This window comes from Acidovorax sp. sic0104, assembly GCF_019219095.1.
Taxonomy (GTDB): Bacteria; Pseudomonadota; Gammaproteobacteria; order Burkholderiales; family Burkholderiaceae_C; genus Acidovorax.
In genome coordinates this window covers 282,766-338,463 of sequence record NZ_JAHUWH010000003.1, presented here as the reverse complement: position 1 = coordinate 338,463, position 55,698 = coordinate 282,766, and the positions used below count along the sequence as shown (strand labels likewise).

General features: G+C 65.8%; 55 protein-coding genes and 3 tRNA genes (2 of these 58 cut by a window edge). 27 read left to right on the top strand and 31 right to left on the bottom strand.

What is annotated here, in order from left to right:
• Window positions 1-128, top strand: partial view of a DUF4145 domain-containing protein gene (locus KW835_RS27115; protein WP_218381821.1) — the 3' portion only. 619 nt of this gene lie to the left of the window's left edge; only the last 128 of its 747 coding nucleotides appear in the window; the start codon falls outside the window, past its left edge; it ends in the stop codon at window positions 126-128.
• 7 nt (window positions 129-135) lie between these two features.
• On the opposite strand, the gene KW835_RS08035 is transcribed toward KW835_RS27115, so the two are convergent.
• Together KW835_RS08035 and KW835_RS08030 are read right to left on the bottom strand one after the other, a co-directional pair.
• A complete protein-coding gene (locus KW835_RS08035) occupies window positions 136-384 on the bottom strand; it encodes a hypothetical protein (protein WP_218381820.1) in 249 nt (82 codons plus the stop codon).
• Between the two features lies 1 nt (window position 385).
• Window positions 386-895, bottom strand: coding sequence for a hypothetical protein (locus tag KW835_RS08030; protein ID WP_218381819.1), 510 nt, complete (start codon window positions 893-895; stop codon window positions 386-388).
• 181 nt (window positions 896-1,076) lie between these two features.
• Between KW835_RS08030 and KW835_RS08025 the strand changes: the two genes are divergently transcribed.
• The 10 genes from KW835_RS08025 to KW835_RS07980 all read left to right on the top strand — a co-directional run bounded on the left by KW835_RS08025 (window position 1,077) and on the right by KW835_RS07980 (window position 6,751).
• Window positions 1,077-2,537, top strand: a complete 1,461-nt coding sequence (locus KW835_RS08025; protein WP_218381818.1) for a hypothetical protein — start codon at window positions 1,077-1,079, stop codon at window positions 2,535-2,537.
• A 1-nt stretch (window position 2,538) separates the two neighbouring features.
• Complete coding sequence (locus KW835_RS08020) at window positions 2,539-2,748, top strand: hypothetical protein (RefSeq protein ID WP_218381817.1); 210 nt, start codon at window positions 2,539-2,541, stop codon at window positions 2,746-2,748.
• The gene (locus KW835_RS08015) at window positions 2,745-3,614 is read left to right on the top strand and encodes a hypothetical protein (RefSeq protein WP_218381816.1); all 870 of its coding nucleotides are present in this window, start codon (window positions 2,745-2,747) and stop codon (window positions 3,612-3,614) included. Before KW835_RS08020 ends, KW835_RS08015 begins: the two co-directional genes overlap by 4 nt.
• 9 nt (window positions 3,615-3,623) lie before the next feature.
• Complete coding sequence (locus tag KW835_RS08010; protein ID WP_218381815.1) at window positions 3,624-4,136, top strand: hypothetical protein; 513 nt, start codon at window positions 3,624-3,626, stop codon at window positions 4,134-4,136.
• A gap of 67 nt (window positions 4,137-4,203) precedes the next feature.
• Entirely contained in the window at window positions 4,204-4,881 is a 678-nt protein-coding gene (locus KW835_RS08005) for a hypothetical protein (RefSeq protein ID WP_218381814.1), read from the top strand.
• On the top strand, window positions 4,874-5,293 hold the full coding sequence (locus KW835_RS08000; RefSeq protein ID WP_218381813.1) for a hypothetical protein: 420 nt from the start codon (window positions 4,874-4,876) through the stop codon (window positions 5,291-5,293). Before KW835_RS08005 ends, KW835_RS08000 begins: the two co-directional genes overlap by 8 nt.
• Entirely contained in the window at window positions 5,290-5,634 is a 345-nt protein-coding gene (locus KW835_RS07995; protein WP_218381812.1) for a hypothetical protein, read from the top strand. The genes KW835_RS08000 and KW835_RS07995 overlap by 4 nt, the downstream gene beginning before the upstream one ends.
• Window positions 5,635-5,637: 3 nt before the next feature.
• Entirely contained in the window at window positions 5,638-6,096 is a 459-nt protein-coding gene (locus KW835_RS07990) for a D-Ala-D-Ala carboxypeptidase family metallohydrolase (RefSeq protein WP_218381811.1), read from the top strand.
• A complete protein-coding gene (locus tag KW835_RS07985) occupies window positions 6,096-6,452 on the top strand; it encodes a hypothetical protein (RefSeq protein ID WP_255593371.1) in 357 nt (118 codons plus the stop codon). The genes KW835_RS07990 and KW835_RS07985 overlap by 1 nt, the downstream gene beginning before the upstream one ends.
• Window positions 6,453-6,478: 26 nt before the next feature.
• Window positions 6,479-6,751 carry a hypothetical protein gene (locus KW835_RS07980; RefSeq protein WP_339385519.1) on the top strand — a complete coding sequence of 91 codons (273 nt, stop codon included), beginning with the start codon at window positions 6,479-6,481 and terminating at the stop codon, window positions 6,749-6,751.
• Between the two features lie 178 nt (window positions 6,752-6,929).
• Here the strand turns inward: KW835_RS07980 and KW835_RS07975 are convergent, their stop codons facing one another.
• Entirely contained in the window at window positions 6,930-7,781 is an 852-nt protein-coding gene (locus KW835_RS07975) for a hypothetical protein (protein WP_218381809.1), read from the bottom strand.
• Window positions 7,782-8,372: 591 nt separating this feature from the next.
• A complete protein-coding gene (locus KW835_RS07970; protein WP_218381808.1) occupies window positions 8,373-8,708 on the bottom strand; it encodes a hypothetical protein in 336 nt (111 codons plus the stop codon).
• Window positions 8,709-8,834: 126 nt separating this feature from the next.
• Between KW835_RS07970 and KW835_RS07965 the strand changes: the two genes are divergently transcribed.
• A complete protein-coding gene (locus KW835_RS07965) occupies window positions 8,835-9,572 on the top strand; it encodes an SOS response-associated peptidase family protein (protein ID WP_339385518.1) in 738 nt (245 codons plus the stop codon).
• A 76-nt stretch (window positions 9,573-9,648) separates the two neighbouring features.
• Here KW835_RS07965 and KW835_RS07960 read toward each other — a convergent pair whose 3' ends face one another.
• The 3 genes from KW835_RS07960 to KW835_RS07950 all read right to left on the bottom strand — a co-directional run bounded on the left by KW835_RS07960 (window position 9,649) and on the right by KW835_RS07950 (window position 12,241).
• Window positions 9,649-9,861 carry a hypothetical protein gene (locus KW835_RS07960; protein ID WP_218381807.1) on the bottom strand — a complete coding sequence of 71 codons (213 nt, stop codon included), beginning with the start codon at window positions 9,859-9,861 and terminating at the stop codon, window positions 9,649-9,651.
• Window positions 9,862-10,106: 245 nt separating this feature from the next.
• Window positions 10,107-10,454 carry a hypothetical protein gene (locus KW835_RS07955; RefSeq protein WP_218381806.1) on the bottom strand — a complete coding sequence of 116 codons (348 nt, stop codon included), beginning with the start codon at window positions 10,452-10,454 and terminating at the stop codon, window positions 10,107-10,109.
• Window positions 10,455-10,588: 134 nt separating this feature from the next.
• Window positions 10,589-12,241 (bottom strand): recombinase family protein, encoded by a 1,653-nt coding sequence (locus KW835_RS07950; protein WP_218381805.1) that lies wholly within the window; start codon window positions 12,239-12,241, stop codon window positions 10,589-10,591.
• A 37-nt stretch (window positions 12,242-12,278) separates the two neighbouring features.
• Between KW835_RS07950 and rimO the strand changes: the two genes are divergently transcribed.
• Window positions 12,279-13,673 (top strand): 30S ribosomal protein S12 methylthiotransferase RimO, encoded by a 1,395-nt coding sequence (gene rimO / locus KW835_RS07945; RefSeq protein WP_218381804.1) that lies wholly within the window; start codon window positions 12,279-12,281, stop codon window positions 13,671-13,673.
• Window positions 13,674-13,839: 166 nt separating this feature from the next.
• Here the strand turns inward: rimO and efp are convergent, their stop codons facing one another.
• The 3 genes from efp to KW835_RS07930 form a co-directional block, all read right to left on the bottom strand.
• Window positions 13,840-14,394 carry an elongation factor P gene (gene efp, locus KW835_RS07940; protein WP_218381803.1) on the bottom strand — a complete coding sequence of 185 codons (555 nt, stop codon included), beginning with the start codon at window positions 14,392-14,394 and terminating at the stop codon, window positions 13,840-13,842.
• A gap of 163 nt (window positions 14,395-14,557) precedes the next feature.
• Window positions 14,558-15,697 (bottom strand): elongation factor P maturation arginine rhamnosyltransferase EarP, encoded by a 1,140-nt coding sequence (earP, locus tag KW835_RS07935; protein WP_218381802.1) that lies wholly within the window; start codon window positions 15,695-15,697, stop codon window positions 14,558-14,560.
• The gene (locus tag KW835_RS07930) at window positions 15,694-16,602 is read right to left on the bottom strand and encodes a LysR family transcriptional regulator (protein ID WP_218381801.1); all 909 of its coding nucleotides are present in this window, start codon (window positions 16,600-16,602) and stop codon (window positions 15,694-15,696) included. Before KW835_RS07930 ends, earP begins: the two co-directional genes overlap by 4 nt.
• A gap of 162 nt (window positions 16,603-16,764) precedes the next feature.
• Between KW835_RS07930 and KW835_RS07925 the strand changes: the two genes are divergently transcribed.
• The 10 genes from KW835_RS07925 (at window position 16,765) to KW835_RS07880 (ending at window position 26,921) form a co-directional block, all read left to right on the top strand.
• The gene (locus KW835_RS07925) at window positions 16,765-18,015 is read left to right on the top strand and encodes a CaiB/BaiF CoA-transferase family protein (protein WP_218381800.1); all 1,251 of its coding nucleotides are present in this window, start codon (window positions 16,765-16,767) and stop codon (window positions 18,013-18,015) included.
• Window positions 18,012-19,022 carry a hydroxymethylglutaryl-CoA lyase gene (locus KW835_RS07920; RefSeq protein ID WP_218381799.1) on the top strand — a complete coding sequence of 337 codons (1,011 nt, stop codon included), beginning with the start codon at window positions 18,012-18,014 and terminating at the stop codon, window positions 19,020-19,022. The genes KW835_RS07925 and KW835_RS07920 overlap by 4 nt, the downstream gene beginning before the upstream one ends.
• A gap of 39 nt (window positions 19,023-19,061) precedes the next feature.
• Complete coding sequence (locus KW835_RS07915; protein WP_218381798.1) at window positions 19,062-20,051, top strand: tripartite tricarboxylate transporter substrate binding protein; 990 nt, start codon at window positions 19,062-19,064, stop codon at window positions 20,049-20,051.
• 206 nt (window positions 20,052-20,257) lie between these two features.
• Window positions 20,258-21,259, top strand: coding sequence for a tripartite tricarboxylate transporter substrate binding protein (locus tag KW835_RS07910; RefSeq protein WP_218381797.1), 1,002 nt, complete (start codon window positions 20,258-20,260; stop codon window positions 21,257-21,259).
• A gap of 92 nt (window positions 21,260-21,351) precedes the next feature.
• A complete protein-coding gene (gene uvrC / locus KW835_RS07905) occupies window positions 21,352-23,364 on the top strand; it encodes an excinuclease ABC subunit UvrC (protein ID WP_218381796.1) in 2,013 nt (670 codons plus the stop codon).
• Between the two features lie 97 nt (window positions 23,365-23,461).
• On the top strand, window positions 23,462-24,028 hold the full coding sequence (pgsA, locus tag KW835_RS07900; protein WP_218381795.1) for a CDP-diacylglycerol--glycerol-3-phosphate 3-phosphatidyltransferase: 567 nt from the start codon (window positions 23,462-23,464) through the stop codon (window positions 24,026-24,028).
• 414 nt (window positions 24,029-24,442) lie between these two features.
• The gene (locus tag KW835_RS07895; protein ID WP_008906675.1) at window positions 24,443-24,715 is read left to right on the top strand and encodes an HU family DNA-binding protein; all 273 of its coding nucleotides are present in this window, start codon (window positions 24,443-24,445) and stop codon (window positions 24,713-24,715) included.
• Window positions 24,716-24,733: 18 nt separating this feature from the next.
• Window positions 24,734-24,809 (top strand) — tRNA-Val (locus KW835_RS07890).
• Window positions 24,810-24,868: 59 nt separating this feature from the next.
• Window positions 24,869-26,797: a SurA N-terminal domain-containing protein gene (locus tag KW835_RS07885; RefSeq protein WP_218381794.1), complete on the top strand. Its 1,929-nt coding sequence runs from the start codon at window positions 24,869-24,871 to the stop codon at window positions 26,795-26,797.
• A gap of 48 nt (window positions 26,798-26,845) precedes the next feature.
• Window positions 26,846-26,921: transfer RNA gene (locus KW835_RS07880), tRNA-His, on the top strand.
• A 350-nt stretch (window positions 26,922-27,271) separates the two neighbouring features.
• Here the strand turns inward: KW835_RS07880 and KW835_RS07875 are convergent.
• Window positions 27,272-27,348, bottom strand: a tRNA-Arg gene (locus tag KW835_RS07875).
• A gap of 226 nt (window positions 27,349-27,574) precedes the next feature.
• Here KW835_RS07875 and ybaL point away from each other — a divergent pair.
• Complete coding sequence (gene ybaL, locus KW835_RS07870) at window positions 27,575-29,320, top strand: YbaL family putative K(+) efflux transporter (protein WP_218381793.1); 1,746 nt, start codon at window positions 27,575-27,577, stop codon at window positions 29,318-29,320.
• Between the two features lie 144 nt (window positions 29,321-29,464).
• Here ybaL and KW835_RS07865 read toward each other — a convergent pair whose 3' ends face one another.
• From KW835_RS07865 to KW835_RS07850, 4 genes are all read right to left on the bottom strand, one after another.
• Window positions 29,465-31,351 carry a M14 family metallopeptidase gene (locus KW835_RS07865; RefSeq protein WP_255593369.1) on the bottom strand — a complete coding sequence of 629 codons (1,887 nt, stop codon included), beginning with the start codon at window positions 31,349-31,351 and terminating at the stop codon, window positions 29,465-29,467.
• Between the two features lie 120 nt (window positions 31,352-31,471).
• Window positions 31,472-32,638, bottom strand: coding sequence for an endonuclease/exonuclease/phosphatase family protein (locus KW835_RS07860; protein WP_218381792.1), 1,167 nt, complete (start codon window positions 32,636-32,638; stop codon window positions 31,472-31,474).
• Between the two features lie 54 nt (window positions 32,639-32,692).
• Window positions 32,693-33,262, bottom strand: a complete 570-nt coding sequence (locus KW835_RS07855) for a nucleoside-diphosphate sugar epimerase (protein ID WP_370633598.1) — start codon at window positions 33,260-33,262, stop codon at window positions 32,693-32,695.
• Window positions 33,263-33,305: 43 nt separating this feature from the next.
• Window positions 33,306-35,132 carry a DEAD/DEAH box helicase gene (locus KW835_RS07850; protein WP_218381790.1) on the bottom strand — a complete coding sequence of 609 codons (1,827 nt, stop codon included), beginning with the start codon at window positions 35,130-35,132 and terminating at the stop codon, window positions 33,306-33,308.
• 245 nt (window positions 35,133-35,377) lie between these two features.
• Here KW835_RS07850 and ettA point away from each other — a divergent pair, with 245 nt between their 5' ends.
• Window positions 35,378-37,039 (top strand): energy-dependent translational throttle protein EttA, encoded by a 1,662-nt coding sequence (gene ettA, locus KW835_RS07845; protein WP_218381789.1) that lies wholly within the window; start codon window positions 35,378-35,380, stop codon window positions 37,037-37,039.
• A gap of 91 nt (window positions 37,040-37,130) precedes the next feature.
• Window positions 37,131-39,842 (top strand): DUF1631 family protein, encoded by a 2,712-nt coding sequence (locus KW835_RS07840; RefSeq protein ID WP_218381788.1) that lies wholly within the window; start codon window positions 37,131-37,133, stop codon window positions 39,840-39,842.
• Window positions 39,843-39,977: 135 nt separating this feature from the next.
• Here the strand turns inward: KW835_RS07840 and KW835_RS07835 are convergent, their stop codons facing one another.
• From KW835_RS07835 to KW835_RS07800, 8 genes are all read right to left on the bottom strand, one after another.
• Window positions 39,978-41,330, bottom strand: coding sequence for a TAXI family TRAP transporter solute-binding subunit (locus tag KW835_RS07835; protein WP_218381787.1), 1,353 nt, complete (start codon window positions 41,328-41,330; stop codon window positions 39,978-39,980).
• Window positions 41,331-41,520: 190 nt separating this feature from the next.
• The gene (locus KW835_RS07830) at window positions 41,521-42,105 is read right to left on the bottom strand and encodes an EF-hand domain-containing protein (protein ID WP_255593368.1); all 585 of its coding nucleotides are present in this window, start codon (window positions 42,103-42,105) and stop codon (window positions 41,521-41,523) included.
• 26 nt (window positions 42,106-42,131) lie between these two features.
• A complete protein-coding gene (locus KW835_RS07825) occupies window positions 42,132-42,935 on the bottom strand; it encodes a lectin (protein WP_218381786.1) in 804 nt (267 codons plus the stop codon).
• 103 nt (window positions 42,936-43,038) lie between these two features.
• Window positions 43,039-43,959, bottom strand: a complete 921-nt coding sequence (locus tag KW835_RS07820) for a spore coat U domain-containing protein (RefSeq protein WP_255593367.1) — start codon at window positions 43,957-43,959, stop codon at window positions 43,039-43,041.
• Window positions 43,960-44,039: 80 nt separating this feature from the next.
• Complete coding sequence (locus KW835_RS07815) at window positions 44,040-46,457, bottom strand: fimbria/pilus outer membrane usher protein (protein WP_339385517.1); 2,418 nt, start codon at window positions 46,455-46,457, stop codon at window positions 44,040-44,042.
• Between the two features lie 37 nt (window positions 46,458-46,494).
• Window positions 46,495-47,361 (bottom strand): molecular chaperone, encoded by an 867-nt coding sequence (locus KW835_RS07810; RefSeq protein WP_255593366.1) that lies wholly within the window; start codon window positions 47,359-47,361, stop codon window positions 46,495-46,497.
• Entirely contained in the window at window positions 47,355-47,954 is a 600-nt protein-coding gene (locus tag KW835_RS07805; protein ID WP_218381783.1) for a spore coat U domain-containing protein, read from the bottom strand. Before KW835_RS07805 ends, KW835_RS07810 begins: the two co-directional genes overlap by 7 nt.
• Before the next feature lie 95 nt (window positions 47,955-48,049).
• On the bottom strand, window positions 48,050-48,652 hold the full coding sequence (locus tag KW835_RS07800) for a spore coat U domain-containing protein (protein ID WP_339385516.1): 603 nt from the start codon (window positions 48,650-48,652) through the stop codon (window positions 48,050-48,052).
• A gap of 342 nt (window positions 48,653-48,994) precedes the next feature.
• On the opposite strand from KW835_RS07800, the gene KW835_RS07795 reads away from it, so the two are divergent.
• Window positions 48,995-49,510 (top strand): N-acetyltransferase, encoded by a 516-nt coding sequence (locus KW835_RS07795; RefSeq protein WP_255593365.1) that lies wholly within the window; start codon window positions 48,995-48,997, stop codon window positions 49,508-49,510.
• 22 nt (window positions 49,511-49,532) lie between these two features.
• Here the strand turns inward: KW835_RS07795 and KW835_RS07790 are convergent, their stop codons facing one another.
• From KW835_RS07790 to KW835_RS07755, 8 genes are all read right to left on the bottom strand, one after another.
• A complete protein-coding gene (locus tag KW835_RS07790) occupies window positions 49,533-50,540 on the bottom strand; it encodes a P1 family peptidase (protein WP_218381781.1) in 1,008 nt (335 codons plus the stop codon).
• Between the two features lie 76 nt (window positions 50,541-50,616).
• Window positions 50,617-50,988, bottom strand: a complete 372-nt coding sequence (locus KW835_RS07785; protein ID WP_218381780.1) for a copper-binding protein — start codon at window positions 50,986-50,988, stop codon at window positions 50,617-50,619.
• Window positions 50,985-51,542, bottom strand: coding sequence for a DUF411 domain-containing protein (locus KW835_RS07780; protein ID WP_218381779.1), 558 nt, complete (start codon window positions 51,540-51,542; stop codon window positions 50,985-50,987). Before KW835_RS07780 ends, KW835_RS07785 begins: the two co-directional genes overlap by 4 nt.
• 31 nt (window positions 51,543-51,573) lie before the next feature.
• On the bottom strand, window positions 51,574-52,071 hold the full coding sequence (locus KW835_RS07775) for a cupredoxin domain-containing protein (RefSeq protein WP_218381778.1): 498 nt from the start codon (window positions 52,069-52,071) through the stop codon (window positions 51,574-51,576).
• Window positions 52,072-52,085: 14 nt separating this feature from the next.
• Entirely contained in the window at window positions 52,086-53,477 is a 1,392-nt protein-coding gene (locus KW835_RS07770) for a multicopper oxidase family protein (RefSeq protein WP_218381777.1), read from the bottom strand.
• Between the two features lie 2 nt (window positions 53,478-53,479).
• Window positions 53,480-54,943 carry a TolC family protein gene (locus tag KW835_RS07765; protein WP_218381776.1) on the bottom strand — a complete coding sequence of 488 codons (1,464 nt, stop codon included), beginning with the start codon at window positions 54,941-54,943 and terminating at the stop codon, window positions 53,480-53,482.
• The gene (locus tag KW835_RS07760) at window positions 54,940-55,269 is read right to left on the bottom strand and encodes a hypothetical protein (protein ID WP_218381775.1); all 330 of its coding nucleotides are present in this window, start codon (window positions 55,267-55,269) and stop codon (window positions 54,940-54,942) included. Before KW835_RS07760 ends, KW835_RS07765 begins: the two co-directional genes overlap by 4 nt.
• A gap of 302 nt (window positions 55,270-55,571) precedes the next feature.
• Window positions 55,572-55,698, bottom strand: the 3' portion of a protein-coding gene (locus KW835_RS07755; RefSeq protein ID WP_218381774.1) for a hypothetical protein. The gene runs 404 nt beyond the window's last position; only the last 127 of its 531 coding nucleotides appear in the window; its start codon lies beyond the right edge, outside the window — the gene reads right to left on this strand; its stop codon occupies window positions 55,572-55,574.

Below are 55,698 nucleotides of genomic sequence, written 5' to 3'. Positions count from 1 at the left end.
GCCAGATTGGCAATTGGGCAGCACATGCGCGGCGCTTTATCGCTCACGCTTCCGATCTAACTAAGTTGCAATCTGGTTCGCGTGTTTTGGTGCAAGAGCTTATTCAAATTGCAAATATAGGACGCTGAGTCGGATCTACGATGATGAGATAGGCTTACTGAGGCTCCTTAAATAGCCTTTGCCCATCATCGTTGAGCGGAAGTTGTTGAGGGCTACGGCCTCCGCTTCACGGGCTACTTCATCGCCGACAGCAATCACGTTGCCGCTTTCGTCCACGATAGCCAGACGGGCGGGCTTTCCGTTAACCACTACCTGCAGGCCCTCGTGACTTGTGGCGCAGATCACGATACCGGGTATGGTGCCTGTAGCTTGTGGCCCGATCATTTCAAACTCCTGCAAGCGCCAGCTGCTCACTGGCCCGGTTGGTGTTGATGACGACTGCGCCAGCGGCGCGGCGCACGTCTGCGGCCGCGTGGTCTTCCGCATGTTGGTACTCGCCGCGCGTGAGGTGCTGCAGCTGGTGGTGGTAGATGGCCAGGCCGTCGCGAATCAGATCCAGCTCTTCAAGGTACAGCTCAATGGGGCACCACTCGCCGGTAGTCATGGCGCGGCGCATGATGCCGTCCAGGGCGCGCTGTGCGGGTTCGATGTGGCCGCGCGTGCCCCGTATCGGGCTGGTGATGGCCACCGAGTCGGCGATGTTCATTGCGCTGACGATGTAGGCCCATTCCAGCTCCGTGCCCACGCCCTCGCGCAGAGCGGCAAACGCCAGGCGCAACGGCGTCATGATGGATTCGACCTGGTTGCTGTCCAGTAGCGCTGCCTGCCAGGCTGCCAGGCGAACCGGGTTTTGGACGCGCGTGCGTGGCGTGCGGGGTTTGCGGCCGTGGGTCATTGCAGGATCTCCAGCTCTGTCGCGTCGAAGGCGACGAACACGGGAACCGACCGCTTGGCGCGGGGGATGGCCACATCCCAAGCGGTGGCCCCAATCTGACGGGACACGGTGCCTTCCTTGCCGATGTGTGGGGCCTGTTTGGGGCCTCGCGCGGTGGTGTTGACCTTCACCCGCATCCCAATTGCCAGCGCTGCCCCTGCTGGCTGGTGAGCGCCTGGACGTGGCCAGCGGCAACCTTACGGCCGAGTTCGCCAAGATGGGCCTGGAAGTGCCGCGCACGGTTGCCGAATACAAGGCGCTCGTGCAGGCGCAGATGGCATTGGGCGATGCGGGCGCAGCCACGGCGGCGCGCCTGCTGGGCCTGTCGGGGGCGTTCATGGACGTGGTGGGTGCTGCAACGCAGGTGCAGGACTCATTGGGCATTACAGCGGAGACGCTCAAGGGCATTCTTGAATCCGCCGTGTCCGAAAGCCGCAGCCCGACCGAGGCCAGCGAGCTGGCCAGCGCCGCGTTTGAAGAGCAGATCATGTCGGCCATGTTCGGCGCACTGACCGGCGGCATCAGCGAAATGCTGATGTCGGCCATCGTGGGCCCGCTGGTCACTGGTCTCTCTACCAGTGCGGCATCGGCATCCGCCATGCTGACCGCAGGCGGCGCTGCTGCTGCTGGTGGCCTGGCCACTGGCGGGGTGGCGGCTGGTATCGCGTCCGCGCAAGGCGGGGGCATGGCTGCAAACGCCATGGCGCAGGGTGGGGCGGCTGCGGCCGCAGCCATGGCGCAGGGTGGGGCCATCGCTGGTGCCAACGTGCAGGCCGCTATTGCAGCGGCTCACGCGTCCATCAGCGCTTACGCATCGATCATGTCCGACCCTTCCATTCAGGAGGCCATCAAGGGCGTGAGCGGCGCTATCGGCGGGGTTGCCGGCGAGCTGAAAAAGACCGCCGGCATCTTCGTCACGGATGCCAGTTTTTCGCTGGGCGCAGCTACTGGGCTCTCCAGTGCCATGGGGCAGGCGGGCGACAGCATGAAGAGCCTGACCGATGCCATCGTGGCCGAGGTCAAGCGAATCCGCGGAGTCATCAAAGAGGGCAACCCCATAGACATGACCTGGGCGGGCATGCAGAGCGAATTTGCCCTTGCAACGGCGAAGGCCCGCGCCGGCGACAAGACCGCAGCCGAGAAGCTGCCAGAGCTGAGCAAGGCCCTGCTGGAGATGGCTGAAAGCCAGATGCGCAGCGCTGCGGATCTGCGTTACTTCCAGGCCGTTACCGCAGCCAGTCTGCAGGCCTCGGCCGAAGCGCTGGTGAAGAAGTACGGCGGCAAGCTGCCGGCCTTTGCGGATGGCGGGTGGCACGCAGGCGGCTGGGCCATGTTGGGTGAGCGGGGCCCAGAGGTGGCGTACCTGCCGCCGTCGCAGATCTACACGGCCAGCCAAACGCAGTCGCTGCGCGGGGCACTGGGTGGTGACGCCGGCGGTATGGGCATGGTGGTCAGCGCCTTGCAATCGGGCTTTGGCTCGCTGGACTGGCGGCTGCAGCAGGTTGAACGCCAGGCCTCGCGCACGGCGGACGAGCTGGAAGGGTGGGACCGTAATGGCGTGCCTGTAGTGAATCGCAAGGGCACAAAACTGGAGACTGTGTAACGTGACCGCCTATGTAATCCCACCCGTCAACGCCGAGGCCATAGGCACCGGCAATGACCGGTTTGGCATCAAGCCCAGCATGTTGCTGTACAGCAGCGTGCCAGAGGCGCCACCCGCAGCCTATGACCCCGGGGCAGCCTATGCCCTGGGGGCAGAGGTACTCCTGCAGCCATTGGTGATGCGTTCGAGGGTGGGTACTACTACGGGATGATCTGGAACGAGCTGGCCCAGTCCGCCAGCTCGCGCACCCTTGCTACGGGCACGCAATCATTCGTGCTGTCCGCCAGCATGTACCTTGCGCCCCTGGTCTATGCAGGGCAGCAGCTGGAGGTGCGCAGCCGCGCCAACCCCGACAACCGGTTCGCGGGCACCGTGGTCAGTGCCGATGGCCCTAACCTGGTGATCAACGTCACCAGCATCAACGGAGCGGGCACCTTCGCCGACTGGTCGGTGATGTCGCGGTATCGCTTGATCATCGCGCCCAAGTCCAGCGGAGAGGTGACCTCCGTGGCATGGAAGAGCACGAACACTGCGGGCCCAGCAGGGGCGTTCACGCTCACCGAGGGCTGGAAAGCCACATTGGCCATGGTCGCGGCAGGCGACGCTACGACCTACCCGGCCGCCTGGTGGACCCGAAGCTTGACCATTGGTGGTTACGGCGACTGGTATCTCCCAGCCCGGGATGAATTGGAATTGATGGCGCGCAACTTGAAGGGGACTGCAGGCGCAAGCAACGTACAGGCCCGCAACAACGCTCCCACTTCCAGTTATCAGAATCAAGGGAGCTGGTCGGACGCGTCTACGGCCAACGGCGTTAATCGCCACTCCGTGCCCGCTGGGGTGGCCTATGCAGGCTCAGCGATTCCCGCGCTGACAACCGCTGCAGCGTTCGCCCAAGGGCAGGCGGAGGCACTCGCAAGCAATTCTCAATACTGGTCATCTTCGGACTACAACGTGTCGTCTGCATGGTCGCAAGACTGGTTGAACGGTGCGTCCTACCACGCGCAAGGCGCTATCTCGAAAAACAGTGCGAGCGCAAACCAGCGCACGCGTGCGATTCGGCGCAGCATCATCTAAGGGCAAGCAATGCAGCACATCAAATACACCTACGTGGACGCAGCCACCGGCGTGCCCGTCACGGATGCGCCGGCCAGCAGCGGCCCGGTAAACCCGGCCGTGGAGGGCCTGCAGTTCGTGTGGGTCCGCGAAAGCCAGTACCCCACGCACGTGCCCGAGTTCTTCGGCACCTGCCCGGATGAGTCCGACACCGACGTGCCTGGCGTGTTGGCCGTGATCAGCCAGGAAGAGTTCGATGCGCTGCAGGCGGTCGAGCTGGAGGCACGCAGCCCAGTGCCGCGCACGGTGAGCCGGGCCCAAGGCAAGGCCGCGCTGATCCAGTCGGATCTGTGGGACGACGTGCTGGCCTTCGTCGCCGGCATCGATGACCCCAAAGAGCGCGCCATTGCAGAGGTGGCGCTGAATGACACCACCGAGTGGCAGCGCTCCAGCCCTTTCCTGAACGCGGCCGCAGCGCACCTGGGCATGGACAAAGACGCGCTTGACGCGCTCTTCGTCCTGGCTGGAGAAATCCAGCTCTAGGCCCGCCGTTTCGCTCACCCCACCAACCCGCCACCCGGCGGGTTTTTCTTTGCTTGAAGGGATATCCATGAATTTCATCCAACACCTGCAGGCGGCCGGTGTACCCGAGCACTACCACGCGGCCGCCGTCAATGCGCTGGAGGGCGCCCGCGAGCGCGCCAAGGGCCTCACCTGGGCGAAGTGGCGGGTGCGCCTGTTCCGCGCCGGCAAGATCGCCAAGCTGCTGCCCTGGGCGGCCGAGCGCCTTCGCGACGTGCGCCCGGATCTGGCTGCATGGGACATCGCGCCCATGGTCAACATCACAGCCCATGGCGACAACGTGCCGTGGCCAGATGGCAGGCCTGCACCTGGTGCATGGCTGGACGACACGGCCGAGGCCCGCGCCGCGAACTACTGGTGCAAGGGCGAGCACCCACGCAGCCAGAAGTCGCGCAAGGCCTGGTACAGGCGCAATGCCGGGGAGTACGAGGCCTGGGCGCGCGGCATGCCGGTGGACCTGTCCGCCGGCGTGCAGGTTTGGCGCGGGCAGAACGTTGCCGTGTACCGCTGTGGCGATGCCTGGCAGATCGTGGCCATGGAGCAGCTGGTGGGCAAGCTGCACCAGCGCGTGCGGGTGGGGTATGAGGTCAGCAACGTGTGGCACGAGCCCACGGGCCTGCAGGCCTGGTACCCCATCGATGGCCACGAGCTGCGCGCCCCTGTCACCTGGTCTGTGCTGCCGGTGTGGGGGGCGCCGGATGCCTGAGCCCACCTCTACCGCCGCCGGCATCGCCACGGTCGCCGTGGCGGCCGCGTCCACCTCGGCCATCTCTGCCTTTGGTGTGCCGCTGGGCCTGCGCGCAGATCTGCTGATTGCTGGCTTTGCCGGGAGCCTGGTGGCCATCATCCTGCTCAACGCCGTGCCAGGCTCTATCGACAGCTGGATGGAGCTGCTGCGCACCACGCTGCGGCGCATGGCGGTGGCCTTCGCCAGCAGCCTGACAGCGGGCTATCTCACGCCGCTGGCCATGCTCTTCGCGCAGGTGCCAGAGGCGCTGCTATTGGGTGCGGCCTTCGCAGTCGGGGGCGGTGCGCAGCAGGTGCTGATGTTCGCCATACGCAGGCTCAGCGGGCAACCGCAGGTGCCTGCCGCAACGCAGAGCGGGGGCATGCCATGACAAGCGATCTGCTCATTGCCGCGCTGCAGGCGGTGCACTGGTTCTCTGGCCTGGTGGTCCTCGCTGAGGCCTTGAACAAGCTGGAGCGCACCGCGCCCTGCAGGCCGGGCCTCACCCCGCGCGAGCGGGCCACGGATTGGCTCAAGGCCTTGGCCTGGCTGCTGCTCGCCCTGGGCGCGGCAGGGGCCTTGCTGGCGCCGCTGATGCCCTTCCTGCCCATGAACCGCAGCGGCGCCATCTGGCCGCTGCTCATGCCCACGCAACTGCCCACGCTGCAGGACACCTGCATAGCGCTGGGCTTTGCGGTCCTCATCGTTCGTACCCGAGTCAAAGAAGGTTGACCCATGCAACTCACACAGCACTTCACCCTGGCCGAGCTGACGGCCAGCAACAAAGCCCGGCAGCTTGGCCTGGACAACACGCTGCCGCCCGAGCTGATGCCCCGCCTGGTGCTCACAGCTGAGATGCTGGAGGCCATCCGCCGCCAGCTCGGCGTGCCCGTGACGGTCACCAGCGGTTACCGCAGCCGCGACGTGAACAAGGCCGTGGGCGGCGTCACCAGCAGTGACCACACGCAGGGCCACGCGGCCGACATCGTCGCGCCTGGCTACGGCTCGGCGTATCAGGTGGCCAAGGCCTTGGCCCCGCTGGTGTCGGTCCTGGGCATCGGCCAGCTCATCCTAGAGGGAGTGAAGGGCAAGCAATGGGTGCACGTATCCACCCGCGTACCCGACAAGCCTGCCAACCGCGTGATCACGATCACGGACGCTGGCACGCAGCTGGGCATTCAGGAGCTGCCGTAATGCTGCCCGCTATCAATCCGGTGATCGTGGCCCTGGTCATCAGCCTGGCCGCTAACGCCTGGCTGGGCCGGGCGTACTTGGGCCAACGCGACGAAACCACGGCTGCCGCAGGCCAGCGGGACCAGGCGCGCGCCGATGCCACCGCCTGCAGCGATGCGGTGGAGGATCTGCACGAGCTGGGCCGCAAGCGCGCTGCAGCGGCCGCGCCGGCGCGAGCTGCAGCCACCACGGCCGCGCAGGGCCTCAACGCCCGCGCGGACTACACCCTGGGCCTGCAACCCAAGGTGCCAGGCGATATGTGCGCCAGCATGCAGGCGCTGGGCGACGAATGGTTGCAGGGGAGGGCCGGGAAATGAGTGGAACAATTTTCAGAAAGCACCAGGTGCTTTTTGTTCCAGTGCTGGCCGCAGCCTTGCTGGGCGCGGGCTGTGCTGGAACATCGCAGCACGTGCGCGTGAACGTGCCCGTTCCGGTGGTGTGTGATGAGGTGGTGCCAGATCGGCCCCTCATGCCCACCGAGGCGCTGGCGCCAGGCGCGCCACCTTGGGTGCTGCAGCGGGCTGCGTTGGCAGAGATCGACCGCCGGGAGGCGTACGAAATCAAGATGCGCGCCGCCTTGGTGGTTTGCACCGCTCCCATTGAGGCTAGGCAGTGAGAGTGCAGGCCTATTCGCACTAGGTGGTCGAAAGGTTTCGACCTGTCCCAAGATCGTCAAGCGGTTGAATGCGCGCCAGCAGACTGATCACCCTGCGCTGGGACGGGAATTGACTATAGGGTTGTGGCAGAGGTTGCCACTTACTAAACGAATTTAGCGAGGCGATCTCAATCAAGTCCTATCGCTTTTTCTCTGCTTGGCAATCTCCGGCAATTTTGTCACCTTTGAATGTTGTCTTGGACGGGGCGGTGTAGTAAGGCTCGCGACAAGCAATGGCGAATACTTTAGCGGTCATACCGCCTTGGTAGGAGTCTATAACCTCATAGTTTCCAGCGGCTAAAGATAATCTCTTAAAATTTCTTTTGGAACAATCACCCTTCGCGTCTACGCCATTTTCAATGCAAAAAATTACATCTACCGTAAAGCCACAAGAATTGCGGATGCCTTGATATGGACCGCCTGAAGGTGACTGGATTACTGAAATGCACTGATTTTTGTGGGAATCATACCTAAAGGCAGCGGGATTTCGATTCTTTCCTCCATCAGTTGCTGGCAGGTCGCCCTCCGTTGCCACAGTATCATCCGCTGATGAGCTATGTCCGCGATCATTTAAACAATTTCGGATGTACACAGCGCGCTCGTTTCCGCGTACACCCACGTAGTCGGCATTTCCTCGACATGCTTCAGTAGCTTCGCGAGGCGCCGATCTCGAATCAGATGATCTATCTGATGACCGGCCCGTTGACTTCCCAGTCATAGACAGTGATCGCTCAGAATCTTTCCCGGCATTAGATTTTCCCGCCTGAGCAGCCAATATGGCTTCGGAGTAGCAGCGTACGACGGAAATTTTATTTTCTAAGTTTGATAATACTTCTTGTTTTAAAGCGGGGGTTGTCCCTTGCAGATGTGATGCCAAATAATTGGATTGTGTGGGCAGAGATCGCAGTACGGAGATTAAATTTTGCCAGTCGTCGCGGCTCCACTGTTGGAATGGTTTTCCTTGCAGTGACCTTATGTCGCCAGAGTTCATGGTTCTGACTTCAACCCAATCAAGGAATATATTTGCTTGATTGCCGCTTGCGGAGATTGATTTAAAAAAATCTTCGATCGACCTGTCGCTTGATCTGTTGCCCTCCAAATAAGTGGAGGGGCATCCAGATTGTGCGTGTACGATTACACTGGACAATAAAAGAGCTGTCGCAGCGAGGAATGGTTTAGGAGAGAGTAGCATCGCGGTCCTGAGAGTCCGAGAGAGTGTATTGCAGGCATCAGCCGTGTCAAACCTCGAAATGGACAGATGACAGTGCAGCAGGTGGTTGCCGCAAGCCCCTGAACGGGTAATCCGCCATCTATCTCTATTACCGCTCTCGCCGGGGTCGCATTGGCAGCCGGGTTGGTTGGAGGAGGCCCGCCGCCTAAAACGGCGCCGGCGATTCCACTACTTCGACCGGGCCTATCCCCCGGTATAGCTCTTCGCCTGTATGCTTCACCGTCACGGTCCACCGATCCGGTTCAACCTGCTCAACGCGGTAGGCCGTGGGCTCCAGTGGCAACACCATCTCATCTGGCATGCCGCCGTACCAGGTCGGCATCCGCAGCAGCGTAGGGTAGGGGCCTAGGTCTAGGCGTGGGTCTTGTGCCATTGTTCGCTCACTGAGGTTTCATTGCCATTGCGCTCTTCCACCGGCAGGCGCTTCATCCATTTGCGCGCATCGAACTTGGCCAGCGGTGGCGCCTTGGGATCGGGGCACGGCCGCACAAGCCAAAGCTGCTCGTGTTCATAGGATCGACCCGAGGCCGAATCGATGACATGCCCGCGAAGCAGAAAGCCATCGCCCACGACGTCAACGAAGTCGGGCTCGAACAAGATCAGCAGCGTGATGGGGTGGGATACCCACTCGCCCAGGAGATCCACGCGCCGCACCGTGCGTCTGGCTGAGCAGTCCTCGTAAGACATGTGGCTTATGCGCAGCAGCCCGCGTGATGGCTCGGGCCATTCGTTCGGGCGCAGGCGTAAGCCTTGGGATCGGAGGGGGATGACTTCGCAAAACACTGTGAAAGCATACAGTGTTTTGGGCTTTCGGTGTACAGTGCAGGCGTGTGCAATCGATATGTCTCACCTGACGAAGCAGCCGCAGAGAGGCTGTGGCGCATCGACGCGCGCAACCAGGCGCGCATCTTTAACAAGGTGCTGTTCCCCAAGGGCCAGGGGCTGTTCATTCGGCGCGCGCGGGCCGAGGCCGGCTACAGCCGAGAGATGCTTGCTGGCCGGTGGGGTCTGATCCCGGCGTTTGCGAAGACGGCGGACTACCCTTACTCCACCAACAACGCGCGCTCGGAGGAGCTGATCGAGAAGGCCAGCTTCAAGACCGCGTGGCAGCGTGGGCAGCGCTGCATCATCCCCGCTGAAGCGTTCTTTGAGCCGAACTGGGAAACGGGTAGACACATCCCCTGGGCGTTCCGCAGGGCCGATGGCGATCTATGGGGTCTTGCCGGCATCTGGAATGCGTGGACCAATTACGAGACAGGCGAGGTCCACGAGAGCTACAGCATGCTGACCAAACACGCCAACTCACACCCCTTGATGAGTCGCATGCACAAGCCGGAAATCGACAAGGTGACGAAGGAGCCGCTGCCCCTTGAGCGGCAAGACAAACGCAGTGTGATCCCCATCGAGCTGGGGGATGTTGATGCATGGCTGACCGGCACCATGGAACAGGCAACGGATCTGCTTCGTCTCGCGCCAGTGGAGATTTTCGATGAGAGACCTGAGGTCACGGAGATGTCTAAGGAAGACGGCGGTGAGGGGCGTGGTTGGTAGCCGGCTCCGATGGGTCCCGGCACCACAGCTTTAAGTCATGCGCGACCGGATTCCAATTGGTTGTCCCTGAGCGGCGTCAATTTGCCGGCCGGCGCGGGGTGGTTGCAGTTGCACGACCCAGCGGAGTGATTTTTTTGACGACTGCCTCCCCTTCTTCGCCGGGCGCCGGAAGACTTGCTTCCACCAGCTCAGCAGCCACAAGAACGCGGATTTTGTCCACAGAAGCGACGTCGCGAAAGGTCTGGGGCAGAGACTCGTGAGCGAGCTGACGCAGAAAGTCCTGGGGCATTCTTGTTCTCTGGGCGAATATGAAGATGGCGGATTCTATAGGCTTGGTTATTTAAGGCCTATATCAAAAGACATATTCAGGCGGTGCCAAAAGCGAAGGCCAAAAAAAGCCCTCCGATAGGGAGGGCTCAACTTGCCGAAAGCAAGAAAGGGGATGGTTCGCCGCCAGGGGATGGCGGCTTAAGGATGTTATGCACTGCAAGCCGGCACTGGTGTAAGACAATACCCTGATGTCGAAATCCGTGCTCATCTCCACTGCTTAAACATTGCAGGGTCGGACGCAAGCCCATTGAGTGTGCCGTCACTGCTCAGACGGAAATGGCAGTTCGGCTGGCCTGCAATTTGCAGAAACGGCGCGAACAAGATTGAAGGCAAGGAAAGCGTGCCCGCTGCCGTCGTTTCATCAAGAGTGAAGGTCGGCGGGGGTAGGTCGAGGCTATTGGAGAAGCCGATGATCAGTTCCGTCCGAACTGTTCCCGCTCGGTGCCCTGTAATCTCAAGCACGCCGGTAGCCTGTGGCAGCAGATACGACCCGTTCTCATAGCTCTGAAGGCCTGACAGGGCGGCGAACCGCAGCACCTTGATCTTCGACACGACGCCTTCATGCCATTTGGCAGAAAGATCAATTGGGGCGAACGCATTTCGGGGGGCGTAGGAAATCGGCTGTAAAGGACTTTGCATACCCCCAAATTTGTCCCGATCGCTGCATCCGTTTTGTAAGAATTTGGCTAGGTTGCAAATTCTTGCGTCTGAGCGTTTGCAAGCCCATGGGGTGCGTCAAACCCGCTTACAAGATTACCTTCACGGTCAAGCCGCAGCGCCCTGGAAATTCCGCCCCTTCCCACCAGCACCAGGTCAATCTGATAGTTGCGCTCGCCAGCCTCAGGATCTGGCCGCATGCCGCGTGCGTAAACCACGATGCGCTCGAAGGTGTCTGCCACCAGCTGGCGGGCGCGCAGCCTGGCGTCCACGTCCTGGGCCTCCACGCCGGCGGCGAGTGCGCGCCAGGCTTCGTCGGCGCCGGTGGTGTCTTTGCGTGCCACGCTGGCCAACTCGTGCTCTGCATCCTGCAGGGCCTTGTGCGCGTCCTGCAGCTCGTTCTCCAGCTGGCGGGCGCGGCGGGCAAATACCATGGGCGTGCCCTCGGCGGTGCTGGCCAGCATCGCGTCCGTGATCTTCTCTAGCTGCGCCTCGATCTCGTGCACGCGCGTGCGCGCCTTGGCCACGTGCGCGCGGGGTGCCTCGGTGCGGTCGGCACCAAACAGGCCCTGCAGGTTCACGATGTCACTGCAGTAGGCCATGATGGCCCGCTCTATCGGTGCCACGCTGGTGCTGGCCTGCACCGCACAGCCGCCACCATACGCCGCGTTCGATGCGCACAGCAGGCGCCGGTAGCCGTCACGAATCCGCCCATCTGGCAGGCGGGGTTTTGTGGCCAGGTTCTGCCCGGCCATGGGTCGGCCGCAGTAGCCGCACACGGTAATGCCCAGCCCGGTGATGACGTGCGGCAGCTCGCCTTTCACGCGGCGGCGGCCGGACTGGGCGGCCACACGCTGCAGCTCGTCGTATTCAGCCTGGCTGAGGATGGCCGGGTAATAGCCCTCCAGCACGAACTGCTCCCCGTCCACGCTCACGGGCTTGTTGCCTACCAGCTGCGGCAGCTTGATGAGGCGGTAAATCTGCGGAGAGTGGTTGGCATCGCTCGTGCCGTACAGCTGCAGCCCTTCCGCATCCAGTATTTCTACGATGCGCTTGCCTCCCTTGCCCTCCACATACAGCGCGATGGCCCTGCGCACGGCCGCTACGCGCTCGGGAACAAACTCCCATCCCCCATTGGGTCCGCCTGGCGACTCGTGCAGCCAGTCCGGGTCGTGCCCCTGGCGCACGCGGCCGCGATAGGTGCCGGACCTCCAGCCCTCGCAGAGCCGCCGAATGCTGGCTTTCACGCGCTTGCTCTTGGTGTCGCTCTCTTCATGCGCCCGGATCATCACGAGAAGGCTGTACACCAGGTCCATGGGGTTGTCTTTCAGACGCTCGCGGCTGTAGGCCTTTCCATCACTGGCAGTGACCACAGTGATGCCGGCATTTACAATCTGGGCCAACTGCGCTTGGGCCTGGATCGGCTCGGCGCGTGAGAGCCGGTCTAGCCCCTCTACGACAAGCACCGATCCTGCTGCGATCCGCCCGGCCTCAACCCCCGCCAGGAACGCCCCCAGCGCCCCCGTTTTGACGTGCCGCTGGTGGTAGGCCGATAGGCCTTCATCCAGCATCGTGAGCTTGTCGTCCAGCTGCAGTCCGTGCTCTGCTGCCCACTTTGCTGCGTATGCCTCTTGGCGTTCCCGGCTGTGGCCAGCGGCCTGGCGCGGATCAGAGAACCGCATGTAGCTGTAGACAAGACCTTTCAAAATCACCCCCACAATGACTGAAACGATTGAACAAGCGGCCCGGATACCGCGTATAGGTATGGTATCCCTTGGATGCCCCAAGGCCCTCACGGACTCCGAACTCATTCTCACGCAACTGAGCGCCGAGGGCTATGAGACCTCCAAGACCTTCCACGGCGCGGACCTGGTCATCGTCAACACCTGCGGTTTCATCGACGATGCCGTCAAGGAAAGCCTGGACACCATTGGCGAGGCCCTCGCTGAAAACGGCAAGGTGATCGTCACCGGCTGCCTGGGCGCGCGCGCTTCCGAAGCGGGCGGCAACCTGGTGCGCGAGATGCATCCCAGCGTGCTGGCCGTGACCGGGCCGCATGCCACCCAGGAGGTGATGGACGCGGTCCACCTGAACCTGCCCAAGCCGCACGATCCTTTCATCGACCTGGTGCCCGGCGGCTTCGGCATTGCGGGCGTCAAGCTCACGCCCAAGCACTACGCGTACCTCAAGATCAGCGAAGGCTGCAACCACCGCTGCACGTTCTGCATCATTCCTTCCATGCGCGGTGACCTGGTCTCGCGCCCTGTGGGCGATGTCCTCAGCGAGGCCAAGGCCTTGTTCGAAGGCGGCGTGAAGGAGCTTTTGGTGATCAGCCAAGACACATCGGCCTATGGCGTGGACGTGAAGTACCGCACGGGCTTTTGGGACGGCAAGCCTGTGAAGACCCGCATGCTGGAGCTGGTGCAGACGCTGGGCGAGATCGCCGAGCCCTATGGCGCCTGGGTGCGTCTGCACTACGTGTACCCTTACCCCAGCGTGGACGATATCGTTCCGCTCATGGCCACGGGCAAGGTGCTGCCGTACCTGGATGTGCCGCTGCAGCACAGCCACCCCGATGTCCTCAAGCGCATGAAGCGTCCAGCCAGCGGCGAGCGCAACCTGGAGCGCATCCAGCGCTGGCGTGAGGTCTGCCCCGAGCTGGTCATCCGCAGCACCTTCATTGCGGGCTTTCCGGGCGAGACGGAAGAAGAGTTCCAGCACCTGCTCGACTTCGTGCGCGAGGCGCAGATCGACCGTGCGGGCTGCTTTGCTTACAGTGACGTGAATGGGGCGGCGGCCAATGAGCTGCCGGGCATGCTGCCCATGGAAGTGCGTGAAGAGCGCCGCGCCCGCTTCATGGCGGTTGCCGAGGAAGTCTCCATCGCCCGGCTGCAGCGCCGTGTGGGCGCGACCATGCAGGTGCTGGTGGACCACGCGCCCGCGCTGGGCAAGAAGGGCGGCCGGGGCCGCAGCTATGCCGATGCGCCCGAGATCGATGGCGTGGTGCACCTGTTGCCGCCCGAGAAGATCAGCAAGCAACTCAAGGTGGGCGAGTTCACCCGCGCACGCATCGTGGGCACCCAGGGGCACGACCTCGTGGCCGTGCCGGTGTGACGACGGCCGGGATACTCTGATTTGCTATGGTTTGAATAGCTGCCAGCGCTTGCCCATCAAGCGCTGGAGCGAGAAAATACACCGAAAAAAAGCAAAAAAGGCTTCCCGAGGGAAGCCTTTTTTGCGGGCCGAACGAAGCTGCAGGCAGCTTCGGGTGTTCGGTCGATCAGACGCGCTTGCGGTATTCGCCGGTGCGGGTGTCGATTTCGATCTTGTCGCCTTGGCTGACGAACAGGGGCACGGGCACTTCGAAGCCGGTGGCGATCTTGGCGGGCTTCATGACCTTGCCGGAGGTGTCGCCCTTGACGGCGGGTTCGGTCCAGGTGATTTCGCGCTCGACGCTGGTGGGCAGTTCGACCGAGATGGCCTTACCGTCATAGAACACCACTTCGAGGGACATGCCGTCTTCCAGGTAGTTCAGTGCGTCGCCCATGTTTTCGGCTTCGACTTCGTACTGGTTGTATTCGGTGTCCATGCAGACATACATGGGATCTGCGAAGTAGGAGTAGGTGCACTCCTTCTTGTCCAGGATCACGTTGTCGATCTTGTCGTCGGCCTTGAACACGTTTTCGGTGCCGAAGTTGCCGATCAGGCTCTTGAGCTTCATGCGCACGGTGGCTGCGCCGCGGCCGCCACGGGCGTATTCGGTCTTCAGGACAACCATGGGGTCCTTGCCGTGCATGATCACGTTGCCGGCGCGGATTTCTTGAGCGATTTTCATAGCGAGTTGCTTGGGTTGGGGCCGCTCAACGCGCGGGCCGGTGGCTTGCTGCCTTCCTCTGGGAGGGGCAGTAGGCGCGCCGTGCCGATGCATGTTCCGCGGCGGGAATGCGCAAGTGCTGTGCACCGATGTGCCGCACCTGTTTTGCGCAAAGCCTTGGATTTTACCGTTTTTCGGCGACAAAGCCCAATAGTTGTGCCACGAGGTTGTGCTGCATCAGCAGCCGGGTGCGGGCGGCCTGCACGCAGGCGGTCCATTCGGCCAGGACAGTCGCATCGGGCAGGGCCAGGGGGGTGTCATCGACAGCATTCCAGGCGGCATGGAATGCACGCAGCGACGCCGGCGCCTGCAGCCAGTCGAGAAATGCCCGGAGCTTGTCATGGTGCGCGTTGTCGTCCTGGGGGTAGATGTGCCAGACCAGCGCCTGCCCGGCCCACAGGGCCCGCACCAGCGAGTCTTCGCCGCGCACCAGGTTCAGGTCACAGGCCCACAGCATTTCGTCAAAAGCCGGCTGGGGGCGGGGCGGCAGGTATGAAATCGATAGCTGCTCGCGCTTGACTGGTATGCGCTGGAGGCCATTTTCTACCTTGTCCGGGTGCAGGGCCGCCCGCACGGCGGTTGCGGGGCGGCCCGGCGCCACCAGCAACTGGGTGGCCTGGTTCTCGCTGTGCCGGGCCAGTTGCTGAAGCAGGGCGGGCAGTGCCGGGGGCTCGTAGCAGAACAGCGAGACCCAGAGCCCCGCTTCGTCGGCCGATCCGGTTCCAAATGCGGCTGCGTGCGCGGCGCGCCAGGCGGTGCGGTCAAACGCAGAGCGCCGGGCCATCAAGGTATCTTCGCGCAGCAGGCCGCCCGTGGCGGGCGTGAAGCCGGGGTAGAAGAACCAGCGGGTCCACCCTGCCGCCGGGCCCGACATGATCAGCGACGGCAGGCGGTGGTTGCGCTCCACATAGCCTTCCGCCGACAGGTATTCGAGGTTGATCCACACAGGTTTTTGGCCGCTACCGCTTGCTGAGAGAGCGCTGTAAGCTATGAATTCAGGAGCAATCTCGCAGCCGAAGGCCTCCACCATCACATCTGGCGCACGCTCGGCGGCTGCGGGCGGCGGGGCATGCCAGTCGCGCACCTCCACGCCGGGGCACCCGCCGGGTGCCATCCACGCCAGGGCCGAGGCATCGTCCACCCACAGGCGCACCTGCTGGCGGTGGGCTGCCAGTTGCGTGACCAGGCGCCAGCACACCCCGATGTCGCCGAAGTTGTCGATCACGCGGCAGAAAACGTCCCATTGCAGGGCGGAGGCGGTCATGCCGGGGTGCCTTCCGGTTCGGCGCCAGCGCGCAGATGATCCACCAGCAGCCGGGCCACGCTCGAGAGCGATTCTTCGGAGCGCACGCACAGCACCAGCTGGCGCCGGGCCCAGGTCTCGTTCAGCGTCACCACGCGGATCGGCTGCGTGCCCTTGTACAGCGCGGCGCTGCCGCGCGGCATCACGCCCACGCCCAGGCCGGCGGCGACCATGAGGCACAGCGCGTCATAGCTGGTGACCTGCATCCGCAGCCGCAGCGGCAGGCCGGCCTCGGACGCGGCCCGGGTCAGCTGGTTGTTGATGGCGCTGCCGGGGTGCGCGCCCACGAAGTCGTAGGGCAGTGCGTCGGCCAGGCGGGCGCACTTGCGGCGCGCCAGCGCATGGCCCGTGGGCACCAGCAGCACCAGCTCGTCCTGGCGGTAGGGTAGCTGCACCACCCGGTCGCCATACTGGCCCTGATTGAGGATGCCCACGTCGGCCGCGTTCTCGGCCACCGACTGTGCTATCGACGTGCTGATCTGCTCCTGCAGCCGCACATCCACCTGCGGATGCAACGCCATGAAGCTCTGCAGTTGTGCGGGCAAGAACTGCGTGATGGCCGAGATGTTGGCCACCACGCGCACATGGCCGCGCACGCCGGTGCCGTATTCGCGCATCTGGCTGGCGATGCCGTCCAGGTCGTTGAGCACGCCGCGCGCCAGATTCAGCAGCGCGTAGGCGGCGGCGGTGGGCTCGGTGCCCTTGTTGCTGCGGGTGAACAGCTCCACGCCCAGCGTGCCCTCCAGGTCCGCCAGGCGCCGGCTCACGGCCGATGCCGCCAGGTGCTCGCGCGCGGCGGCGGCAGCGATGGTGCTTTCTTCCATCACGGCAACGAAGAGGCGCAGGGAGACGGGGTCGAGCTTCATGGCGGGGCAGGTGGCGGGGAGTCGATGGTAACGCTGGTCACTGCGCCACCATGCCGGTTTGCGATGGCAGCTTCGTGCATCAGCGGTTTACGTGGTGGAGTGCCCTGCGCATCATTCGGCGCCAGAAGGCCGGGGGTGTGCCCGGCAGGAGACAACATTTCCATGAGTTCCCCCCACAACCTTCCGTCAGCCGCCGCGGGCTCTTCGGCACTGCACGGCGTGCGCGTGATCGAAATGGGCCAGCTGATCGCCGGCCCGTTCTGCGGCAAGACGCTGGGCGAGTTCGGTGCCGAGATCATCAAGATCGAAGCCCCGGCCGACCCCGACCGGCCCGGTGTGCCGGGCGGGGATCCGCTGCGCAACTGGCGCCTGATCAAGGAAGGCACCTCCGTGTGGTGGCAGGTGCAGTCGCGCAACAAGCGCTCGGTGGCGCTGGACCTGCGCCAGGCCGAGGGCCAGGATATCGCCCGCCGCCTGATCGCCGAGGCTGACGTGCTGATCGAGAACTTCCGCCCCGGCACGCTGGAGGGCTGGGGCATGTCGCCCGAGGCGCTGCACGCGCTGAATCCGGGCCTGGTGATCCTGCGCATCTCGGGCTACGGCCAGACGGGGCCCTACCGCGACCTGCCGGGCTTCGGCGTGATCGGCGAGGCCATGGGCGGCCTGCGCCACCTCACCGCCGAGCCCGGCCGGGTGCCGGTGCGCGTGGGCGTGTCCATCGGCGACACGCTGGCGGCGCTGCACGGCGCCATCGGCGTGCTGACGGCGCTGTACCACCGCAAGGTCAACGGCGGACAGGGCCAGGTGATCGACGTGGCGCTGCACGAGGCCGTCTTCAACGTGATGGAAAGCCTGATCCCCGAGTACAGCGCCTTCGGCGCGGTGCGTGAGGCGGCTGGCAGCGCATTGCCCGGCATCGCGCCCAGCAACGCCTACCCCTGCACCGATGGCTGGGTGCTGGTGGCTGGCAATGGCGACAGCATCTTCAAGCGGCTGATGGCGGCCATCGGCCGGCAGGACCTGGCCGACGCGCCCGATCTGGGCAACAATACGGGCCGCGTGGCAAGGGTGGCAGAAATCGACGCCGCCATCGGCAGCTGGACCGCCGCGCGCTCGGTGCAGCAGGTGATGGAGACGCTGGGCGGTGCCCGTGTGCCCGCGGGCAAGGTCTACACAGCCCGGGACATTGCCGAAGACCCGCACTACCAGGCCCGCGACATGCTGCTGACCCAGCCAACGCGCGACGGCTACAGCGTGCAGGTGCCGGGCATCGTGCCCAAGCTCTCGGGCACGCCCGGCAGCATCCGCACGAGCGCGCCGCACCTGGGCGACGACACCGATGCGGTGCTGGCCGAGGCCGGTTTGACGGCAGAGCAGATCGGTCTGCTGCGCAGCAAGGGAGTGATCCAATGACCACCACCACCCGTTCGACCGGCGCCAGCGTCTGGCAGGGCCATGGCCGCCGCATCCACATGCAGGAGGTCGGCACGCGCGACGGCCTGCAGATGGAACAGGCCTTCGTGCCCACCGACGACAAGATCGCGCTCGTCAACGCGTTGTCGGCCACGGGCCTGGCGAAGATCGAGGTCACCTCGTTCACGTCGCCCACCGCCATCCCTGCGCTGCGCGATGCCGAGATCGTGATGCGCGAGATCGAGCGGCGCCCGGGCGTGGTGTACACCGCGCTGGTGCCCAACCTGCGCGGGGCCGAGCGCGCCATCGAGGCGCGCACGGACGAGCTGAACCTGGTGATGTCCGTGAGCGCCACGCACAACATCGCCAACCTGCGCATGACGCAGGAGCAGTCCTTCGCCGCGCTGGCGCAGGTGGTGGCCGTGGCCCAGGCTGCGAATGTGGCGGTGAACGTGTCGCTGTCCTGTGTGTTCGGCTGCCCCATGGAGGGCGACGTGCCCGAGGCCGCGGTGCTCGGCTGGGTGCAGCGGTTCGTGGACCTGGGTGTGGGCGGCATCACGCTGTGCGACACCACCGGCATGGCCTTTCCCACCCGGGTGGCGCAGATCACGGCGGCCGCGCGGGCGCGCTGGCCGAGCGTGGATTTCACGCTGCACTTTCACAACACGCGCGGCATGGGGCTGGCCAACGTGCTGGCCGCCATCGATTCCGGGGCGGACCGCTTCGACGCATCGCTGGGCGGGCTGGGCGGCTGCCCCTATGCGCCGGGCGCCAGCGGCAATGTATGCAGCGAAGAGATCGTGCACGCCCTCGTGCTGATGGGCTATGACACCGGCGTGGACCTGCCCGCGCTGGTGGCCGCCGCGGCGCGCCTGCCGGGCCTGATCGGGCACGACATTCCGAGCCAGATCGTGAAGGCCGGCCCCCGGCTGCACCTGCACCCCGTGCCTGCTGATTTCGAGGCCATCCGCGACCGCGCGCTGCAGCGCGAGCGCGGCGGGGCCTAGCCGCAGCGAAGACCATCCCCACAACAACAGGAGACAACGATGACCCGGACGACCACCTTCCACCGCCGCCACGCCATGCTGCTGCTGGGCACCGCGCTGTACGCCGCTTCGCTCGGCGCCCTGGCGCAAGAAAAATTTCCGTCCAAGCCCATCACCCTGGTCGTGCCCCAGGCCGCGGGCGGTGCCAACGACGCCATCGCCCGAGTACTGGCGCAGCGCCTGTCCGAGCAGATGGGCCAGAGCGTGGTGGTGGACAACCGCCCCGGCGCGGGCGGCACGCTGGCCACCGCGGGCCTGGCGCGCGCCAGGCATGACGGCTACACGCTGCTGGTCACGGCCGACAGCGCCCACGTCATCGGCCCCGCGCTGTACAAGAACGCAGGCTTCGATGCGGTCAAGGACTTCGAGCCCGTGGCGCCCATCGCCACGGCGGGCTACGTGCTGGTGGCGCACCCGTCGTTCCCCGCCAAGAACGTGGCCGAGCTGATCACGCTGGCCAAGGCCAGCCCCGGCAAGTACTCGATCGCGTCGGCGGGCAACGGCACCCTCAACCACCTGATCGGCGAGATGCTGCAAAAGGCGGCGGGCATTCAGCTGCAGCACATTCCCTACAAAGGCTCGGCCGCGGCAGCGACGGATGTGGTGGGCGGGCAGGTGCCGCTGTCGGTGCAGAGCCTGCCGTCGGCCATCGCGTTCATCAAGGCCGGCAAGCTCAAGGTGCTGGGCGTGGTCAACGAAAAGCGCGTGGCCGCCTTGCCCGACGCGCCCACCATCGGCGAGACCTTGAAGGGCTTCGGCCAGGCGCCGTGGTACGCGATGTTCGCCCCCGCGGGCACCCCCGCGCCCGTGGTGGCGCAGTTGCAGGCCGAAGTGGCCAAGGCGCTGGACCACAAGGACGTGGTCGACAAGCTCGCCGCCGTGGGCTGTGAGCCCTTCAAGGGCACGCCCGCCCAGCTCGGTGCGCTGGTGCGTGATGACCTGGTCCGCTGGCAGCGCGTGGTGAAGGAAACCGGCGCCACGGTCGATTGAAGCCCGCACGCCGGCCAGCACGCACGCCTGTTGCGTCGGCGTCTTTGAACTCGAACCCACCGGTTGGGCTGAGCTTGTCGAAGCCCTGCGCGGCGCTTGGGCAAGCTCAGCGTGAACGGTTCAAGCTGGTAGGCGTCGACTCGATAGTGGGCCCCTCGCCAGCGACACCACTTTTTGGCAGTCACAACAACGGAGACAAAACCTTTATGACCACCTTCTCTCGCAAGCCGTTCACGGCATTGGCCGCCCTGGGCGCCACCACCCTGGCCATCCTGGCGCTCGGCGCATCTTCCCCCGCCCGGGCCCAGGGGGCATACCCCAGCAAACCCGTGACCATGGTGGTGCCCACGGCCGCCGGTGGCACCACCGACCTGTCGGCCCGCATGCTCGCCCAGGCGCTCACGCCTGTTCTGGGGCAGTCCGTGGTGGTGGACAACAAGGGCGGCGGCAACGGCAGCATTGCGGCGGCGGCCGTCAAGCGCGCAGAGCCCGATGGCTACACGCTCTTGATGCAGTACTCGGGCTACCATGTGATCTCGCCCCACCTCACCAAGGCGCCGCAGTGGGAGCAAAAGGACTTCCAGCCTGTGGCCAATGTGATCTCGGCCCCGCAGATCATCGTGGTGCGCAACGACCTGCCGGTGAAGACGCTGGCCGAACTGGTGGCCTATGCCAAGGCGAACCCGGGCAAGCTCAACTACGCCTCATCGGGCAACGGCTCGCTGCAGCACGTGACCGGCGCCATGCTGGAGCAGCAGGGCGGCGTGAAGATGGTGCACGTGCCCTACAAGGGCACCGGCCCCGCGCTGCAGGACTTGCTGGGCGGCCAGGTGGACCTGACCTTTGGCACAGCGCCGCCCTTCATGCCCCACATCGCCGCCGGCAAGCTGCGCGTGCTGGCCGTGACCGGCAAGGAGCGCCTGCCAAGCCTGCCCGAGGTGCCCACCACCGCCGAAGCGGGCTACCCGAAGGTGGACGCGACGTCGTGGTTTGCGGTGTTCGTGCCCGCTGCGGTACCCAAGCCCGTGGTGGACAAGCTCACCGCCGACATCCGCACCGTGGTGCAAAGTGCCGCGTTCAAGCAAAAGGCGCAGGAGCAGGGCGCCACGGCAGACTACCAGAGCCCGCAACAGCTGGGCGACAAGGTCAAGACCGACCTGGCGGGCTGGGCCGGCGTGGTCAAGTCTTCGAAGATCGAAGCTGAATGATTTGAAGAAAAAAGCAGCTGCTGTCGCTTGATGAATAAGCGCCGGAAGCTATTGTTTATGTAGCATCCGGATGTGGGGCCACAATACGCGCCATGTCTGATGTGCATTCCGAAGAACTGTTGGCGCAGGTGGCTGCGCTGCCGGCGCTGCCCGGTGTCTACCGCTATTTCGACGCCCAGGGCGCGCTGCTGTATGTGGGCAAGGCACGGCACCTCAAGCGCCGCGTGTCGAGCTATTTCACCAAGAACCATGGCGGCACGCGCATCGGCCACATGGTCAGCAAGATCACACGCATGGAGACCACGGTGGTGCGCTCCGAGGCCGAGGCGCTGCTGCTTGAAAACAACCTCATCAAGACGCTGAACCCCAAGTTCAACATCCTGTTTCGGGACGACAAGAGCTATCCGTATCTCAAGATCACTGGCGTGCCCGGCGGTGCTGCGCGCGGCGAGTCGCCAGGGCAGGTGTTTCCGCGCATGGCCTACTACCGGGGCTCGGTCGACAAGAAACACCGCTACTTCGGGCCGTACCCCAGCGCCTGGGCGGTGAAGGAAACCATCCAGTTGCTGCAGAAGGTCTTTCGGCTGCGCACCTGCGAGGACACCGTGTTCGCCAACCGCACCCGGCCGTGCCTGCTCTACCAGATCAAACGCTGTACCGGACCCTGTGTGGATTTGATCTCGCCCGAGGCCTATGCGGCCGATGTACAGCATGCCGAAGCGCTGCTGCGCGGCGAGACGCAGGAGGTGCTGCAGGCCATGGAAAAACGCATGATGGCGCACTCCGACCTGCTTGAATTCGAGCAGGCCGCGGAGGTGCGCAACCAGATCCAGGCGCTGTCGCGCGTGCTGCACCAGCAGTCCATCGAGATCGCGGACGACAAGGATGTGGACGTCCTCGCGGTGCGGGTGCAGGGCGGCCGTGCCTGCGTGAACCTGGCCATGGTGCGCGGCGGCCGCCACCTGGGCGACCGGCCGTACTTTCCGGTGCATGTGGAAGACGCCGCGGCCATCTACGCGGAAGAGACCGAAGACGATGGTCCCGACAGCGCCGCGGCCCATCCGACCAGGCCGGTGGAAGTCCAGGTGCTCGAAGCCTTCATAGCCCAGCACTACACTGGCGTGCCGGTGCCGCCGCTGCTGGTGACCAGCGAGCCCGTGGACAAGGCGCTGCTGGAGGCGCTGACCCAGCAGTCGGGCCTGCGCGTGACGGCCGTGCACCAGCCACGCGAGCAGCGCCGCGCCTGGCTGGACATGGCGCAAAAGAACGCCAGCCTGCAACTGGCCCGCCTGCTGGCGGAAGAAGGTTCACAGCAGGCCCGCACCCGTGCGCTGGCCGAAGCGCTGGACCTGCCGCCCGAGGACCTGGACCAGCTCACCATCGAGTGCTTCGACATCTCGCACACGGCGGGTGAATCCACCCAGGCATCGTGCGTGGTGTTCCACCACCACAAGATGCAAAGCAGCGAGTACCGCCGGTACAAGATCGAAGGCATCACCGGTGGCGACGACTACGCCGCCATGCGCCAGGTGCTCACTCGCCGCTACAGCAAGGTGGTGGAGGCCGCACGCGAAGCCGGGGGCATCGACTTTGCCGCGGCGCCGCCGCCCGGCTCCGAAGCCGCTGAGGGTGCCGTCAAGCCCAAGGGTGTGGCCCGCTTGCCAGACCTGGTGCTGATCGACGGGGGCAAGGGGCAGGTGGGCGTGGCCCGCGAAGTCTTCACGGCCCTGGGGCTGGACCTCACGCGCATCGTGGGTGTCGAAAAGGGCGAGGGCCGCAAGGTGGGCCTGGAAGAACTGGTTTTTGCAGACGGCCGAGAGAAGGTATACCTGGGCAAGGATTCAGCCGCGCTCATGCTGGTGGCGCAGATCCGCGACGAGGCTCATCGCTTTGCCATCACCGGCATGCGCGCGGCGCGCGCCAAGGTGCGGGTGGGCGGCGGACAACTGGAGGAGATTGCCGGAGTGGGGCCCAAGAAGCGTGCGCGGCTGCTGCAGCGCTTCGGGGGTGTTCGCGGCGTGGCGTCGGCCAGTGTGGAGGACCTGGCAACCGTCGACGGCATCTCGCGCGCACTGGCCGAGGAGATCTACCGGGCCCTGCGCTGACCCAGGGCGTTGCTGCCGCGTCACATGGCCCGCAGCAGCGGTGCGTTCATCCAATGCGCCGCGTGGGGCAAGCCCGGGCCGTGACACAATCGCCGCCATGTTCTGGACGATCCCCACGCTGATGACCTGGACGCGCATTGTCGCGATACCTTTGATCGTGGGGGTGTTCTATGCGCCGCTCGATCCAGCCACGCGCAACCTTATCGCCACCGCGATGTTCGTGGTGTTTGCCGCCACCGACTGGCTCGACGGCTACCTCGCGCGCAAGCTCAACCAGACATCGTCCTTCGGTGCCTTCCTGGACCCCGTCGCCGACAAGTTCCTCGTCTGCGCGTCGCTACTGGTGCTGGTACACCTGCAACGGGCCGACGTGTTCGTGGCGCTCATCATCATCGGGCGCGAGATCGCGATCTCTGCGCTGCGCGAATGGATGGCACAGATAGGCGCCAGCAAAAGCGTGGCTGTGCACATGATCGGCAAGGTCAAGACCACGGTGCAGATGGTGGCCATTCCCTTCCTGCTGTTCGACGGCCGCCTGTTCGGCATGATCGACACCGGCGTATGGGGCACCTGGCTGATCTGGGCATCGGCAGTGCTCACGGTGTGGTCGATGGTGTACTACTTGCAAAAGGCGTTGCCCGAGATCCGTGCGCGGGTGAAATAGTCTCCCGCCTCGGTGAGGTGCGCCGCGCACCTTGGCGGTGCGCCGCGAGGTTCTTGCCGAGGGCTCGCGCGCATTTTCGACCGCTTGCGGGCAGGTTGCCCGCGCTATGTGCCTTGCCGCCATGGGGGTGTCAATACGGGATGCTGCCCATACGGCATGTATGAGACAAAACCGCCTGCAAGCCCGGTCGCTGCTTGAAATGCGAATAGAATTGAATGCAACGCTGCCGCAAATCAGCGTGTTGTATTGACACCCGGAAACTCGATGGCTTTAATCTGATGCAGCAGCCACTGCTGTGTATGCCAGTCATTCCCCCGTCTGCTTTCCTCCAGCCTTCCTCAGGCTGCGCTTTCGGACGTGTGAAGACCAGATATCCGCGAGACATCCATCAACTCTTTTCCCGAGAGGCTTCTTGTGAACAAAACCGAACTGATTGAGCACATCGCTACCAACGCCGACATCTCCAAGGCCGCTGCTGCGCGTGCTCTGGAATCCACGATCGAGGCCGTCAAGAAGACCCTGAAGAAGGGCGGCACTGTTTCGCTCGTCGGTTTCGGCACTTTCGCAGTCGGCAAGCGCGCTGCCCGTACGGGCCGCAATCCCCGTACCGGCGCCACGATTAAAATCAAAGCTGCTAAAGTTCCAAAGTTTCGTCCTGGCAAGGCATTGAAAGATGCCTTGAACTGAGGATCAGTTGTTTAGGCGGGGTCCTTAGCTCAGTTGGTAGAGCGGCTCCTTTACACGGAGTAGGTCGGCGGTTCGAGACCGTCAGGACCCACCACCACCGAACAAAGGCGAACGCAAGTTCGCCTTTTGTTTTTGTCTTCTGAAAGATCGACCATGTTTGAATCCATCCGCAAGCACTCCAGGATCGTCATGATCTTATTGTTCTTGCTGATCATTCCATCGTTTGTGCTGGTAGGCATCGACAGCAACTACTTCTCTGAAAAGAGCCCAGTGGTCGCCCGCGTCGACGGCCACAAGATCAACCAGACCGACTGGGACAACGCACATCGCATGGAAACCGACCGCATTCGCGCTCAGTCTCCCACGGTCGATCCCAAGCTGCTGGATTCTCCCCAGTCCCGCTACGCCACGCTGGAGCGCCTGGTGCGCGACCGCGTACTGGCCGCTGCCGCCAAAGACATGCATCTGGTGACCAGCGACGCCCGCCTGGCCCGCAGCCTGCAGGAGATTCCCGCCATCGCCAACCTCAAGCGCGCCGACGGCACGCTCGACGCCGAGGCCTACCGTGCCCTGGTGAGCACGCAGGGCCTTACGCCCGAAGGCTTTGAGGCCAACGTGCGACGCGACCTGTCGGTCAATCAGGTCATGGGCGGTGTCATGGGTTCGGCCTTTGGCACCGATGCGCAGGTCAAGCTGGCGCTGGACCCGCTTTATGAGCGGCGCGAAGTGCAGATCGTTCGCTTCAAGGCGACGGATTTCGCGTCCAAGGCAGAGCCCACTGACGCGGAACTGGAGGCTTACTACAAGGGCCATACCTCGCAGTTCCAGCAGACTGAGCAGGCTTCGGTGGAATATGTGGTGCTGGACCTGGACAGCGTGCGTTCCGGCATCACGCTGAGCGAAGACGACCTGCGCACCTACTACAAGGAAAACCTGTCGCGCCTGTCGGGCAAGGAAGAGCGCCGCGCGAGCCACATCCTCATCAATGCGCCCAAGGACGCCCCCGCGGCTGATCGCCAGAAGGCCAAGGACCGCGCCGAAGAACTGCTCGCCCAGGTGCGCAAGACGCCTTCGAGCTTTGCGGAGGTGGCCAAGAAGTCCTCGGACGACAAGGGCTCGGCCGTTGCGGGTGGAGACCTGAACTTCTTTGGCCGCAACGCGATGGTCAAGCCTTTTGAAGACGCAGCGTTTGCGCTCAAGAAGGGCGAGATCAGCGATGTGGTCGAGTCGGATTTCGGGTATCACATCATTCAACTGACCGACATCAAGACGCCCCGCCAGCCGACGTTCGAGGAATTGCGTCCTTCGCTGGAAGCGGAACTCAGGCAGCAGCAGGCGCAGCGCAAGTTCGCGGAAGTGGCTGAATCGTTCACCAACAGTGTTTATGAGCAGGCCGATAGCCTGCAGCCTGTGGCCGAGAAGCTCAAGCTCAAGGTGCACAGCGCCAGCGGTGTGACGCGCACGCCCATGCCCGGTGCCCAAGGTCCTCTGGCCAACAGCAAATTCCTGGAGGCGCTGTTCTCCAGTGATTCTGTGCAGAACAAGCGCAACACAGAGGCTGTGGAAGTGGGGCCGAGCCAGATGGCTGCGGGTCGCATCACCACTTACACCCCCGCCCGCGCGCTCACCCTGGACGAAGTGCGCCCCCGCGTGAAATCTCTCTTTGTCGCGCAGCGCGCCGCAGAGCAAGCACGCAAGGAAGGGGAGGCGAAGCTGGCCGCCTGGAAGGCCAACGCAGGGGCCGCGACGGGCTTGCCCGCCGCGGTGGAAATCTCGCGCGAACAGCCCCAGGGCCAGTCACGCCAGGTGATCGACGCAGCCCTGCGCGCCCCTGCCGACAGCCTGCCGGGCTGGACCGGCGTCGATCTGGGCAGCGAGGGCTACGCCGTGATCAAGGTCAACCGCGTGGTGCCCCGCCAGGCGCCTGACGCGCAGCGCGCCCAGCAGGAGCGCCAGCAGTACCTGCAGTGGTGGACCACCGCAGAGGGCCTGGCCTACTACGAACTCCTCAAGCAGCGCTACAAGGTGCAGATCAAGGCACCGCGTCCGGACGCTGCGGTGCAGGCAGTCGCAGAAAATTGAGCAATTTGGACCGAGAGTGAAAATCTCGGGCTATAATACGAAGCTACGGTGGCTGTAGCTCAGTTGGTAGAGTCCAGGATTGTGATTCCTGTTGTCGTGGGTTCGAGCCCCATCAGCCACCCCAAAATCAGCAAAGCCGCTGCAACTGTAAAAGTTGCAGCGGCTTTTGTTTTTTCCTCGCCTGTGTGCCCACATCATCGGGCTTTGCGCGGATGGCCTCGCTGACAACATCCATTCCGACAGCTTGTCCAGGTGACGGTGTGACCCGTTGCTCGGCTCGCAGGGGCGCCTATCAAGTCATCTCGGTCTGCGTGGCCATGACTTGGGCAGGCCCGAACTCATCCACCTTGCGTCGGCAATCTTCGGTTCGAGCCGCGCGGGTCATGTGCAAATCGATGCGTCCGGGCAATCCGCACTGAACGGCCAGGACAGACGCAAAAGCGCCGCCCGAGAATGGCTAGCGGCGGTGAGAACTGGCCTGCCCGGAGGGACTCGAACCCCCGACCTATTGCTTAGAAGGCAATTGCTCTATCCGGTTGAGCTACGGGCAGATGGATGGATGTGGTATCGGCCGCAAGGGCCGTCGCACTCGGCAAGTGTTTCGGCAGTGGATGGCCGTGATGCCTGGCGCAGACCCTGGATCATACCTGCCGCGGCCGCGCTTTCTAAACCGAGGGGCCGGCATTTGCGGGCGTAGTGGCCAGTTCGCGGCGGATGCGGTTATAACGGAGTGGCGCACGCGTCGCGCGATTGTTTTCCCAAAACCCCTTCCCACCCATGCCGCACAGTGTCAACCTCATCAACACCATTGCTGCGGCACTCGGCTTGGCGCTGGCTTTGGGGTTTGTGGCTGCACGGCTCAAGTTGCCCGCTCTCGTGGGGTACCTGCTCGCGGGCGTGGTGATTGGCCCCTATACACCCGGCTTCGTGGCAGATACAGCCATGGCCAGCCAACTGGCCGAGATCGGCGTGATGCTGCTGATGTTCGGCGTGGGCCTGCATTTCTCGTGGGGCGACTTGCTGGCTGTGCGCCGCATCGCCGTGCCCGGGGCCGTGGTGCAGATGATGGTGGCCACGGCGCTCGGCATGGGACTGGCCGCCTGGTGGGGTTGGAGTTGGGGCGGCGCCCTGGTTTTCGGCCTGGCGTTGTCGGTGGCCAGCACGGTGGTGTTGCTTCGGGCTCTGGAGACGTTGGGAATTCTCGACAGCCACACAGGGCGCATTGCGGTGGGCTGGCTGGTGGTCGAAGACCTCGCCATGGTGCTGGTGCTGGTGCTGCTGCCGCCGCTGGCGGGCTGGCTGGGTGGCAGCGGTGGGCAGGCGGGGGCGGCTATCGATGGCGCAACTCTGTGGAAGACGCTGGGATGGACGCTGTTGCAGGTGGGCGGCTTTGTGGCGCTGATGCTGCTGGTGGGGCGCCGCCTGTTTCCCTGGGTGCTCTGGCAGGTGGCCCGCACTGGGTCGCGTGAGCTGTTCACGCTTTGCGTGGTGGCTGCCGCGGTCAGCATTGCGTTCGGGTCTGCGGCCTTGTTCGGCGTCTCGTTTGCGCTGGGCGCCTTTTTCGCCGGCATGGTGATGCGCGAGTCGGAGTTCAGCCATCGCGCAGCCGAAGAGTCCCTGCCGCTGCGTGATGCATTTGCGGTGCTGTTTTTCGTCTCGGTAGGGATGCTGTTCGATCCCTCGGTGCTCTGGGCCCGGCCCGTACAGGTTCTGGCTGTGGTGGCCATCATCATGCTGGGCAAGACCCTGGCGGCGGCGGCGCTGGTGCTGGCCTTCCGCTACCCGCTCAATACAGCGCTGACCGTGTCCGCGAGCCTGGCGCAGATCGGCGAGTTTTCGTTCATCCTGGTGGCGCTGGGTTCGTCGCTCGGGCTTTTGCCCGCCGAGGGGGCCAGCCTGGTGCTGGCCGGCGCCTTGATCTCGATGGCTCTCAATCCGATGCTCTTTCGTGCGATCGCTCCGCTGCAGGAATGGCTGCGTGCGCGCTCCGCGCTGGCGCGGCGGCTGGAGCAGCGCGACGATCCCTTGGCCGAGTTGCCCATGACCACCGATTCGCGTTACCTGGCGCGGCAGGTGGTGCTGGTCGGCTATGGGCGGGTCGGGCGGCGCGTGGCAGCAGTGTTGGCGGCCAACGACATTCCCTTCGTGGTGGCGGAGCAGAACCGCGAGCTCGTGGAGGCGTTGCGGGAGTCCGGGGTGGCCGCCGTCTTTGGCGATGCGGTGGATCCGGCCGTGCTGATCCAGGCGCATATTGCCCGGGCGGCCATGCTGGTGATCGCCACGCCCGACACGCTCAATGTGCGGCAGATCATTGGCACGGCACGCACGCTCAATCCGCACATCGAAACGGTGGTGCGCAGCCATAGCAGCGACGAGGCCCGCAGGCTCACGCAGGAGTGCGACAGCGCGGTGTTCCTCGCCGACGAGGCCCTGGCCCAGGCCATGTCGCGCTATGTCGTGGAGCGCACCGAGACGCGCCGTGCACGCGCGACTGCGCCGGCGCCTCTGCACAGCCGCACCTGAGCCAAATTACAGGTAAAAAACGACTCCGGAACTTGATGGACAAGCGCTGGAAGCTATCTAATTAATAGCATTGCGGGCCTGACGCACCGACGCTTGCTGCCGTGCGACTCGACTGCAGGGGCCTGGAGAAGCCCGGGGCCGTGGTCAGTCGGCCTCCTCAAACACCAGCGACGGGTTGCTCATGATGCGCGCGGTGTGGGCCAATTCATCGATCAACCGATTGGCGAAATAGCTGTTTTGCGTGTCGGGTTCTAGTGCGGCCACGGCAAGGTTGGCGCGCGGCTGGTTCAGAGGCACGTAGAAGCTGCCGGCAGGCACGTCGATGGCACTGCGCAGGGGAGCCACCTGAACGCGGATGATGCCCGTGCCACCAGCGATGGTTCCGATCACATCCTGACGGTCGCCGGATTCCCGTGCGGTTTCGCGGTAGGTGTCGGCCAGTGCGGAGCCCGACTCGGCCACGCGCATCACCTGCAGGCCCAGCAGTTTGAGCCGCTCGACCGCAGCGGTGGAACTGGCAGACAGCCAGTAGCCACACGGCCGGGCACGTGTCTTGGTGGGGCGCAGCGTGAGGGAGGAGTTCCAGTCCACACGGATGGGTCGCGTGGCGCCGGTGTCAGGGTCCAGGAACTCGAGTTCGCGCTGGGTGGTCGTGGCCGCGGCTTCCACCACGACCTGGTCGCGGCAGGCCTGTGCGCTGATGTCGCGTGCCACGAAAGAGCGCACCTGTTCCAGGTTGGCGGCACGCTCGGCGGTGCTGCGCAGCGCGCTGGCGATGGCCGTGACCTGCGAATGCACCCGGCGCTGGATGTGCATCCGCCCGATGCCTACGCCGCGGGTCTCGACCAGCAGGCTCACGGTGTTCTTCAAGCCGTTGACGTTACGGCCGGTGTCGGGCTGCGTGCCTCCCATCGAGATGAGCTTGTCATCCGGGTTGTTGGAGGTGGTGTAGTACCAGTCGCTTGTCAGTCCCTGCGCCTTGAGGGCTGCGACCATGGGCTGGTAGAACCACTCCTGGGAAGCCTTCGTCAGGAACTCCGGGTAGTTGGCCGTGGTAGCGTATTGCAGCAGCGCGTCGTAGCGCTGAATGGCATTGAACTTCTGCAGGTAGCGGCCCCCGACTGTGTATTCGTGCGCGTCCAGGACGAGTATGGGGCGGTAGTCGTTCACGACCTTGGCCAATGCGCGCGCTTCCGGGGTGTTGAGCAACAGGTGGTCCCGGTTCATGTCCACGCCGTTGGCCGTCACGCGCGTGCCCGCAGCAGCGCCATCGGGGTTGGCGCGGGGAACGATCACCACGTTGATGCGGTCCAGCAGGGGCTCCAGCAGGCCTTGCGTGAGCTCACGGCTGATGACGAGCAGGGCCTCGCTGCCGGCGGGCTCGTCGCCGTGCTGCTGACCGATGAGGACGACGGTGGGCTTGCCGCTGTTGTCCAGCTGTACCGGATCGGTGCCTGCCGCGCGCGCGACCACCAGGCCCAGGAGCGGCTCGCCGCGCTGCGACATGCCAAGGTTCAGCAGCCGCGTGCGGGTGGCGCCGCGATGTGCCGGATCATCCAGGGAGCGCAGCCATTGCGCCAGCTCGGCGTTTGTGGTGAATGCGCGGCGGTCTGCCCCCAGCCCGGGCGTGGCGTAGGTCATGGCGGGTTCCGGGAACCGTGCCGCGACGGCAGCCCCATAGGGCGGCGCCAGCGGGCCTTCGTTTTGCACCACCAGCGGTGCGGACGGTGGTAGCGGGCTGGCAACAGCACCCTGATGTGGCGCCTGAAGCCCGCCGGCTTGCCCCAGCGGTTTGGGTACCGGCTTGGGTACCACGTTGCCCTGCTGCGGCCTGTTGGGCAGGGGGGCCGGCACGTTCGGGCGCGCCGTCGGGTTCGACGGCCACGGAGGCAGCGGTGTGCTGGAGCATGCGCTGAGCAGCACGGCTGCCAGGGTGGCTGACACCTTCCAGGCCGTCTGTTGTGACAAGGCGGGCAGGGGCCGGGGGGCCGAACCGCGCGGATTGCGCCGGAAAAAGGTGTACATGGTCATGGTGTGGTGCCGGTGAGGGCCGCGACAGCGGCATTGTTACGGCGATGTTACCTGCCCGTCCGGCCCGTCCTGTGTCAGCGTACATCCCGTTGCAAACGGGCGATTGACAACGTTCGGCAGCTATTGACGTTGCAGATTTGTCTGGCGGATCGGCCCCGCGGGCCTGCTCAGGCCCTCGGGAGCCGTTGGCCGGCCGGCACGTGGCGGCGCTGTGTTTTCCGGTGCAGGGAGCTGTACCGATGGTGCGCCGGTCTCCACCCGCGTTTGATCCAGCATCCGGAGCCTCAGCAGCGCTCGCACGAAGCCGTGGTCGGACCGCGAGCGGTCGCGCCCCTCGTGCAGGTGGTCATTGAAATAGTCCACCCTGCGCACATCGCCGATGCTGTTGCGGCCGTTGTGCAGGAACTCTTCACTCACCAAGATCTGGTCCAGCACGCTGGGAGTACCTTGGTGGATGTGCGAGTACGCCACGTCCTTTTTGAGCGCCGCATCGCCCTGCAACTCGTACGCGTTGAACAGGGCGACGTCGCGTGCTTCCCGGTCGTAGGCGATTTCGTTGGTGGCGCAGATCAGCTGCGTGGTCACGCTGTCGGGCGTGTCGTTGAAATCACCCAACACCACGAGAGGAACGCTGGTGCGGTGCAGCAGGTCGATGACCAGGCAGCGCAGCGCCAAGGCCTCGGCGCCGCGCATGATGAGCGAGCGCAGCGACGCCAGGGCCATCACCTTCGGGTCGCCACGGTCTTCCACAGGGTTGCCGTGCCCGTCCTGCAGGAACTTGGGGCGCTTGGATTTGAGGTGGGCGGTGAGCACATTCAGCGTCTGCCCGTGTTTCATGTGCATCGTCACCACGAGGGGAGGTCGCTCGAAGCGCGCGTGGCGTCCCAGGCCGGGCACTTCAACCTCCAGGCCCGGCGGGAACTCCGCAAACGACTGCAGTGCATCCACCTTGAGCCGAGTGGCTATGCCCACGCGCGGCGTGCCTTGCGCCCCCTGGTGCATCCCGTCGTTCTCTGCGCCGGGCACCGCCACGAAATCGTAGCGCAGCCCGCTTCGGGAAAGCGCTCCCTTGAAGGCCGCATCGTCCCAGACCTCCTGCACTGCCAGCACATCCGCATTGAGCATGCGAAAGCGGCTGCCCAGCCAGGTCAGCTTGCGGTCGAATTCGGCCTCTGTGTAAGGGTCCTGGTTTTCATAGAACATGCGCCCCGGGTTGGCCAGGTTCAGCACATTGCAGGTGGCCACCATCAGGGTGGCCAGCGGTACGGGAATGTCGTTGGGGCGCATGGAGAGCGAAGCTTTGGAGCGGCCCTGCATCATGCCTTGGGGCGGCAGCCGCCGTCACCCCATGGGCTGCAGGGCGCGGCCTGACAGTACGTGAACCCCGGCAGGCAGCGATTGCACGGCGTGCACCAGGGCATGCGCCACGTCGGCGCCCGGACGGGCCCGGTAACTGGCGGGCAGGAGGGGGTTGAGCCAGCGGGAGGCCTTGATGGCGAGCGATTCCCCGCGCCGTGGTGCCTGCTGCAGTGCCTGGCGTTCGCCGATGAGCAGGGAGGGGCGTGCAATCACGAGGGTCTCGAAGCCCAGGCTTCGCAGGTCGCGTTCGACCTCGCCTTTGACACGGTTGTAGAAAATGCGCGAACGCGGGTCGGCGCCCATGGCCGTGACCACGCCACAGCGCGTGGCACCTGCCGCGCGTGCAGCGCGCGCGGTGGCCATCACAGCGTCATGGTCGACCGCGCGAAAGGCCGTTTGGCTGCCTGCCGCCGCGATGGTGGTCCCCAGGGTGATGTAGACATCGTCCACAGGCGGCAATGCGGGCAGTGCCGCAAAGTCAACGGCGTGCAGGCGCAGCCGTGGATGGCCTGGCGCGGGGGCGCGCCGGCCCTGTGCATGCAGTACATGCACTGTTGCGGCGGGCGTTGAAGCCGCTTTGCCCTGGCGGGCAGTCTCAGCGGCCAAAAGATCCGCGAGAACCGCCTGGCCCACGAGACCCGTTGCCCCGGCCACCACCGCCACCCGAGCCTCCGCCATAACCGCCTCCACCGCCATTGCCGCCACGATATCCACCGCCTCGGCGTCCGCCGCCCATGCTGTCAACGCTGGTGCGCATGGGGTCGGGCTGGCCGCCAGCCCCATGGCCGGAGGCGCGGTGGCCCGGATTGCTGTGTCCCGAATGCGTGCCCAGGTGGGCGTCAGCGCGAGGAGGCTGCGAGTCGTCGTAGCGATGTCCGCCACCGCCACCGCCGGCACCGTAGCCACCGCTACCACCGCCAGACCGGCCGCGTGCGGGCGCCTGGCCTCCGGAGCGTGCTCCGCCGCCCCCGCCTGCGCCGCCACCAGCACGGGCGCCCCTGGGGCCGTTGGCACTGGCGCTGCCGCCTGCATTCGCGCCGCCACCGGCCCGGCCGCCACGGCCACCACCACCATTGCCGCCGCCGCCAGGACGGGGGCCACGGTCTCCACTGCCGCCACCACCGGCGCCCTGGCCGGCCTTGTTGGTGCGGATGCGCTCCATCATTTCGCTGCGCGCAGCCTTGGCGGCGGCCTGCATCACATCACGGCTCGGGGGCTTGCCCGCGCCGCCCCAGATGGTCTGGCGGCCCATGGCGATGGGCTCGGCCTTCTCGCCGGGTTCGGGTCCGAAGCCTTCGATGACCTGCACGGGGATCTGCTGCTTGGTGAAGCGCTCGATCTCCATCATGAAGCCTTCTTCGTCCATGCAGACCAGGCTCACGGCTTCGCCGCTGTTGCCGGCGCGGCCCGTGCGGCCGATCCGGTGCACATAGTCTTCCGAGACGTTGGGGATTTCGTAGTTCACGACGTGCGGCAACTCGTCGATGTCGATGCCACGCGCGGCGATGTCCGTGGCCACCAGCGCGCGGATGTCACCGCTCTTGAATCCGGCCAGGGCCTGCGTGCGGGCGCTCTGGCTCTTGTTGCCGTGCAAGGCCATGGCGTTCACGCCGTTCTTGGTCAGGAATTCGGCCACGTTGTTCGCGCCGAACTTGGTGCGGGTGAACACCAGCACCTGGCTCCAGTTGTGCTGCTGGATGATGTGCAGCAGCACCTGCTTTTTCTTTCCACGGCCCACGGGGTGGATCACCTGGGTGATACGCTGCACCGTGGTGTTGCGCGGAGTGACCTGAATGCTTTGGGGGTTCTTGAGCAGGGTGTTGGCCAGCTCGCGGATCTCGTCGCTGAAGGTGGCCGAGAACAGCAGGCTTTGCTTGTCCTTGGGCACCAGGGCCAGCACCTTCTTCACGTCGTGGATGAAGCCCATGTCCAGCATGCGGTCGGCTTCGTCGAGCACCAGCACTTCCACCGTGGACAGGTCCATGAAGCCCTGCTGCTGCAGGTCCAGCAGGCGACCGGGGGTGGCCACCAGGATGTCCACGCCGCGCTTGATGCGGTCGATCTGTGGGTTCATGCCCACGCCGCCAAAGACGACGGTGGAGTTTATGTCCAGGTATTTGCCGTACTCGCGCACGGATTCTTCCACCTGGGCTGCCAGCTCGCGGGTGGGGGTCAGCACCAGGGCGCGGATGCCCTTTCCGCCGAACTTGTTCTTGGGCACCGTGCCCAGCGAGAGGCGGTGCAGCATGGGCAGGGTGAACGCGGCGGTCTTGCCGGTGCCGGTCTGCGCGCCGGCCAGAAGGTCATGGCCCTCCAGGACAGCGGGAATGGCCTGGGCCTGAATGGGCGTCGGGGTCTCGTAGCCCGTTTCGTGCACGGCCTTCAGGATGGCAGGAGCCAGGTTCAAATCGTCAAATGTCATGTCGTTGAATGCGCCCATCCGGGGCGCTGGTATCGGCCTGTCGTGCAACCGGGGGTTGCCGAGCCAGTCTCAAGCCGAAGAGGTTCTAGAGTGGGAGCCCGGAAGTTGGGGTGCTTCCTTCGTCCCCAGCGGTGTGCTGATGCAGCGGGCAACTGGAGCCCGTCGCTGGGCGTATTGTCGCATGGCCTGATAATCGCCCTTTGAACGCAAAAATTTTTGCCAACTTTCTCGCAGGTTAGAACCCAATGGCCCAATACGTTTATTCGATGAACCGCGTCTCCAAGACCGTGCCGCCCAAGCGGCAGATCTTGAAGGACATCTCGCTGAGCTTCTTCCCGGGCGCCAAGATCGGCGTGCTGGGCCTGAACGGCTCGGGCAAGTCCACTCTGCTCAAGATCATGGCGGGCGTGGACAAGGAAATCGAAGGCGAAGCCATCCCCATGCCCGGGATCAAGATCGGCTACCTGCCCCAGGAGCCTCAGCTCAACAATGAGCACACGGTGCGCGAGAGCGTGGAAGAGGCCATGGGCGAAGTCTTCGCCGCCAAGGCCAAGCTCGAAGAGGTGTACGCCGCCTATGCCGAGCCCGATGCCGACTTCGACGCGCTGGCTGCCGAACAGGCCCGCCTGGAAGCGGTGATCGCCACGGCCGGCACAGACTCCGAACACCAGCTTGAAATCGCCGCCGACGCGCTGCGCCTGCCCCCGTGGGATGCCAAGGTCGGCCTGCTGTCCGGCGGCGAAAAGCGCCGCATCGCGCTGTGCCGCCTGCTGCTGTCCAAGCCTGACATGCTGCTGCTCGACGAGCCCACCAACCACTTGGACGCCGAGTCCGTGGACTGGCTCGAGCAGTTCCTGCACCGCTTCCCTGGCACCGTGGTGGCCATTACCCATGATCGCTACTTCCTCGACAACGCGGCCGAGTGGATCCTGGAACTCGACCGGGGCTACGGCCACCCCTACAAGGGCAACTACAGCACCTGGCTGGACCAGAAACAGGCCCGCCTGGAGTCCGAGAACAAGGGCGAGGAAGCCCGCGCCAAGGCCCTGAAGAAGGAACTGGAGTGGGTGCGCCAGAACGCAAAGGGCCGCCAGGCCAAGAGCAAGGCGCGTATCGCCCGCTTCGAGGAGCTGAGCGACTACGAATACCAGCGCCGCAACGAGACGCAGGAAATCTTCATTCCCGTCGCCGACCGCCTGGGTACGCAGGTCATCGAGTTCCACAACGTCACCAAGTCCTTTGGCGACCGTGTGCTCATCGACAACCTGTCCATGACCATTCCTGCCGGCGCCATTGTCGGCATCATCGGCCCGAACGGGGCCGGTAAATCCACGCTGTTCAAGCTGATCGCCGGCCGCGAGCAGCCCGACAGTGGAGAGGTCGTGATCGGCGCCACGGTGAAGATGGCCTTCGTGGACCAGCACCGCGATGCGCTGTCGGATGACAAGACCGTCTGGGAAGACATTTCGGGCGGCCTGGACATGATCAACATCGGCAAGTTCACCATGGCCAGCCGGGCCTATGCCGGACGCTTCAACTTCAACGGTGGCGACCAGCAAAAGAAGGTGGGCATGCTCTCCGGCGGCGAACGCGGTCGGCTGCATCTGGCCAAGACCTTGATCGCTGGCGGCAATGTGCTGCTGCTGGACGAACCCTCGAACGACCTGGACGTGGAAACCCTGCGTGCGCTGGAAGATGCTCTGCTGGAGTACGCCGGCACGGTGTTGGTTATCAGCCACGATCGCTGGTTCCTCGACCGCATCGCCACCCACATCCTGGCCGCCGAGGGTGATAGCCAGTGGACATTCTTTGACGGCAATTACCAGGAGTACGAGGCCGACAAGAAGAAGCGATTGGGCGAAGAAGGGGCCAAACCCAAGCGCATGCGCTACAAAGCCCTGAAATAAGCCATAGGGTGCGGGTTTAAAAGGCCTGAAAGAAGCTTTCAGGTCAAGTAGGATTGCATCTGGAAACCCCTCGCCCGATTCTTCCCCCACCATGTCCCAGCCTGCGTCTCATCCGAGAACTGTTTTCCGCGCCTGTGTCGTCAACGCCGTGCGCGGGGGCGAGGCGTTGATGCAGCAGTTGGTCAAGGTGACGCAGTCTGCCTTGGCCGAGGAAGAATCGGTCGTTCGCAATATCCAGCAGCGCAATCTCCTCAGCGACAGCCTGCGCCTGCTCAACCAGCACGAGGGAGCCCTCGTGAAGGGCTATTCCATGGCCTTGCTGGAAACCTTCGCCGAAGGCCCGTCCATGGCCAAGGGCCGCAGCTCGGCAGAAGACACCGGCATGGACTTCGGCGAACTCTCGCTCCTGGACGAGAACGAGATGCAGGCGCAGGTCGAACTCTCCAAGGCCCAGCAGTCGGCCCTGCACGCGACGGACGCCGTGCTGGCCGAACTCAATACCCTGGTCAGCTCGGCGCAAGGGCTGCGCAGCGTGCAGCCCGAGCGCAATCCACTGCGTCCTGAAAGCTACATCCGCGCTCTCCAGCAGGTGGTTGGCGACACCGGCGTGTCGCCCGAGGTGCGGCAGTTGTGGATGCAGCACATGCGCGATCTGCTGGGCAAGTTGCTGGTCGAGGAGTACCGGCGCACTGCTGCCAGCCTGCGCGAGCATGGCGTGCAGCCCGTGGGCTATGCCGTGCTCGGAACCCCCTCGGGCAGCGCGCGGCCCGGCCCCGGGACGGGTGGCTATTCAGGAACCGGCTACGGGACCGGGTACGGCAGTGGCCCCGGAACGGGGTACGGCACCGGATACGGCACAGGCTACTCCGGCTACGGCCATTCGGTGCAAGGGGCCATGGACCCGGGCATGGGCGGCTATGCGCGCGGGGGCGCGGGGCCTTCGACCGGGTGGAGTGGAGATTCCCAGCAAGGCGGCATGCCCATGGCCGCCGAAGAGGCCATGCTGACGGTGGGCATACTGCGGCAGATGCTGGCCGGGGGGGACCCTTTCGACCCGCGCAACTATGCCGCCATGCCAGCCATGGGTGTACCGGTCGAGGCGGCCGTGCCGGCGAACGGCGTGTATCCGTCTCAATCGGGTCACAGCGGGCCCGCGCCGGCTGCAGGTGTGGCCGCAGTGGCGGGCTCAGCGGCTGCCGGCGGCTACTACCCGGCCAATGCTGCGGCAGAGGCGATGGAAGACATGGCGCAACTGGAGCGCCTGGTTGGCCGCCTTGCTGGCGGATCGGTTGCAGCAGGGGTGGCGGCGGGCAGCGTGAGCCAGCCAGGATCCCTGCCTGTACCCTTGTCCGGCTGGCGTCTGCCGCCGGGCGTGGCGCCCGTGGCGTATGCCACGGTGCCCATGGAAGGTGCGACCCAGTCCGCCGTCGTCGCCATGGAAGTTGTGGGGCGCATGATGTTCAACATCGCCCAGGACGCCCGGCTGCTGCCGCCTGTTCAAAAGGCCGTGCAGACGCTGGAGCCGGCACTCAAGCAACTGGTGCAACATGATGGGCGTTTTTTCACCGAAGGCACTCACCCGGCCCGACGCCTTTTGGACGAATTGACCCAGCGCAGCCTGGCGTTCACCACCGAGACCGCGCCTGGATTCAGCAGCTTCATGCGGCTGCTCAAGGGCGCCGTCGATCACCTGGCCGCTTCTGACATCAAGGATGCGGGACCGTTCGACACAGTGCTCAAGGCCTTGCAATCCGCTTGGGACACCCAGGAGAAAAAGCTCAAGGCCCATCAGGAAGCGCAGCAAAAGGCGCTGCTGCATGCCGAGCAGCGCGAGATGCTGGCCGAAAAGATTGCGGCAGACATCCGCAAGCTGCCGGGCGTCGGTGGTGTGCCGGCAGACATCCTTGATTTTGCAGCCGGCCCTTGGGCCGACGTGGTGGCATTGGCTCAGGTGCTCAAGCCTTCCGATTCCGAGGACGAAGACCCGGGCGGCTATCTCGCGCTGGTGCCCGTGCTGCTGTGGAGCGCGCAGCCGGACCTCTCGCGGCAGGATCCTGACCGGCTCAATGATTCCATTCCCGGTCTTCTGGCCAAGTTGCGCAAGGGGCTCAAGACCATCGGTTATCCTGCCGTGCAGACCAGTGCGTTGCTGCAGCGGCTTGTGGGCCTGCACCAGGAGGCTTTCGAAAAGCCCGCGCCCGTGGTGGCAGCCAAGACGGCCCCCCTGCCCGAACCCGAGGTGGAATCGCCTGTGGAAGCGGTGTCCGCGCAGGAGGATGTAGCGCCCACGGACTCACCGGCAGTGCCCGAAACAGCCGATCTGGTGCAGGGAGAAGACGTTCAGGCGCCGGTGGCGTCTGCGCCCGATCCTTATGCAGACTTCGTGATCGGTGCCTGGGTGGAACTGGTCACCAACGGGCGCGTGGTGCGCACGCAGCTGACCTGGTCCAGCCCCCACGGCACGCTGTTCCTGTTCACGGCGCCCGATGCCAGCACGCAGTCTATGACACGGCGCATGCGCGACAAATTGGCATCCGAGGGTTCGCTGAGGCTGATTCCCACGCCGTCCCAGACGACCAAGCCTGCTGGTGCCAGAAGCACGGATGCAGGCGTGGCCGACTCCGGCTCGGACGCTGATGCGCGCCGCTCGGCGTCATCGTCGCGCACGCCATCCAGCTCCAGGATGGCGGCGTTGTCGAGGTCGGCTCCACTGTCCAAGTCCGCCCCACTGTCGCGGTCGGCTCCGATGTCCAAGTCGGCACCCCTGTCCCCCAGCGGCAAGACTGCAGGCAAGGACCGCTGAGCGGCGCATTGTGCTCAAGGCATGCATCCAGGCATGCCGACTGGCTATCCAGTTCTGCGGTGACGGTGGCACTGAAGACGCTGCGTCCGTGCTCCTTTCTCCCGCGAGCGACCCTGCCGCGGCAACCGTCTCGGTCTATGCGCCCTGCGCGGCAGGGCCTCCGGCCTGCAGGCGCAGCAGCTTTTTGCGGATCAGGTGGATGTTGCTGCGCAGAGCGTATAGCTCGTCCGCGTACGACAAGGGCACGCTGACCTTCTCGGCCTGCGCTTCCAAAGTGTCCAGGGCCGTGATCAGGGTGGCGGGATCCGACCGCCCCGCTTCCATGTCGTTCTCGATCTCGCGCAGTCTGCCGTACCAGCGGAACACGCGCGAGCGCACCCGGAACTGGTACAGCGGCGGGACCACGCGGGACAGCGGCAGCATCACGGCCAGCAAGATGCCCAGCACCAGCCACATGCGTTCTATCAGGTTGGCAATCCAGAACGGCAGGTAGCGCTGCAGCATCGGCACGGGCTCGTTCATGGCGCGATCGCCTTCCTTGGCGATGGGCAGCTCGCTGGCACGCGAGTTGGGGAACTCGCGTGCTCGGTTGAACCAGCCCGAGCCCCCGTGCAGCTTTTGTGCGTTCTGGGCAAACAGCGTGAGCAGCGCCGGATGCGTGCCGTCGCGCGCCAGCAAGGATGTGGTGGAGGCCACCAGCCGCACGTCCCGCGTCGGCACATTGGCCGCCAGGTCCACTACGCCGCGCGGCAGCGTCACGGGCGTGAGAAACGGAAAACGCCGGGCATAGGCCTCGTGCTGCGCGAAGTCCAGCAACTGCACCCCTGGCGTTTGCAGCAGCATTTGCACCATCAGCGACTCGGGCGCGGATGCGAACACCAGTGCGTCGAGCCTGCCTGCCAGGAAGTCCATGGTGGCCGGTGTCTGTTCCAGTCGCACCATTTTCACGGCGCCAGGGTCGACCTTGTTGGCTTCCAGCAGCGTTTCCATCAGCTTGGGCACGCCGCTGCCTTCGGAGCCTACGTTCACCCGCCAACCGCGCAGTTGGCGAAGGCTGTCGAGCCGGGGCGTGTTGTAGTGGCTCTCGGCAGCATCGGTGCGGTAGAACACCCAGACGGGTTCCACGAAGAGGCTGCCCAGTGACAGGGGCTGGTCGGCATCGTCGGGCAGCAACTGGGCCGTGCCGCCCTGCACGAACGCCAGATCGGCCTTGCCTTCCCGCAGCAACTGCAGGTTCTGCGAAGAGCCGTCGCTGGGCAGCAGCACCACCTCGATTCCGTCCACCGCCAGGGCTTTCTGATAGCGCTTGCCGAACTCCTCGTATGCGCTTTGTGCTGGGCCGGTGGCCAGCGTGACCTTCTTGGGCGGGTTGGGGTTGAGCCACCAATAGGCGAGCATCAACAGGCCCACCGCCAGGAAGGCCAGCGGCCCCGCAGAGGCGATGAGGTCGCGCAGTGTCAGAAAGGTGTTTCGGAAGGCCTGGGGCATGGGTGGTCGGTGTAGAGATCGGCGCGTGATGGTGGCAGTGCCTTCACTGCATGGGCGCTGGCTGCATCTGCCGCGTTGGCGGCACCTGCGGGTTCGATGCTGGCAGGGACAGTCCGGCAGCGCTGCATCGCTGCATCGCTGGCCGCAGGATCACGATTATCCCGTGGCCTGGGGAGCGGAAAAGCCCTGGCTACTGCTTGCCGGCGCGCCGCTGGCGTTCGTAGGTCACGCACTCCTGGATCGACAACTCGTCGTTTTGGTTCGTGTCCGCAGCCTCGAAATAGGCCATGCGGGTCTCTACGACCTCCTTGAAGGACAGCTTGCCGTCACCGTCCTTGTCGCTCGCAGCCAGACGCTTCAAGCGGCCCTTGCCGATGCGCGGCACCTGGGCCAGTTGTGCGAGATTCACGTAGCCTGCAGCGTCGGGTCCGAGGCTGTGCCAGCTTTGAACGATGTCCTGGTGAAACTCGTCGAGCGACACGGTCCCGTCGTGGTTCAGGTCTGCGGCGGAGCAGATGGCCTGGAGACGTTGCCCGCGTGATTTTGCGGCTGGCTTGTGGGCGTCGCCCGGCGCGGCGGCTGCAGGTCTCTGCGGCACTGCAGGGGATGAGACAGGCGCATCGGCCGCGTGCAGGCGGGTGGACACTGCCATCCCCGCCACGGCAAGGGCAATGCCAAGGCCAATGGCCCTCCGTCCAAGATAGGCCTTGCGTGCGGCCATGAAGGGCTGCACGTCACGGCTTGCGGTGGCTGCTTCAGAGTGGGGCATGTTCATGGTGCTTCCTTCCGGTCCTTCTTGTGTTACCACCACCAGCGCTGGCTGGGGCTGCGGTTGCAGGACCACACCATGGCGGGTGCTTCCGGTCGGAGGCGGCCGTCCTCGACGTCCAGGCACTTGCCGTTGAGGTTGCTCACGATCTGGCCGCCGCGCGTACCCCAGCTCTGGCTGCGCGACCCGGAGCAGGACCAAAGCACCACCCGGGCTCCGTCACGCGGGTCACCGCGGTCCACATCCACGCACAGGTCGCGCACGCGGATCTCGCCGCCGCGTCCCACGGCAAACCGCTGGGAGGCAGTGCCATTGCATTCGTATACCTGCAGGGTGGTGCCCGGCTGGAACTTGCCTCCCCGCACATCCAGGCACAGGCGTCCATCCACACGGATCTCGCCACCACGGCCGCCGTAGCCGGGGTCCGGGTACTCCGGGCGCCGGTCGTCGTCATGCCGGTTGTGGTTGGCCAGCAGTGCAATGCCTGCGATGGCCGCAACCGCGGCGACGGCCGCTCCGGCGTTGGAGCCGCTGCCGTTGTTGCTGCCGGCGGCGTAGCTGTGCGACACCTTGAAACGGCCGCCGCAGCCGCCGTTGGTCCAGAGTTCGCGGTTGGTGAGGTCATAGCCCCAGGTGCGGTTGAAACGGCAGGCGCCTTGCGTCTGCTCCACCAGGTCGACCTGGGTCACGTCGTCCGCCAGGCGGTAGGAGTTGTAGCCGCCGCTGGAGCGCAGGTCCACCAACTGGTCCTGCGTCTGGGCCTGGGTACCCAGGGGGTTCACCAACAATGGCAGGCAAAGCAGCCAAGCGTGTTTCCGAAAGGCCGGGTCGTTCATGGTTCTTCCTTTTCGCAGCGATTGTGGCAATGCAATGCCCCGGTGGACCGGGGCGGTGTACGGTCGGGATATTGTGATGCGGTTCGCGGCCTCCTGGCAGGTTTCAGAACTGCACATCGACTTTCACGCTGTCGGTGTAGCTGCCTTGCGGCACTGCGGGCTGGTCGGCATAGATGGTGGCGGTGTACGGAATCACGTGGGGCGTTAAACCATCGGCCAGGCCCAAGTTGGCAACGCGCGCGCTGCCCAGATGGCCCCAGACGGACTGGTCCTGCCGAAAGATGTTGTACTGCAGCCGATTGGCTCCGCTGGCCATCTGGCGCCGGGCGCCGCTGCCGTAGATGCCCGGGTCCAGCCCTACCGTGTAAGCCATTCCCTTGGTGCACAGCAGCGTGATGTTCTGCGCCACAGTGTTGAACGCGCCGGGCAGGGGGGCAGTGCCGAACTGCACGTCCGGCGCTGTGATGGTGCAGTCGTTTGTCACGACGAGCGTCACGGTGATGGTGCGGTCCACGCTGCCCGTGCGCAGGTTGCCCACACAGGCATTGGCCACGGCGATGCCTTCGCAGATGTTGGCGTATGTCCAGTTCACGGTGATGTTGTCCGTGTACGTACCGGCAGGCACATTGGCACCCGTGAGCGTGGTGATCTTCAGGTTGATGATGGCCTGGTTGTTGCTCAGCAGCGACACCACGTTGCTGCTGTTGAGGTCGATGATGAGCAGTCCCTGCGTGAACGTGCCACCGCCCACGGGCGTGAGCTCGTAAGGCACGGTGATGGCGGTGTCGGTGGTTTTCTTGAGGGTCAGCCCCGTGGTGGCTGTGGTGATCTTGGCCTTGAGCGCGGGCGTCGAGAGCACGGCCAGTACCACGGTGCCGCAACCAAACCGGAAATCCGCCGTGGTCGTGATGGGGGTGCCCGTGCGCACCCGTTGCGAGGGGTGCGACCCCAGTACGCCGCTGCTCTCCACGGGGGTGCACACCGCCGCCGCCGGCAGCGAGCAAATAACGAGGGCGAGTGCCAATGCCCCACGCAACCAGCGCCACGTGGATGCCTTCCGTGCGTGAAAAAAAGGCTGCCAGGCCAGCAGTACACGGGTTGGTTTCAACGCTGGGCTCCTTGGGGCGGGGGGCTTGCGGCCTTCGCACATCGAACGACGAAGTCTCGTGCCGCCATGTAGTCGGCCTCGCTGAATTCCGCCCGGCATTCGGGGCCTTCGGGCGTGCGCACCACCAACTGGTTGTGGGGGTGCAGCACGGTGAGGTACACCACGCCATCCCATCCCACCACGGTGTGCATGCCCCCGGGCGTGTGGTGCACCATGCTGCCAGCCGGCACAGGTTTGGCGTCTTGGTCCACCAGAGTGATGGTGGCCGTGCGCATCTTGAGCACGGGCAACTTGACCAGCATGCCGGCATTGCGCGAGACGGCCATGCGCCGCTCCAGCGCCGGGATGTCAACGTCGGCCGGCAGGGTGAGCGGGTCCACGGCATAGCGGCCTGCGTAGTACGCGGGCACGCTGGGCACCAGCAGATAGCCCTGCGCGTTGGTGTAGCCGGCCAGCTGGTTCTCGTACATGATGGGCACATCGGGCATGCCCTGGGTGGACACCAGGGCAAAGCCGTCGTGCACCCGGTTGGCCGCAAACAGATGACCATCCATCATGCCCAGCGACCCGGCCATCCCTCCCCACTGCATGGTCTGGCCTGCGCTGGTGCTCACGCCGCCCTCCAGGGCCAGCGTGCCGTTGCGGAACTGCACAGCGGCCTGGCCGTATCGCTCGGGCCCCCCGGACAATGTGTGCGACGCGTTCCATCCCCAGCCGCCTTCGGTCGGCAGGGAGCGCTGGTAGCTGGCGTAGGTCTGAGTGGAGCCGTGTGTCTTGCCCGACGCCACCTGCACGGTGGAGCTGCCGCCCAGGAAGTATGTCAATTGAAGGCGCAACTGGTTCTCGCCGGTCTCCAGCGTGCGTCCGGCGGTCACGGTAAGGTAGGTGTTGCTGCGCAAAGGAGCGCTGTAGCTGGCGAATGCGATGCGGCTGCGCTCGCTGCGGGCGCTGCGCGTGTCCAGCCAGCCGGCCGTGACGGCTCCGTTGCCCAGCGTCCAGCTGAGGTTCAGCTGGCGGGTGCGCCGGGGCAACTGGTAGCGGTCGTCCGCGTAGGTGCTGGCGTCGCCAAAGCGGGCCGTGCGGCCACTTTGCTGAATGGAGACCCCAGCGCGCTGCGTGTTGTACTGCCAGCCGGTGCTGTATTGCCAGCCGCTGCCCGATAGCGACGTGTAGCCTCGGGTGATCGACGCATTGGCGATGCCCATCATGCCGAGCCCCGCCAGCCCTCCAACGCCCGCCACACCGAGGCCTTTGCCTACCTGGGCCTGGGCTTCCAGCGTGATGCGGTCCGACAGCCCCTGGCGGTACACGCCCGTGCCGACAGGCCGACCGTACGAGAAGCTGCGCACTCCGTAGTCACGGCGCAGGGCGCCCAGCGACAGCGAGTAGTCCGTCCAGCCCGGGCGCAGCAACTCGCGGTGCACGTAGAACGGGATGGTGGTGTACACCTGCCGGCCCAGCGCATCCGTCGTGACCACCGAAGCCGTTCCTGCGCCGCTGACCAGCGGCATCTCGCTGAGCGTGAAAGGGCCGGGCGCCACCCGGTGGCTGAATGCCTTGAATCCGTTGAGAAACAGGTCCACGGCGGATGGCACGGCCGCCTGCCCGGCGAACTGGGGCAAGGGGTAGGTGACGAGATCGGGCCGCACCCCGAAGTTGCGCGACCATTGCACCCCGCCCAGGCGTACCGAGGTGCTCCAGGGCAGTGCGCCGGTGACGATGTCTCCGTAGATCGCCTCGCTGGCTGTCCCCGTGTCGGTACGCGTCCAGCGCGTGTCGAAACGCACATACCCGCGGCTCGCGTCACGCACCTGCATGCGCACCAGTCCTGTGTTGGAAACCACGCCTTCGGGGCTGAAATAGCGCTGCTCCGACCACACGGAGGTCAAGGAGTGCCTGCGCGAATGCGTGCTGTAGAGGTCGTAGTTCAGCAGCCAGCCAGTGCCGGCGCTGCTGCCGGGGAACTCCTGCGGCGTTTCGTCCGCCAGCCGCTGCATGGGCAGCCACTGGGGCGGCACGGACAGCAAAAGTTGCTGCGTGAGCGGCTCGTATTCCAGTGTCACCCCGGGCAGCCGGTTCACGGCCAGGCGGGTGTTGCGCGGCTGGCCGTTGTGGATATGCATGCGCCGCAGGGTTTCGGCTTCGATCTCGAAGTCGTCCCCGTTGTGCACGACCTCCACCAGTTGTCCCTGGGCCTGGCCGTTGACCTGCACGTCCAGATACAGCAGGGACGCACCCGGCGGTGGGGACCGAACAGGTCCCGGGGCGTCCCGGGCGGGCTGGGCCGGCACGGTGGGCGGAACCGCCAGAGCATGCAGTCCCGGCGCGCCTGCGGGCACCGGATTCGATGCAGGCGCTGCCGGTGCGGTCACGGTGTCGGCGGATATCTGCGCTGGAACGAGGGTGCTTGCCACCAGCGCACGCCCGGCTCGGACCCACAGGGATGGCCGCTCATTCCGCACCACGGGGCACAAGGGTCTCATGCCCGTTGATGTTCGCCTTGAGCACCGGGTCGCCGGGCGGGGGCGCTTCCAGGTCCCATTTCATCTGGCTGTTGGGCAGCACGTAGCCCATCAGCCCTTCGTTGACGGTGATGTCGGGGCGCGGCGCCCGGGTGCCCCAGCGCACTGCGGTGATGCGAGCGTGGCCCCTGCCCTTGTTGCGCACCACCAGGCGGTGCACCTTGCCTTCCTTGACCGTAGTCCAGGTGAGATCGGGCGGCAGCGGCTTGCCCTTGCCGCTGCGCAGCGCCTGGGAATGCGTGGCCCTGAAGGGCTGCGCGCCGCTCCCATACACGAACAGGGGTATGGCGTAGCGCACCTTCAGCCGGATGCCCATGCCGGCTGCGTCCTGTGTGGTGGCTTGCGCTTCGTTGTCTGGCGCAGGCAATTCGTCGATGAGCACGCGATAGGCCACCTCCAGCTCCGGCGGCACGGGGTGCGACGCGATCAGGCGGATCATCTGCCGCTTGCCAGGGGGGATCACGCTGATCGGAGGGCTGGCCAAGATCTCTTTCTGGGACGACAGAAACTCCTCGCCCTCGGTCTGGCTCCAATCCATCACGCGGACCTGCAGCGATACCGCAGCCACGCCCCGGTTCTCCACCCACACCGCAACCGCCTGTTGCTGCTCGGTGATCATCGGGTCCACCGGCCAGATCATCAGCGGAGTCGCCGCGCGGGCTGGCGCCGCGCACGCCATGACAAGCCACAGGGTGCACAGCCAGTACCGCAGCGCATTGCGGGCGGTGGTGCCGGTGGAGGAGTCCGCGTGCTGGCGCATGCGCCATGGATGGGGGAGTCCGCTGGGGGTCACCATGACAGGGTCACCTGCACGGTATCCGCATAGATGCCCGCTGCCGCCGTCGCGCCTGGCAGCGTGGCCGTGCCACGCACTGGCAGGGCCAGTGGCGTGGCGTCGATCACCAGGCCCACGGGCACGTTGGGAGCGAGCAGGGCGGGAGTGCCCTGTACGAGCTCCAGGTCGTAGGGCACGTACTTGCCGGCGCCGTTGGACATGCGCCGCTGCGCTCCCACGCGGTTCTGCCCGCCATCGACGCTGATCTGCACCGCGGTTCCCGGTGTGCAAACCAGCTTGGCTTGGCTGCCCATGCTGCTGCCCGCCATGGACTGCAGGGCGCCAGACTGCAGGGCCGGATGGCTGCCGAAGTTGATGCTGCCGAACGGAATGCCGCTGACCTGGCCGGTGTTGCCCGAAACGGCGCAGCCCCTGACCACCGAAGCCGACACCGAGAACGACGGATTGGTCGGGATGGTGGCTGCCAGCGCCGCCACCGGAAGCGCCACCAGCGCCAGGCGCAATGCCCGCACCAGCCAGGGCAATGGCCGCAGCACCGTGGGACGGTCCGCGCGTGCCGGGGCCGCTGCACGCACCTGCGTGTGGTTTTTCATCTGGATCTCCCTGTGGCTGCTGGCTGCAGGCCTGGTGTGGCTGCCGCCGGGTCGTGCGCCCGTCCGTACGGTGCGGTGGACGAGGCGAGAAAGAATCAGTAGGTCACGGTGACCTGCAGCGTGTCCGTGTACATGCCCGCCGGCAGCGCGGTGGCATCGGTCTTGTTGATCTGACCGTAGATAGGCAGCGCAAACGCCGCTCCATTGGCTGGCACCGCGATGCCGTTGATGGCGGACGCGAGAGGGTAGACCTGGCTGTGCCCCGAGTCGCGGTAGACGTCGTAGGGAATGTAGGCGGCGGTGCTGCCGTTGCGCATGGCCCGTGTGCCCGCCCCAATGCTGCCGCCCAGGCCTGCATAGTTGCCCGGGCCGACCTGGATGCTGATGCCGAGGACATCGGGCGAGCACACCAACTGCGTGGGCCCCGACACGCCCTCGCCACCCGAGGCTGTGGCCTGCACCGTACCGGTGAAGGTACTGGGTCTGGTGCCGAAGTCCAGCGTGCCGAAGTTGACTCCCGAAGCAGCGCCGGAACTGCCGGCGATCATGCAGCCCGCCGTGAGCTGGATCTGCGATTGCAGATTGCCCGTCAGCGTGTCAGCACCGGCAGGACATGCCCAGGCGAAGCAGGCCAGGACGATGCCGGCCCCCCGCCGCATCTGCCCCGTTGGCTGCTCCTGCGCCCAAATGTCTGTCACTTTGGATGAACCAGTCCGTCGTTGCGCCTGCCGCGGTGCCTGCATCGCCGTCTCCCCAAAAAAGTTGAAGAAGAAAACGCCAAGACACACGTTACGCGCGCCCTGCGTGGTGAACCTGTTCAACCTCAGGTTGCACTGCAAAGGTGCGCTCGTCCAGTTTTTAATTGATAGTTGTGTAGATCTTTGGCTTTTTGTAATGTCTTTTACATTTTTTGGGCAATTTGTCGCTTGTGCTGGAGCGGACTTGGACTGCCGCTGACCTCAGCCAGGTGTCGCACCCGCGAGGGCAGTGCCGCCCGGGCCGGGGACAGGCCGCGGCGCTGGCGCTGCACAATGCGCAGCATGCTCATCACACTTGCCGGCCCGCCGCAGCACGAGTCCCTGGTGGACCTGCTGTGTGAACTGAACGCCTACTACCGCCTGCCAGGTGACCCTCAGCCTGCGGCCACGCGCGACGCGGTGCGAGCCCACCTTCATGGCCGCCTTCTGGCCGCTGGCTCGCCGCTGTATCTGGCCGTGGCGGCGCGTGCCGACGGCACCCTGGCGGGGTTGGCCGCCGTGGTGCTGCTGCATTCCCTGGTGGACCCGGGCGCTGACAGTGGCGGGCAATGCCTGATCAAGGAGCTGTTCGTGAGCGAGCGCGCCCGTGGCGAGGGCGTGGGGCGCGCCCTCATGGCCTGGGCCGCGCGGTTTGCGCTGGAGCACGGCTGCGCCCGCATGGACTGGAACGTGAAAGCCTCCAACCAACGGGGCATCGCGTTCTACGAGCGTCTTGGCGCGGGGCTGGTGGCCGACCGGCTGAGCTACCGGCTGGGACACGCCGGCATGCAAGAACTCGGCGCTGCAGGGCAGGGGTAGGGTAGGCAGCACCCGTCCTGTATCAGCCCAGGTCCGCCGCGCAGGGCAGGTAGAGCCCTTCGGCCGTCGTGATTGATCGCGCAGCCCGCGCCGCGCGCGCGGTGGCGATGGCCGTGGCTTCCGCCGCCATGGTGGCCAGCACCATCATCCCCAGGCTCTTGCCGGCGCGGCCGGTGCCCAGGCTGAAGAGCGTGTCGCCGTCGGACATGGTGTGTACCGGGTTGATGCTGCGCGCCAGGCCGTCGTGCGCGGCCACAGCCAGGCGGTGGGCCTGCACTTTGGTGATGACGGCGTCGGTGGCCACCACGCCGATGGTGGTGTTGGTGCCCGCCAGCAAAGGCTGGGGCGGGTCGCCGCGCAGCAGGGCGCGGCGCGTGTCGCGAAGGCGCAGGCCATCGTCGCTGCGGGCACCGGCGATCACCTGGGCGGTGTCGGGGTCCACCACGTCGCCCAGCGCGTTGCAGGCGATGAGCGCGCCCACGGTCACGCCGTCCACCGTGACGGACGCCGTGCCGATGCCGCCCTTCATCGCCCGCTGTATGCCGAAGATCTTGCCCAGGGCCGCGCCCGTGCCCGCGCCCACATTGCCTTCGGCCGGGTCGGCGGTGGATGCGGCGTCGCATGCGGCATAGCCTGCCGCTGCATCGGGGCGGATGCGCATGTCGCCCACCAGCAGGTCGAACAGCACGGCGGCCGGCACGATGGGCAGGCGGCCTACGGCCACATCGAAGCCGATACCGCGCTCCTCCAGCCAGCGCACCGCGCCGCTGGCAGCATCGAGCCCCCAGGCGCTGCCGCCGGCCAGCACGATGGCGTGGACCTTGTCCACCAGGTTGGAGGGGTTCAGCAGGTCCGTCTCCCGGGTGCCGGGGGCCGCGCCGCGCACGTCCACGCCGGCCACGGCGCCGTCGCGGGTCATGATGACGGTGCAGCCCGTGGGGCGGCGGGTTTCGGTGAAGTGGCCGACCTCGATGCCGGCCACGCGGGTGATGCTGCCAGCGTCGCCAGCCAGTGCGTGTGGAGAACTCATGGCCGATGATTATGGTGCCCATGCGCAGCGCGGCTCTTGTGCCGCATCAGGTGCCCTTGCCGCGTGCGGAGCCGCTTCAGGGCGCTTTCTCGATCCGTTGGACGTGGTATGCACCGTTGGCCTGCTCGGCCCGAAAACGTACCTTGTCCCCCGGTTTCAGATCGCCCACCACACTGGCGTCCGCCACGCGGAACACCATGGTCATGGACGGCATCTCCAGGTTCTTGATCTCGCCGTGTTTGAGGGTGAGGCGCAGGGTGCGCGGGTCCCAGCGGGTGATTTCGCCTTCGCTCAGCTCTGCCTGAGGCGCGGGCGACGCGGTGGCTGTGGGGTGGTGGCTGCCGTGGCTATCTGCGGCAGCCCCGGCCGGGGTTTGCGCGAAGGCAGTCCCTGCAACCAGGACGAGCAGGCTGGCAGCGAGCGGGATGGAGAAGCGATGCTTTTTCATGCCGATGCCTTTTTGTTGTAGCTGTTGAACACGCGCGTGCTGCCGTCGTGCGCCACCAGCAGCACGTCGTACGGGTCGCGCCGGTCGCCGTACACGGCGCCGTCCATACCCGGCGAGCCCACGGGCATGCCGGGCACGGCCAGGCCCAGGGCCTTGGGTTTTTGCTGCAGCAGCTTGCGCACGTCGCTGGCGGGCACATGGCCTTCGACCACATAGCCGCCCACCAGCGCGGTGTGGCATGAGCCCAGCTTTTGCGGCAGGCCCAGGCGGGCGCGCACGGCGTTGTTGCCGGTGGCGTGCACCTTCACGGCAAAGCCGTGGGCCTGCATGTGGTCCACCCAGTCCTGGCAGCAGCCGCAGTTAGGGTCTTTCCAGACCTCCAGGGGGGTGGCTGCTGCCGTGCGCGGGGTGGCGCGCACGGCGGTGGGCAGCAGGGCGATGGCCAGCCCCGCGCCCGCCACGGGCAGTGCGGCGGCAAGCCATTGGCGGCGCGTGGGCTGGGCGCGGGATGTGCGGGATGTGAGGGATGTGAGGGATGTGAGGGGTGTGTTCATGGTGTTGTGACTCCAAAGGGCCCGGTGCGGGTCATGGCTTGCGCGGCAGCACGGTGATGGTCCCGGTCATGCCCGCCTGGTAGTGGCCCGCGATGAGGCAGGCAAAGTCGAACTGGCCTGCGCGGTTGAACTGCCACACGATGTCGCCTTTCTTGCCTGCGGCCACATGGGCCATGTAGGGCTCGTCGTGCTCCATGCCGGGGTGTCTGGCCATCATCTCGGCGTGCGCGTCCAGTTCGGCCTTGGTGCCGATCACGATCTCGTGCAGCACCTGGCCTTTGTTCTCGGCGCGCAGCCGCACGGTCTCGCCCTCGCGCACTTCGATGTGGCGGGGCGTGAACCGCATGTCGTCGGTCATGCGGATGGTGATGGTGCGGGCCGCCGCCTGGGCCTCGCCTGCAATCCCCCAGGGCTTCTGTTCCTTCACCAACGGTGCATTGCGGTTGTGGTGGGGCGTGTTTTCATGCCCGAAAGAGGCGTTTGCGCCCGCCAGTAAAGCGAGAGTAGCTATGAATTTGATAGTTTCCATGGGTGTGTCCTGTATCAGTGCTGGTGGCCGCTGGCGGCCGGTTTGCGGGCATTCGCAGCGCCGGGGGCGATACCCGGCGTATCGGTGCGTGCGGGGCGGGGTGTGCTGGCCGGTGCGCCCTGCCATTCGTAGGCCTGCGTGCCCGGTGGCTGGATGTAGTGGCCCGGGTCGCGGTAGTCCCCTGCCGCCTGGTTGGCGCGCACCTTGAAAGTGGTGAACATGCCGCCCATCTCCAGCGGGCCATGGAGGCCGGTGCCGGTCATCATGGGGAAGGTGTTGTCGGGCAGCGGCATCTCCATGGCGCCCATGTCGGCCATGCCACGTTCGCCCATCACCATGTAGTCGGGCACGATCTTCTGGATCTTGCCGACCAAGCCCCGGTGGTCCACGCCGATCATGGTGGGCACGTCGTGTCCCATGGCGCCCATGGTGTGGTGGCTCTTGTGGCAGTGGAAGGCCCAGTCGCCGGGCTCGTCGGCCACCAGCTCCACCTGGCGCATCTGGCCCACTGCCACGTCGGTTGTCACCTCGGGCCAGCGTGCGCTGCGCGGCACGGGGCCGCCGTCGGTGCCGGTCACCTCGAACTCATGCCCGTGGATGTGGATGGGGTGGCTGGTCATGGTGAGATTGCCCACGCGGATGCGCACGCGCTCGCCCTGCCGCGCCACCAGCGGGCTGATGGCGGGGAACACGCGGCTGTTCCAGCACCAGATGTTGTGGTCCAGCATGGTGTTGACCTTGGGGGTCATGCTGCCGGGCTCCAAGTCAAAGGCGTTGAGCAAAAACGCGTAGTCGCGCTGTACCTTGGCGATCTGCGGGTGGCTGCCTTTGGGGTGGGTGATCCACAGGCCCATCATGCCCATGGCCATCTGCACCATCTCGTCGGCGTGCGGGTGGTACATGAAGGTGCCGGGGCGGCGCGCCACGAACTCGTACACGAAGGTCTTGCCCGGTGGAATCGCCGGCTGGTTGAGCCCGCCCACGCCGTCCATGCCATTGGGCAGGCGCTGGCCGTGCCAGTGGATGGTGGTGTGCTCGGGCAGGCGGTTGGTGACGAAGATGCGCACGCGGTCGCCTTCGACCACTTCGATCGTCGGCCCGGGGCTCTGGCCGTTGTAGCCCCACATGTTGACCATGAAGCCCGGCGCCACCTCGCGCACCACAGGCTCGGCCACCAGGTGGAACTCCTTGACGCCTGCATTCATGCGCCAGGGTGTTGTCCAGCCGTTGAGCGTGACTACGGGGTGGTAGGGGCGCCCCGTGGGCGGGTGCAGCGGCGGTGCGGTGTCGGCGCCGGCCTGCACCGCGGGCTCGGGCAGGGCCGCCATGGCCACCCTGTGGACGGATGTGGCGGACACGGCGGCCACGGCAGTGGCGGCGCCGGAGAAGAAATTGCGGCGGTTCATGGTCAGTGGCTTTGTGGGGTTGGGGCGGCAGCGCTGCCGGAGGCGGGGCCCGTGAGGGCGCCGGGCGATGTGCCGGTGAGGGCGAGCTGCAGGTCGGTTTCCGCCAGCCAGAAATCGCGCTGCGCGTTGATCGCGGTGGCAACAGCCTGGGTGCTGCTGCGGGCTTCGGCCAGCAGCTCCCAGACGCTGGCGAGCATGCCGTTGTAGCGCAGGGTGGTCTCGTCGGCGATGAACTGGCGCAGCGGAACCACCTCGCTTTGCTGCTGGTGGGCCAGGTCGAGCGTGGTGCGGTAGATGAGCCAGGTGGACCGCACCTCGCTGCGCGCGCGCACGGCGGTGTCCTGCAACTGGGCCGCGCTGTGCTCCACCTGCATCTGCGCGCGGGTGCGTGCGGCGCCGCCCCAGTCGAACAGGGGCACAGGCAGGTCCAGCTCCCAGCCGCGGGTGATCTCGCGGTGGCCGGTATCGCGTTCCACAGCGGTGTTGCGCTGGTAGGCCAGGCCGATGTCGCCGAACACCGCGCCCGCGCCGCTCCAGCCCTGCTGGCGGGCCTCGGTGTCGAGCTGGCGGCGTGCGGCCTGCACGTCGAGCCGCTCGCGCAGGGCCGTGGCTTCCAGGCCGTCCGCAGGCAAGGGGCTGGCGGGCAGAGCCGGCAACTGGTTGGCCAGCCGGTACTGCTGTGCCTGGATGCCCCACAGGCCCATTCGCTGGTTCAACTGCTCGCGCTCGGTGGCTGCGGCGAGACGCGCGCGGGCGCGCTGGGCACTGGCTTCATGCAGCACTGCCTGTTCGCGGGCGTGTTGCAGGCGGCTCCAGTTGCCCACGCGCACCATGCGGCGGGCCAGCTCGGCGCCTGCCTCTGCGGCTTCCACCATGCGGTCGTGGGTGTCGGCCACCTGCTCGGCAGCCACCGCGCGCAGCCAGGCGCGGCGCGCGTCGGCGGCCAGGGCCACCGTCTCCTGAGCGGCTTGCAGCGTGGCGATCTGCATGCGTTCGGCCTGCCTATCGGCGCGCCAGGGCAGGGTCAGCAGGCCCAGCAGGTTGAACGCCAGGCTGCGTTCGATCTCGCGTTCATGGGCGTTGCTCAGGCGGGCCAGCGAGAGATGCGGGTTGGGCAGCGTGATGGCCTGCACGCGCTCGGCATCTGCCACACCCAGTGCGGCCAGCCGGGCCTGCAGGCCCGGGTTGTTCAGCAGCGCGATGCGCACGGCGGCATCCTGCGTGAGGGGCTGGGCCAGCAAGGCTTGCACGGCTTTCTGCGCCTGTGCACCGGCTTGCGGGCCGGTGCCGGGCAAGGCTGCCGCAGGGGTGCTGCCCGTGCGGTGGGCCGTGAACGCGGCCACGTCGCCCCGCAGCCCGTCGGGCGAGACGCTGGCGCAGCCGGCCAGCATGGCGGCCGCAGCCAGCAGGCACCAGGTGCGCACGGCGCTGCGGTGCGCTGTGCCGCGGATGGCTCGGCGGCTCATGGCTTGCTCCCGGGCGCCGCGTGGCGGTGGGCCGGTGGGGTGTGGGGGGCAGATGCGGCTGGATCCGGCGCGGGCTGCTGGCGCGCCTCCCAGGCCAGGATGTCTGCATGGCCGCGCGCAAATGCGCCCACCGCGTCATTGGCCGCGCGCCAGGTCTCGGGCGGGGGGAGTGGCTCGGCCCCAAGGTGCGGCGTCGTGGCCAGGCTTTGGTAGGCCGGTGGAGTTGTGGCGGCATCGGGGTCGGCCGCACTGCCGTGGGCAAAGGCGGGGCCTGCCAGCGGCGGGAAGGCAAGGAACGATAAAACAAGGGATGCGGGAAGGTGCATGGCGATCTCCAGACAACAAAATCGTGGGAGCGCTGCAGGCTGGCGCACGGGGCGGGCAGCCGGAGGTCGTGGCCTGTGGGGTGCGGGCGTGCTGCCGCAGGGAGCAGCAGCACGGGGCGACATTGGCGAGAAGCGGTGAGAGGCGGTAGCAGGGACGCCCCGCGCGCCCAATGCTGCGGCGCTGCGGCAGGCAGGCCGACAACTCAGGAGGCAAAGCGATGCCGGTCCCTATCTCACTGCGCCGCAGTGTCACCACGGGCACGCACAGGCCCCGAATGCAGACGCACTTCGGGTGTTGGAGGTCAGGCGATGGGTGGCTTGATGGCACGCGCCGCGGGGGCGCTGTCAAACTGCGAGAAGGCGCGCGGCAGCGCCGTGCGCTGCGGGTGGGGCGCTGGAGTCACCACGCCGGGCGCTTCAAGCATGGCC

What these genes read in the sequence shown, in the direction of transcription:
- KW835_RS08035 (WP_218381820.1), bottom strand. Translation starts at nt 384, where the DNA reads ATGATCGGGCCACAAGCTACAGGCACCATACCCGGTATCGTGATCTGC.
- KW835_RS08030 (WP_218381819.1), bottom strand. Translation starts at nt 895, where the DNA reads ATGACCCACGGCCGCAAACCCCGCACGCCACGCACGCGCGTCCAAAAC.
- KW835_RS08015 (WP_218381816.1), top strand. Translation starts at nt 2,745, where the DNA reads ATGATCTGGAACGAGCTGGCCCAGTCCGCCAGCTCGCGCACCCTTGCT.
- KW835_RS08010 (WP_218381815.1), top strand. Translation starts at nt 3,624, where the DNA reads ATGCAGCACATCAAATACACCTACGTGGACGCAGCCACCGGCGTGCCC.
- KW835_RS08005 (WP_218381814.1), top strand. Translation starts at nt 4,204, where the DNA reads ATGAATTTCATCCAACACCTGCAGGCGGCCGGTGTACCCGAGCACTAC.
- KW835_RS08000 (WP_218381813.1), top strand. Translation starts at nt 4,874, where the DNA reads ATGCCTGAGCCCACCTCTACCGCCGCCGGCATCGCCACGGTCGCCGTG.
- KW835_RS07995 (WP_218381812.1), top strand. Translation starts at nt 5,290, where the DNA reads ATGACAAGCGATCTGCTCATTGCCGCGCTGCAGGCGGTGCACTGGTTC.
- KW835_RS07990 (WP_218381811.1), top strand. Translation starts at nt 5,638, where the DNA reads ATGCAACTCACACAGCACTTCACCCTGGCCGAGCTGACGGCCAGCAAC.
- KW835_RS07985 (WP_255593371.1), top strand. Translation starts at nt 6,096, where the DNA reads ATGCTGCCCGCTATCAATCCGGTGATCGTGGCCCTGGTCATCAGCCTG.
- KW835_RS07975 (WP_218381809.1), bottom strand. Translation starts at nt 7,781, where the DNA reads ATGAACTCTGGCGACATAAGGTCACTGCAAGGAAAACCATTCCAACAG.
- KW835_RS07970 (WP_218381808.1), bottom strand. Translation starts at nt 8,708, where the DNA reads ATGTCTTACGAGGACTGCTCAGCCAGACGCACGGTGCGGCGCGTGGAT.
- KW835_RS07960 (WP_218381807.1), bottom strand. Translation starts at nt 9,861, where the DNA reads ATGCCCCAGGACTTTCTGCGTCAGCTCGCTCACGAGTCTCTGCCCCAG.
- KW835_RS07950 (WP_218381805.1), bottom strand. Translation starts at nt 12,241, where the DNA reads ATGCGGTTCTCTGATCCGCGCCAGGCCGCTGGCCACAGCCGGGAACGC.
- rimO (WP_218381804.1), top strand. Translation starts at nt 12,279, where the DNA reads ATGACTGAAACGATTGAACAAGCGGCCCGGATACCGCGTATAGGTATG.
- efp (WP_218381803.1), bottom strand. Translation starts at nt 14,394, where the DNA reads ATGAAAATCGCTCAAGAAATCCGCGCCGGCAACGTGATCATGCACGGC.
- earP (WP_218381802.1), bottom strand. Translation starts at nt 15,697, where the DNA reads ATGACCGCCTCCGCCCTGCAATGGGACGTTTTCTGCCGCGTGATCGAC.
- KW835_RS07930 (WP_218381801.1), bottom strand. Translation starts at nt 16,602, where the DNA reads ATGAAGCTCGACCCCGTCTCCCTGCGCCTCTTCGTTGCCGTGATGGAA.
- KW835_RS07925 (WP_218381800.1), top strand. Translation starts at nt 16,765, where the DNA reads ATGAGTTCCCCCCACAACCTTCCGTCAGCCGCCGCGGGCTCTTCGGCA.
- KW835_RS07920 (WP_218381799.1), top strand. Translation starts at nt 18,012, where the DNA reads ATGACCACCACCACCCGTTCGACCGGCGCCAGCGTCTGGCAGGGCCAT.
- KW835_RS07915 (WP_218381798.1), top strand. Translation starts at nt 19,062, where the DNA reads ATGACCCGGACGACCACCTTCCACCGCCGCCACGCCATGCTGCTGCTG.
- KW835_RS07910 (WP_218381797.1), top strand. Translation starts at nt 20,258, where the DNA reads ATGACCACCTTCTCTCGCAAGCCGTTCACGGCATTGGCCGCCCTGGGC.
- uvrC (WP_218381796.1), top strand. Translation starts at nt 21,352, where the DNA reads ATGTCTGATGTGCATTCCGAAGAACTGTTGGCGCAGGTGGCTGCGCTG.
- pgsA (WP_218381795.1), top strand. Translation starts at nt 23,462, where the DNA reads ATGTTCTGGACGATCCCCACGCTGATGACCTGGACGCGCATTGTCGCG.
- KW835_RS07885 (WP_218381794.1), top strand. Translation starts at nt 24,869, where the DNA reads ATGTTTGAATCCATCCGCAAGCACTCCAGGATCGTCATGATCTTATTG.
- ybaL (WP_218381793.1), top strand. Translation starts at nt 27,575, where the DNA reads ATGCCGCACAGTGTCAACCTCATCAACACCATTGCTGCGGCACTCGGC.
- KW835_RS07865 (WP_255593369.1), bottom strand. Translation starts at nt 31,351, where the DNA reads ATGACCATGTACACCTTTTTCCGGCGCAATCCGCGCGGTTCGGCCCCC.
- KW835_RS07860 (WP_218381792.1), bottom strand. Translation starts at nt 32,638, where the DNA reads ATGCGCCCCAACGACATTCCCGTACCGCTGGCCACCCTGATGGTGGCC.
- KW835_RS07850 (WP_218381790.1), bottom strand. Translation starts at nt 35,132, where the DNA reads ATGACATTTGACGATTTGAACCTGGCTCCTGCCATCCTGAAGGCCGTG.
- ettA (WP_218381789.1), top strand. Translation starts at nt 35,378, where the DNA reads ATGGCCCAATACGTTTATTCGATGAACCGCGTCTCCAAGACCGTGCCG.
- KW835_RS07840 (WP_218381788.1), top strand. Translation starts at nt 37,131, where the DNA reads ATGTCCCAGCCTGCGTCTCATCCGAGAACTGTTTTCCGCGCCTGTGTC.
- KW835_RS07835 (WP_218381787.1), bottom strand. Translation starts at nt 41,330, where the DNA reads ATGCCCCAGGCCTTCCGAAACACCTTTCTGACACTGCGCGACCTCATC.
- KW835_RS07830 (WP_255593368.1), bottom strand. Translation starts at nt 42,105, where the DNA reads ATGAACATGCCCCACTCTGAAGCAGCCACCGCAAGCCGTGACGTGCAG.
- KW835_RS07825 (WP_218381786.1), bottom strand. Translation starts at nt 42,935, where the DNA reads ATGAACGACCCGGCCTTTCGGAAACACGCTTGGCTGCTTTGCCTGCCA.
- KW835_RS07810 (WP_255593366.1), bottom strand. Translation starts at nt 47,361, where the DNA reads ATGGTGACCCCCAGCGGACTCCCCCATCCATGGCGCATGCGCCAGCAC.
- KW835_RS07805 (WP_218381783.1), bottom strand. Translation starts at nt 47,954, where the DNA reads ATGAAAAACCACACGCAGGTGCGTGCAGCGGCCCCGGCACGCGCGGAC.
- KW835_RS07795 (WP_255593365.1), top strand. Translation starts at nt 48,995, where the DNA reads ATGCTCATCACACTTGCCGGCCCGCCGCAGCACGAGTCCCTGGTGGAC.
- KW835_RS07790 (WP_218381781.1), bottom strand. Translation starts at nt 50,540, where the DNA reads ATGAGTTCTCCACACGCACTGGCTGGCGACGCTGGCAGCATCACCCGC.
- KW835_RS07785 (WP_218381780.1), bottom strand. Translation starts at nt 50,988, where the DNA reads ATGAAAAAGCATCGCTTCTCCATCCCGCTCGCTGCCAGCCTGCTCGTC.
- KW835_RS07780 (WP_218381779.1), bottom strand. Translation starts at nt 51,542, where the DNA reads ATGAACACACCCCTCACATCCCTCACATCCCTCACATCCCGCACATCC.
- KW835_RS07775 (WP_218381778.1), bottom strand. Translation starts at nt 52,071, where the DNA reads ATGGAAACTATCAAATTCATAGCTACTCTCGCTTTACTGGCGGGCGCA.
- KW835_RS07770 (WP_218381777.1), bottom strand. Translation starts at nt 53,477, where the DNA reads ATGAACCGCCGCAATTTCTTCTCCGGCGCCGCCACTGCCGTGGCCGCC.
- KW835_RS07765 (WP_218381776.1), bottom strand. Translation starts at nt 54,943, where the DNA reads ATGAGCCGCCGAGCCATCCGCGGCACAGCGCACCGCAGCGCCGTGCGC.
- KW835_RS07760 (WP_218381775.1), bottom strand. Translation starts at nt 55,269, where the DNA reads ATGCACCTTCCCGCATCCCTTGTTTTATCGTTCCTTGCCTTCCCGCCG.